Below are 56863 nucleotides of genomic sequence, written 5' to 3'. Positions count from 1 at the left end.
TGGACCCGTAACAAGATGTACCGATTGCTCGGCATGCCCGCCATGACGAACATGTTCAACAAGATGACCACAAAGGCGGCGAGCAATATCGCCCTGCCCAGCTATGATGAGGTATGCCCGGCGCGGCCGGCTTCCCAGTCCTGAACATGCTGCTGTACCTGGTGATCGTGATAAGTCCGGTGGCAGCGTGCTGGATGGTCATGCGCCTGCCCCGGCTCATCCGCCGTCTGCGTCGCCGCCCGCAGGTGGTGTCCACGCATCCGCCCATCGAAAAGGTCGCCGCCGACCTGCGCCGTCTGCACAACCTGCTTGCCCAGTTCGGGCCAGGCACCCCGATAGTCCGGCGCCGGGGAACCCTGCAGGCGTACGACTGCCTGCTGATGCAGGCCTGTACCGCGGTCGAAGTCGACCACCGGCTCGACCGCCTGCCACCTGGCACGTCACTGGAGCTGGAGCGAATCCGCGTCGAGGAATCCCTCCGCGCGGCCGGCCTTGTGATCAGGTGACCTGTGAGACGATGGCCGGGTGTGGTTCGGGGTCCTGGGCCCGGTGGCAGCCCGGCATGCCGACGGCAGTGAAGTCGCGCTCGGCGGGCCGAAGGTCCGTACCCTGCTTGCGCTGTTGCTCGCCGATGCCGGGCACGTGATCTCCACGGATCGGCTGATCGACGGGCTGTACGGCGACGAGCCGCCGGAGAGCGCTGCGAACGCGCTGCAGTCACAGGTCTCCCGGTTGCGACGGAGTCTGGGCGGGCTGATCGAGCTGCATCCCACGGGTTACCGGCTCGCCATCGATCCGTCCGATGTGGACGCTTTCCGGTTCGAGGAGCTTGCCCGCGACGGCAGGCAGGCGCTCGACGCGGGCAATGCGAGCCGCGCGGAGAAGCTGCTCGGTGCGGCGCTCGAGCTGTGGCGAGGCCCGGCCGAGGTGGACAGCGCCCGGCTGGACGAGTTGCGGATGGCCGCGGTCGAGGACCACATCGAGGCACAACTGGCGTTGAACGGCCCTGATCTGGGCAAGCTGCAGGAGCTGGTGGCGGCGTATCCGTTGCGGGAACGCCTGCGAGGCCAGCTGATGCGGGCGTTGGCGGCCAGTGGACGGCAGGCCGAGGCGTTGACGGCATTCGAGGATGCCCGGCGCACGCTGGCCGACGAACTGGGCGCGGACCCGTCTGCCGAGCTGGCCGAGACACATCTGGCGATCCTCAAAGGACAGACCATCGCTGTCAATCCCGTTCCCGCCCAGCTGACCAGCTTCGTCGGCCGGGAGCCGGAGCTGGCTCGTGTGCGCGCATTGCTCGAAGCCAACCGGCTCGTCACACTGACCGGCCCTGGCGGCACGGGCAAGACCAGGCTTGCCGTGGAGGCAGCCGGCCGGCTGAGCGATGTCTGTTTTGTCGAATTGTCCGGCGTTGTGGACGAACTGTCACAGGTTGTCCTGGCCGCACTGGGCTTGCGGGAGCCCGCCAGATCGCGCCGTCAGGTGGCGCCACCGATCGACAGGCTGGTCGCGGCGCTCACGGATCGCCCGATGGTGCTCGTGTTCGACAACTGCGAGCACGTGATCGAAGCGGCCGCGCAGTTGACCGGACGCTTGCTCGCCGCGCACGCCGGCCTGCGAATCCTGGCTACCAGCCGTGAACCCCTTGGCATCACTGGGGAAACGCTCTTCGCAGTACCGCAGCTCACCATCGAACCGGCGATCCGATTGTTCACCGACCGCGCCAAGGCTGTGCGCGCGGACTTCGAGGCGGACGAGGGGGACATAGCGCACATCTGTCAGGCACTCGACGGGCTGCCGCTGGCGATCGAACTGGCCGCAGCGCGTGTCCGATCGTTGCCGGTCGCACAGGTCGCAGCCCGGCTGGAGGACCGGTTCGCCTTGTTGTCCAAAGGCAGCCGCGCGGCTGAGGCCCGGCACCGGACGTTGCGGGCCGTGGTCGAGTGGAGCTGGGACCTGCTCGACGACGACGAACGCGCCGTGGCCAGCCGCTTGACGGTTTTCGCCGGCGGAGCCAGGCTGGCCGACGCGGAAAGCGTTTGCGGCCTGCCGGACACGATGGACCTGTTGGCGAGCCTGGCGGACAAGTCGTTGCTGGAAGTGTCCGGCGACCGCTATCGCATGCTGGAGACCATTCAGGCGTTCTGCGCTGAACACCTTGGCGTTCAAACGTCACAGACGCGCCGGGCGCACGCACAGCACTTTCTCGGCTTCGCGCGTGAATCGAACAAACACTTGCTAGGCGCCGAACAGCTTTCCTGGCTGGCGGCGATCGACGCCGAACACGACAACCTGCAAGCCGCCCTGCGTTGGGCCGTCGAAGCGGATGTCGACCTGGCGTTGCAGCTGGTCGGCGCCTTGTCGACGTACTGGTGGATGCGCGGGCGACGGTCCGACGGCGCCCAGCTGTGTTTCGATCTCGCAGTCAAGATCGGACCGGACGACCTCACCGAAGACCGCGTGCTGTGCGTGCTGAACGCGTTGGCCGCCAACTCGCTGCCGGACCATCTGCAGAGCGTGAAAACCTGGGCCGCCAACCGGACCGGGCCACCGATGTACCCGTTCACCACAGTGCTTCTGGCTCCGGTCGTCGGACCGCCCGCGCCGCGGGTCGCGGAAGTGCTGATCGGCGACGACCCGTGGAGCCAGGCTCTCGCCCCGCTCGGCCGGGGCTACCAGCAGCTCTTCGACGGTGACATCGCCATCGCCGAGCGGACCTGGACCACCGCGCTGGCCGAGTTCCGGGCGATCGGTGAGCGGTGGGGCATCATGCAGGTGCTCAGCGAACTCGGCACGATCACCAGTTGGCGCGGGGACCACGCACGGGCGATCGCGATGCTGGACGAGGCCATCTCCCTGGTCGGCGCGCTCGGCGCGACCGAGGATCTCTGCGACATGCTCAGCAGGCGAGCCGACTGCCGCCTCAACGCGGGCGACCTCGCAGGCGCCGGCGCAGATCACCACCAGGTGCTCACTCTGGCCAACCGGCACGCCACCCCCCTCTTCCAGTCCGCAGCGCACAGCGGCATGGCCAATGCCGCACGGCTTCGCGGCGACCTGCGTGCGGCTCGCGAGCTGGCCGAACTGGCATTGGCCGAGTGCGGCACCGGATGGTTCGGCCCGGATTGGGCGCGATCACAGATCCTGGTCGGACTCGGGTGGATCGCGTGCGCCGAAGGCAACTCGGCCGAAGCGGTATCCCGGCTGGCCGAGGCGATGAAAGACGCGATCGGCTGGGGCAACGTGCCCCTGGCCGGAGCAGTGACCGAAGCGTTGAGCGGCGTCGCCCTGCTCAACGGCGAACCCGAACAGGCCGCTCGACTGCTCGGCGCGGGCGCAGCGTTACGCGGCATAGCCGTGGTCTGCGCCGACGGCGTCACCCGGGTGACCGAAGCCGCGACCGCAATGATCGGAGCCGACGCGTTCGCCAGCGCGTACGCCGAAGGCCAGGCAATGAGCCGCCCCGAGGCGCTCAGGCTCGCCTCGGCATCGCTCTGATCGACGCCGGCCGGAAACTTCATGCCCCGCCAGCCGGGACAGCCATTGACAGGCCACGATCCGCCATGCCTGAATTCAGACCTTAAACAAAGTCGTAAGCGCCCCCTGCACAGGAGGCCTCCGTGACACCTCACCTGTTGTGTCGTGCGGTAACTCCGCGCGTCACAGGTACGCTGTCGAGCGCGCCTGTGTCCATTATGGACGAAAACCTGCCTTCAGCGCCGGCGAACCCGCGACCGACAGGCACCCCATACCGCTTCAAGGTCCGCAGCCTCACCACAATCAACGACCACGTCTTCGTCGCCGCAACAGTCGGCCAACGCATCTACCACCCCAGCAGCAATCTGGTCGACCAGTCCCAAGGCACATACAACCGCCTGCGCACAGTAGAAGCAGTCAACCAAGGCGATATCTGGCCGACCACCACAACAGGAAACGACCGAATCCCGCACATCGACATCGTCTACTCCAGCAGCTGATCCCACCCAGACCGCTCGGATGGCCGGGACAACTGGCGGCGCTCCGGCCATCCGAGCACCCACATCATGAGGGGGAAGGTCTTGCCGAAACCTCAGGCCGCAATTCATCAGCTTTCAGGCCAAGGCAGGACTGTCAGTTCGGGCCATTGTTGGAGCCAGCGCTGGGTTTTGGTCTCGTAGACGCTGCGGGGTGCGAGCACTGGATTGGGCCGGACGACGAGGTTGAACACGTCGGCGAGGCCGTGCGGAGCGTAAACGCGCCACCTGTCGTTCTCGACAAGGCGGATGCCGACGCAACAAGTTGTTGCCGCGAATGAGTCGATGGCTGCTTCGCTGGACGGGTAAGGCGGGCACGGTACTCCGAAGCGGTCTGAGTACCAAAGGTGTACTCGTGCCTCGTTGCGGATCTCCACGTCCACGGGCAGATCCCCAAAGACGGCTGCGCCCGCCTGGATGACCTCGTCCTCGGCTTCCCAGCTCAGGTCGGTTGCGTCGAAGTAGAACAGGTCGTAGTCCCTGATGCCCGCGGCCGGCGGACGGCCGGTGACTACGTTCCACACGGTTTGGACCAGGCAGCCGGAAGTCAGGTACCACCCTGGCAAATCCAGTTTCTCGGCCCGTGCCAGGACTTCCATCAGTTGCGAGTTGCGGGTGAGGGTTGCCCGTAGCGCGTCGAGTTGTTCGTCCAGCGGGAGTCGGCCGATCATCATGGTGTATGTCTAGCGGAAACCCGTGGGGCCCGACGGGATCGGGCCCCACCAGCGCCGTCAGGCGATCTTCACGACCCAGGCGTGCTGGCCGGCGTTCTTGGCCGCCTCCGGGATGTCGATCACGAGTTTGCCGTTCTGCTGCGCCCATTTCAGGGCTGGGCCGTTGTAGCCCAGCATCGTGACGCGGTCGCCTGGCCGGATCGGGACAGGTGCGTCCACCACGAGTTGGTTGCCCGGACGTTCGAGCGAGGTGATGTAGAAGGCCTCGTTCTGCTTGACGGAGAAGCGCAACTGGCCCTGTGCCGCCATTCGTGACCAGTACGTGGTGCCGTAGATCGACTCGCCGTTGGTCTTGAGCCAGGCGCCGGTCTCACGCAGGCGGGTCTCCATGATCTGTGGGATCGAGCCGTCCGCGCGCGGGCCGATGTCCAGCAGGAAGTTGCCGTTCTTGCTGTTGGTGTCCGCCAGCGTGTCCACGACTTCGTTCGCGGTCATGTACATGCTGTCGGGCGTTGCCTTGTTGTAGCCGTACGAACGCGGGTCCAGGCCGCGGCTGGCTTCCCACTTCTTGACCACGGTGTCCGGGTAGGTCGCGTATTCCGGGGTGGTGAAGTCGTGTGTGGGGATCCCGCAGCGGTCGTCGACTGTCACGTCCTTGGGCTGCTGACGGTTCTTCGCGCGGTTGAAGTAGTCGGCGAGCACTGTGCGGCTGTCGTTCACCCCGCCGATGTCGCACCAGATCACGTCGGGGTCGTACTGGTGCACGATCTCGCGCATCTGCGGCGCCTGGTAGTCCCGCACGTAGTCGCGTCCGGCCTGGTAGCCGGTGTACGGCTCGTCAGCGCCGGTGTAGGGATTGCGTGGGCCGTGGCCTGTCCACGGATTGTCCGGGTTGTACCACTCGGGCATCGAGAAGTAGAGGCCGTTACGCATCTCGGGTGTGTACTTGCGGGACGCGTCGAACAATTCCTTGACCAGGTCCCGTTTCGGGCCCAGGTCGACCGAGTCACGACCGGACACTTTGGAGTCGTACAGCGCGAAACCCTCGTGGTGCTTGGACGTCAGTACGTAGTACTTCGCGCCCGCTGCCTGGAACAGCTGGGCCCACGCTTTCGGGTCGTACTTCGCCGCGGTGAACTGCGGGATGAAATCGTCGTACTTGAAGTCCTTGCCGTACGTCTGCTCGTGGTAGCCGTAGACCGCGTTGTTCTTGTCCTCCATCCAGCGCCAGTACCATTCCGCGTACTGCTCGCCCGGCGGCGACCAGGCCGGAACGGAATAAACACCCCAATGGATGAAAATGCCGAATTTGGCGTCGTCGAACCAGTACGGCGACTCGTGGGTGCCCAGCGACGCGTCGGTCGCCTCGTAGTCGGTGACGCCGAGGGTGAACCGGACCGGCTGCTCGACGCGCAGGCGGTTACCCTGCGCGACAACCTTCCCGTTCACGATCGTGTCCACAGGAGCACCCGTCCGGACGACGCCGATCCGGACGCGTGCGTTCTCACCAGGAGCAAGCCGCTTCACGAAGGCCGGTTGCACGGTTGTCGCGCCAAAGACGTCGACTCGCACATTCAGCGCGTCTCGCTCGGTGATCCACTCATCGCCGAGATTGGTCACGGTCGCTTCGACGGCCTGCACGTTGCCCTTGCCGGGCATGAGTTTCGTCGTGGACCTGGAGCCTCGCAGCGCCAGCGCCTTGCCTGCGGCCGCCGGTTGGGCGGTCATGGCGAACACGTGCAGGCTGGTCTGGTTGGGCTGCGGCGGTTTGGTGGTCGGCAGCGTCACGGCGACGGCTTCACGGCTTGCGTCGGCCCAGACTTGAGCTGCGGAAATGGACACTTGATGCTGGTCGGTGCCGGTCGGCGAGTACCGGAACGGCGCCGCGATCGGCCCTGACGAGCTGTACCAGTCAGGGCCGCCGAGGGACGCCGTGGTCGTGCCACCGTCGGCGTAGTGCACGGTCGCCGTGCCGGATGCCATGCCGTAGCTGCCCGCGACGAGGAAGTGCGCGGCGTGGTACTTGCCTTTGGGGATCTCGATCCGCTGTCCCAGCGCGATGACGTTGTTTTTGACTCCTGGCCCGGCGCTTGGGAAGGCGTACGGCACGCCGTCCACCACAACTCTGCCGCTGGGCAGGCCTTCCGCTGGATACGTGTAGCCGGAACCGTCGAAGTTGCCGTCACGCGCGGCGGCCGTGTCGATGCCGTCGTTGTCGAAGTAGCGATCAAGCGGCACGGTCACCGGATCTGGAATGGCCGCCTGGACCAGCGGCTCGTCGGCCGCCGCGGGCACGCCGACGGCGAGCAGGGCGGTCATGGTCAGCAGGGTGATCGTCTGTCTGGGTCGCGTTCGCATACACACTCCAGCGGGTGCAGGGAACCGGCCGCAACATCCGATGTTTCCGGGCACGACGAACCCAGGAGACCCGCGTTGCGGCAGATCACGCGTTAGTCATCCGATGACTGTGATGCTGCTCGGCTGATCGTCACACGTCAAGACCCGAAGGTTCGTCAGATCGATGAACAAAACACCGATGACTCACGTCCACATGCGACAAGCCTGTGGTGGCGTGTGATCAGCTGACCGAGCCGAGGAAACCCGGTGCGGTCATGCCCATCTTCTCGCAGAAGTCGGCGTGCAGGCCGAGCAGCTCGGACAGGGGGACGGCAGACCTCGTGGTGGCGTCGAGGTCCACGTGGGCCTCCTCCGACCACAGGAACGGGTATACCGCGATGCCCTGCGTGGGCTGGAGAGCCAGGGCCTCGGCTTTCCAGTTCCGCCACCGCAGCCCTTCGTAGAACTCGTCCAGGGCACCGGACAGCAGCCACTGCAGCCAGGCGCCGTAGCCGCCGATCTCCATCGGCTCCCACTCGAGGGTGTCCGGCGCGAAGTAGATCATCTGCCCCTGCACGCCTGGGCGGCCGATCGAGGCCGGGTCGTAGCCGTTGAGCGCGAACACGCCTCCGACCGCGTCATGGGCGACGATCAGCCCGCGAGGGGGCTGCCAGGTCGGGTCGACCTCGTCGGGGAAGCCGTTGACCTTGGCGAGGTTGGAACCGCCGTAGACCCGCAGCCAGCCGCCGTCCAGGATCAGCCCTTCGGTGTGCAGGATCATCGCACCGAGCGGCGAACGCACGCTGACCTGCAACTGCAGCAAGCAGGAACGGCCCGCGGGTGACGCGGGCAACACTCGCAGGAGAGTCGCACTGTTGGCGAAATCCTGCTGGAGCAAGGGCCATACGGGCTCATCGACCTCGACGAGCTCCCCCAGGTCACGCATCTAAGAAATCACCGATCCGATATCGAGCAGGTCTTCGACATACCGGCGCAGCAGATCCGGGTCGTCCAGCCTGACAGTACCGGGAGTCGTGATGAGCGAAAGAGTGAGGCGGCAACACCACTCGACGACGACACGAGGCTCCACGTCAGGGAAGTCGCCGTCGGCGATCGCCTGCTTGATGTGCGGGCCGACGAAGGCGATGCCCATCTCGATGATCGGCCCGGCGTTGACGGTGAACCAGGGCAGGATCGCGGCCGGGTTCTCCCGCAAGCCCTTCTGCAACAGGGCATGCGAACGTGCGTAGCCGACCACGAAGACGATCGTCTCCACGAAGCGTTCACGCAGCGAGCCGCGGCGGGTCAGGACGTGCTCGGCGGCCTCGTGCATCCGGTTGATGTCGCGGTGCAGGATCGCGGCGACGATGGCTTCCTGGTCGCCGACGTACTTGTAGACCGTCGGCCGGGAAACGCCCGCCCGTTCGGCCACCGCTGCGTGGATCCGGGCGCCGGGCTCGCTTTCCAGCAGGCACTGTTCGGCGGCGTCGAGGATTCTGGCCTTGATCTCCTTCTCGCCCGCCATGTCAGGAGTTTACCGTTGACCTGCACGGACCCGGGGTTTACGTTTTAGGTCAAGACGTAAAGGGGTGTGCGATGGACCAGGAAGAATCGGCCCAGCCACCGCGGTCCTGCTGTCCTCACCGCCGACGGCACGGACATCGACGTGGAAGTCCACCTGATGGGCCATCTCCAGCCCATCGACGGCAGCTATCGCTGGTACGACCGCATCACCGCACACCCAGCCGTCGCCGAACTACACAAATCCGGCCACAAGGACATATCCATCCGCCTGCCCGGCGGTGAAGGCACCCAAGCCCGGCTCGCCGAACTCGATTCCTGGGGCAACGTCCGAGTCACCGGCTCGGGCCGTCCGCCGTTCCCTTACCCCTGAAGCAGCCAAGCGTCGATACGGTCCACGGTCTCCTGTTTGAGGTCAGCCGGCGCGCGGGATGCCTCGATCGAGTTTCGTGCGATGGCGGCGAGCTCACTGTCTGTGAGGCCGAGGACGGAACGCGCGATCGCGTACTGGGCGGTCACGTCCGCACCGAACAGGAGCGGATCGTCCGAGCCCAGCGCGATGGGAACGCCGGCCTCCAGCAGAGACCGCAGTGGCAAAGACTCCAATGTGGCCACTCCAAGCGGTGGATAGGACGTCGGGCAGACCTCCAGGGCGACGCCGCGCTCAGCCAGGTACGCGACTGCCGAAGGATCACGCATCGCGGTGAGCCCGTGGCCTATCCGGTGTGCACCGAGGTCGTCGATGCAAGCCCGGACATGCCAGGAGTCCTCGTAGAAACCACCGTGCGGGACCAAAATCAGGCCGGCTTCAGAAGCGGCTTCGAACGCGGGCACGAAGTCCGAAATGGACCCGCGTCGCTCGTCATTGGACAGTCCGAAGCCGGCCACACCGGGATACCGCGCGGCCAGTTCGGCCAGTGAAAGCGCATGCGCACCGGACCGGGCCCAGCTGGAAGCGATGATCAATCCGCCAGGCTGCCCGGCCATCGCGTCGAGCGCGGCTTCGACGACAGCCTCGAAACCACCCAGCAAAGGCGCGTAGGAAGTCGGATCAAGCTGGATCTCCAGCCACGCGCACCCGTCCGCCTGACTGTCGGCGATCGCCTCACGGATGACCCGTTGCAGGTCGTCGACAGTTCGGATGCATGCCCGTGCAGCGTCGTACCGAGTCTGGAACGCCTCCCAGGGATGAGCTTGGGCCATCGGCAACGGCGGTGGCACGGTCAAGCCGTACACAGCGGCCAGCTCGACCAACGTCGCCGGCCGCATCGAGCCTGTGAGGTGCAGGTGCAGGTTGGCCTTCGGCAACACCCGTAGATCGTCCACGAGCCGGAAGCCTAGGACGTGCGGGAACGGAATCGAAAACCGCCGGTGTTCTCCTGTCCGGCGCGCAGGCACACACTGTGCGACACTTCTCAAGCCAGCAAACAATTCCATCTGTGCACACTGCCGAGGTGTCTGCCTTGCCCAGAGCTGACCCAGGCCGTCCGCACGCACGCACTTGTGCCGTTGTCGGTTCGCTGATGGCCGAGCCATGGCGGCATTCCCACGAGTTGCGGCTGCTCAACCGCGCGGGCGGCGGGCTGGAGATTCGCGCCGACCTGATCGGCGACATCGATCCGGCGGTGTTGCGTGACCATGTTTCCGGTGAACTGATCTACAGCCTGCGCAGCATGGCCGCGGGCGGGTTGTTCGCCGGTACCGCCGACCAGCGCCGACGCAGACTGCTCGGCACGGGCAAGCGCTTCGACCTCGTCGAACTGGAGATCGGCCGGGACACCACGCCGGAGATCCTCGCCGCGATCCCCCCGCACCACAGGCTGATCGCGTGGCACGGTCAGAGCGCCGCGGCCGGTGGTCTGGACCTCGCAGCGCTGATGCGCCACTTCGGTGCCATGGCGACGATCCCGGCCAGGCACTACCTGATGATCACCAGAGCCACCGCCGCCGAGCACGCCTTGGCGCCCTTACGGCTACTGAGTTCGCTCAACCGCACAAACGTAACAGCGTTCAGCATCGGCGAAACAGGCGCATGTGGACGGTTGCTCGCGCCATGGCTCGGCGCTCCGATGGTATACGGGCAGATCGGCGGCCGCGGGCCCGAAGTGCCGTCGGTCGGCCGCCTGTTGCAGGACTATCCCCTGCCGAATCTGCCGCCGGTCCACCACCTGTTCGGCGTTGTCGGCCAGTCGGTGCACGGGTCGGTGTCGCCCCGCATCCACAACGCCGCCTACCAGGCGCTCGGCTACCCCGGGCTGTACTTGCCCATTCCCACAACGGATTTCCTGGGCAGCTGGCGAACGGTCACAGCCGGGCTGGACAGCCTTGGGTGCACAGTCGGCGGCGCGACCATCGTGGCCCCGTACAAGGAGGCAGCCCTTCGGCTCGCCGAAATGACAAGCGGCGCGGCGTCCCGGGCCGGCGCCGCCAACGTCCTCGTGCGGACCGGGACCGGATGGCGGGCCCACACAACCGATCCAATTGGCGTGGTCGGCGCACTCAGCCGGGCCGAAGTCCGCCTGAGCGGCCGGAAGGCGGCGGTGGTCGGTTGCGGCGGCGCGGGACGTGGTGCGGCCGCCGGATTGCTGCGCTACGGCGTCACACCGACACTCGTCAACCGCGGACCGGACCGTGGCATCCGGGCGGCGCGGTTACTCGGTCTGGATTACGTTCCCCTGCAACGGTTCACGCCCGCCGACTACTCGCTGATCGTGCACGCCACCCCGGTCGCCGAAGAACTGCTGTTCCCGCTGGGGCAACTCGCCCGCGACACCACCCTGGTCGATCTCACCTGCAGCCGGCGGCCGACGGCTCTGGTCACCGCGGCGCGGCGGCGGCGCCTGCAGGTGATCGACGGCTGGGAAGTGCTACGGATCGAGGTGGCCCGGCAGTTCCGGCTGATGACCGGCCGCTGGATGCCGGACCCGCGACACTAGGGCTTGCCCGCCACTCACTCGTCCAGCAATCCGAGTTCATGGGCGACGACCAGCGCAGCGGCCTTGCGGTGCACTCGCAGTTTCCGGAAAAGATTGCCCTGCAGGTTCTCCACCGTCCGCACCGAGATACCCAGCAGCCGGGCGGTTTGTTTGGTCGTGTGCCCCTGTGCGATCGCCGAGAGAATCTCCTGTTCCCGTGGGGTCAACGCCAGTTGCCAGCGCCGCCACTCGCCACCGGGCGAGCCGAGCACCGACCGGGAGTAAGCCGAACTGATCAACACGTAACCGGCGTTGGCGGCCTCGACCGCGGGCGCCAGCAAATCGTCCACATGGGACGCGGGAAGAATGGTGACGCCGCTGACCACGGCCTGCGCCAGCAGATGCTGTCTCGGCTCCTCACTGACGAGCACCACGACGCCCCGGCCGGGCTGCGGGCGCCATTCCGAGGGCGGTAAACCGATCAATACCGGAATCGGCGTCCCCATATCGGATTCGCCGGTCTCTGCCGCGGGATGATCGCCGTTGCCGGTCTGTTGACGGGACACATTTTCGCGGTCGAGAACAATGATCTGGTGACGCTCCAGCACTTGTGCTGCCCGCTGCGCCAGTGGCCCTTCCGATTTCGCCATGGCCACTCGCAGGCCGGGTCTTTGTTCCGGTATCCCGCTGTCGGGCCGAGGTGGTGCCTGCGCCAGCAATCCCAGCCGGACCGCGCTGGCGGCCGCGTGCGCCTGATTGTGCACGCCGAGCTTGGTGAAGATCCGCTGCTTGTGATTCTCCACGGTATGCGGGCTGATCCCCAGCTCAAGCCCGATCTGGCGAGGCGGGTAGCCCGCACAGACCAGGTAAAGGACTTCCAGTTCGCGCTGAGTGAGCGCGTCCCCGCCGCCTCGCTTCGCCCGGGCGGTCTCGATTGCCGACGACGGCGCACGGATCGCGGCAAGCAGTGGTTCAAGGCCACCGGCGTACGGCACCAAAGAACTGACCCCGGCCTCATACGCCCGAATCACATGAGCTGTGGTCAAAGACTGATGCAGGCCGATCATTCGCAGCAGCCGGCCCGGCGGCAAGAGCAGCGATACCAGCCTTTCGTTGCTCCATCTGGGCGCGTCCGCCTCGAACACCGCGACCGTGGGCCTGCGCAAGTCACAGAGCTGAATGAGTTCCGGCCCGGAGGCCGCCATCCCGAGCAGCGTGATATCCGGTTCACGGGTCAGATGAGCGGCCAGAATCTCGCGGAACAGCCGGTTGTGGTGCTGCAGGACAACGCTGAGAACGGTTTCGACCATGGCCCGACCCCCGGTCCGTTCCCCCCCGAAAGCATGATGTCACACCGGACACCTTGCCGACAGGCCGCGACGACCGGAGGCCGTCCCGATGCGGGGCGGCCTCCGGTGTGCGTTCAGTGCCCGCGCACTCGCTTGATCATGTCGCGGTACCAGAGGGCACTTTGTTTCGGTGTCCGCTCCTGGGTGTCGTAGTCCACCCGGACGATGCCGAATCGCTTTTCGTAGCCGTAGGACCATTCGAAGTTGTCCATCAACGACCATGCGAAGTACCCGCGCACGTCGGCCCCCGCCTGACGTGCACGCGCGACCGCGCCGATGTGGTCGTTGAAGTACCCGACCCGGTCGAAGTCCTGGACGAACCCGGCCGCGTCCGGCTCGTCCTCGAAGGCCGCGCCGTTCTCGGTGATCACCATCGGCAGGCCCGGGTAGTCCTGCGAGAGGCGGACCAGCAGCCGGGTGAACGCGTCCGGAACGATCTCCCAGCCCATCGCGGTGACGGGATTGCCTTGGGGGATCACGCGTTCCACCGGGTTGCCGTCGTCGTCGCGGTCCCGGCCGTTCTCGTCGAGGCCGCTGAAGACGTGTCCACTGTAGAAGTTGACGCCCAGCACGTCGATCGGTGCCGAGATCACGCCGAGGTCGCCCGGCCGGACCGGGATGCGGATACCGCGGGCCGCGAGATCCTCCACCACGTCCGCCGGATAACGGCCGTGCACCAACGGATCCAGGTAGATCCGGGTGCCGAGGCCGTCGGCACGGCGAGCCGCCGCGATGTCCGCCTCCGAATCCGTCGAAGGATCCGATGTTCCCATGTTGAGCGTGATGCCGAGCTCGATCGGCTTGGCCGCCGCGGCCCGCATCCGTTGCGTGGCAAGGCCATGCCCCAGCAGCAGGTGGTGCACGGCCGAGATTGCCGCCGGCAGGTCCTGCCGCCCGGGTGCCTGCAGGCCGTAGGCGTAGCCGAGCATGGCCGAACACCAGGGCTCGTTCAGCGTGGTCCACGTCTGCACGCGGTCGGAGAGCTGATCGAACACCAGCATCGCGTAGTCGGCGAACCGGTACGCGGTGTCCCGCACCGGCCAGCCGCCTTCGTCCTCCAGCTCCTGTGGCAGATCCCAGTGGTACAGGGTGACCCACGGATCGATCCCCTTGCCCAGCAGCTGGTCCACCAGCCGGTCGTAGAACGCCAAACCCGTGTGGTTGACCGGCCCGCGGCCACCTGGCTGAACCCGCGGCCAGGCCACCGAGAACCGATACGTGTCGACGCCGAGCGAACGGATCATTTCGACGTCCTCGGGCATCCGGTGATAGTGGTCGCAGGCCACATCTCCGTTCTCGCCCTCGTGCACCATGCCCGGTGTCCGGCAGTAGGTGTCCCAGATCGATGGTGTTCGCCCGTCCTCGTCGTACGCGCCTTCGATCTGGTAGGCCGAAGTCGCCACACCCCACCGGAATGAGGACGGCAGCGTGTCGATCGGATCAGCCCGTTCGGCCGCCCCGGAATGGGTTCCGACGGCTGGCACAGTTGTCTCCATAAGTCTCCTAGTCAGAACCGTTTCAGTGGATCGGATGCAGCCAGCAGGCCACCGTGCGTTGCTGACCAGCGGTGTGGCTCTCGGGAACGCCGAGCACCGGCAGATCGGCCGCGCAGGGGTCGAAGGCCTTCGGGCAGCGTGGATGGAACGCGCAGCCGGTCGGCATGGCACGTAGATCCGGCGGGGAGCCGGGGATACCGGTCAGTTCGCGACGCGGCCCGCGTAGTGCCGGAAACGAGTGCAGCAGGCCATCGCTGTAAGGGTGCAGCGAGTCGCGATAGATGTCCGCGGCCGGCGCCTCCTCCACGATCCGGCCGCCGTACATGATGGCGATCCGGTCGGAGAACTCGACCAGCAACGACAGGTCGTGCGTGATGAACAGCACCGAGAAACCCAGCCGCTCGCGCAGGTCGATCAGCTGGCCGAGGATCTGGCGCTGGATGACCACGTCCAGTGCGGTGGTCGGCTCGTCCATGATCACGATCCGGGGGTCCAGCGCGAGCGCCATGCCGATCATCACGCGCTGGCGCATCCCGCCGGAAAGCTGGTGCGGGTAGCTGTCGAGCCGATCGGCGGAGATCCCTACCAGCGACAGCATTTCCCTGGCCCTGCCCAGGCGGGATCTCGGGGTGCTGGCCGGGTCGTGCGCCTTGATCACGTCGGTCAGCTGCGTGGAGATCTTGTGCACCGGGTTGAGCGAGTTCATCGCGCCCTGGAACACGATCGCGGTCTGCGCCCAGCGGAACCGGCGCAGCTCGGCGTCGGTCATTCGCATGATGTCGGCGGTGTCACCGTTGTCCTGGTGGTAGATCACCTCGCCGCCGGCGATCACACCGGGCGGCGGCAGCAGTCTCGTCAGTCCATATGCGAGGGTCGACTTGCCGCTGCCGGACTCCCCTGCCAGGCCTAGGACCTCACCGCGGTGCAGCGTCAGGTTCACGTCCTGGACGGCGTGGACCGCGTCGGCGCCAAGACCGTAGTCCACGTCCAGGCTTTTGATCTCCAGAACGGCGTCACTCATGGCTCGTCCTTCCGCCCAAAACCGAGCACCGGGGTGAATCCGACACGCATCCGCACGGTGTCGCCGTCGACTGTCTTGACCTTCGACTTGCCATTGCCGCGCAGCCGCGGGCTGACGAACTCGTCGATACCGAAGTTCAGCAACGCCAGCGCCGTGCCCAGCAAGGCGATGGCCAGACCGGCGGGCACGAACCACCACCACGCGCCTTGGGCGAGCGCTTGCTGGCTTTGCGCCCAGAACAGGATCGTGCCCCAGTTCCAGTTGTCACCGCTGGTGTTCACACCGATGAACGCGAGCGTGATCTCGGAGGTGACCGCGAAGATGACCGTGCCGATGAAGTTCGACGCGATCACCGCGGTCAGGTTGGGCATGATCTCGAAGATGATGATCCGCCAGGTGGACTCGCCTGTGGCTCGCGCCGCCTCGACGTAGTCCCGGCGCCGCAACGAAAGCGTCTGAGCTCTGAGCACTCGTGCACCCCATGCCCAGGAAGTCAGGCCGATCACCAGGGCGATGGTGACGTCGGTCGTCTTCGGCAGGATCGACGTGATGATAATGATCAACGGCAGTGCCGGGATCACCAGGAACACATTGGACAGTGCCGACAGGCCCTCGGCCGCGGTGCCGGACAGATAGCCCGACGTGACGCCGATCAGCAGCGATAGAATTGTCGCGATCACACCGGCGAGCAGTCCGACCAGAATCACGCTGCGAGTACCCGACAACAGCTGGCTGAAGATGTCCTGGCCCAGGTGGGTCGTGCCCAGCCAGTGCTCTGCGGAGGGTCCTTCGACGAGCGCGTTGGAGCGCGCGGACGGATCATACGGCGAGATCCACGGCCCGATGATCGCCAGCAGGATGAAGATCCCCATCATCGTCAGCCCGACCGCCGCCTTCGGGTTGGCGACGAACCGCAGCCGTTGCCGCTTGACCTTCACCGCCGCGGCCGGCGTCGCGTCCACAATGGTGGGTGTGGCCATCGGTCAGCCCTCCCTTCGGGTACGCGGGTCGAGCAGCATGTAGGCCAGATCCGCGACGAAGTTGGCCAGCAGCACGGACAACGTGATGATCAGGAAGATGCCCTGCAGCAACGGGTAGTCCTTCGAGCCGACCCCCTGGTACAGCAGGAAGCCGAGGCCCGGGTAGGAGAACACGATCTCCACGAGCAGCGTGCCGCCGACGATGAAGCCAAGCGACAGCGCGAACCCGGAGACATTGGGCAGCAACGCGTTACGAGCGGCGTAACCGACCATGACCCGCCGCTCAGGCAGGCCTTTGGCGTGTGCGACCGTGACGTAGTCCTCGGCCGCGACCGTGACCATCATGTTGCGCATACTCAGGATCCAGCCGGCCATCGACGAGATCAGGATGGTGATCGCCGGCAGCAGGCCGTGCTGGACCGCACTGCCGATGAACTCCCAGTCCCAGTTCGGCACCAGGCCCGTGTCGTAACCGTTGCCCGCTGGGAAGAAGCTGTCCGGGCCGGTCAGCAGCGCGATCGCGATCAGGCCGAGCCAGAAGTACGGGATGGACGACAGGAATGTCGTCACCGGGATCAGGGCATCGATCCACGAGCCACGCCGCCACCCGGCCAGCGTGCCCAGCGCGGTACCGATCACGAAGCCGATCACGGTGGTGATGCCGACCAACGCGAGCGTCCACGGCAGCGCCTGGCCGATCACCTCGCTGACCTGGCTGGGGAAGAACGTGAACGACAGCCCGAGGTCGCCGCGCAACAGCTGACCCCAGTACTTGAAGTACTGCGAGAACACGCTTTCCTTGGGATCCAGCCCGAACAACACGTACAGCGAGGCGATCGCATCCGAGGTCATCTGGCCACGCGCCTTGGTGATCAGCGACTGGACCGGGTCACCCGGGATCATCCTGGGAATGAAAAAATTCAGCGTGATCGCGGCCCACGCCGTGAAGACGTAGAACGCGACGCGCCTAAGGAGATAGCTCATGCCTTCTCCTTGTCGTACAACCAGCAAGCCGCGAAGTGGCCATCGCTGATGTCGAACCGTGGCGGCAGGTCCGTCTTGCAACGCTCCATCACATGTGGACAGCGTGGGTGGAACCGGCAACCCGACGGCGGGTTGATCAGGCTTGGCGGTTCACCGGAACCGCGATCTTTCTCGCTGGTCCTGTACCCGGCGATCTGGTCTGGATCAGGAGCCGAATCGATCAGCAGCTGGGTGTACGGGTGCGCCGGCTGTTGGGTGACGGTCTCGCTGTCGCCGCCTTCGACCACTCGCCCGGCGTACATCACCATCGTCTCGTCGGCGAAGTACCGCGCCGAGGCGATGTCGTGTGTGATGTACAGGATCGCCAGGTGCAGGCGTTCCTTCAGATCGCGCAGGAGGTTCAGCACGCCGAGCCGGATCGAGACGTCCAACATGGACACCGGCTCGTCGGCCAGCAGCACTTCCGGGTCGGCGCCGAGCGCCCGCGCGATCGCGACCCGTTGACGCTGGCCGCCGGACAACTCGTGCGGGAACTTGTCGATATAGCGCTCGGGCGGCGTGAGCTGGACCCGCGCCAGCAGGCCGGTCAGCGCGTTCTCCAGATCCTCTTTGGACGCTCCGGCCCGGTTGTGGATCTTGAGTGCCCTGGTCAGGTGGTAGCGCACGGTGTGCACCGGGTTCAGCGAGGCGAACGGGTCCTGGAAGATCATCTGGACCTGGCGGCTGTACGCCCGGAACCGCTTGCCGGAGGTCGCTGTCACCGGCTTGCCGTGCAGCTTGACCTCGCCGGCCGTGCGCGGATACAGCTGCGCCAGCAATCTGGCCACTGTGGACTTGCCGGACCCGGACTCGCCGACCAGCGCGGTCACCCGGCCCCGGCGCAACGTCAGACTGACATCGTCGACCGCCTGGACCATCCGCGTCACGCGGGAAAGCACTTCCCGGCCGCGCTTGCGGACCGGGAAGTGCTTGGTCAGGCCATCGGCCTCCAGGACCACTTCGGTGGTCGCGGAGGCCGACGACTTCATACTGCTCGCGGTCATGAGGCCGGCTTGAGCCGCATGACGATGTCCAGCGCGTTCTCCAGCGTCGGCTGCGCGGGAGCATACTGGTTCTGTCCGTCCGGCCAGCCAGTCCAGTTCTTCGTGCTGTACTCGCCGCCCGCGTTGGCCGCCGAGGTGATCACCGCGGGCATGTCCTCCACGAAGATCTTCTGGAGCTCGTTCATGGCCTTGGTGCGCGCGGCGTCGTCCGGGGCGTTGGCGTACTCGCTCAGCGCCGCCGTGGCTGCCGGGTTCTCGTACCGGCCGAAGTTGCCGTTGATACCGCCTGTACCGACCGGCTTGAACAACGCGCCGTCCATGATGGACTGATAGATGTCGTACGGGGTGTTGCCGTTGTTCGTCCAGTGCAGCGCGCCCTGGAAGTCACCGGTGTCCAGCGCCTTCGCCCAGGCGTCCTGGTTGGCCTTGTCCACAGTGGCCTCGATACCGATGTCCTTGAGGTTGTCCTTGATGATCTCAAGGTCGGTGACGTAGTCCGACCAGCCGGACGGCACCGTGAGGGTGATCTTGACAGGCTTGCCCGTCGGGTCGTTGAGCACGTTCCCGGCGTAGGTGAAGCCGTTGCCGGTCAGCAGCTGCTTGGCCCCAGCCACATCCATTGTGGCCTTCTTGTCCTTGTACTCCGGCGCGATGAACGGCTCGCCTGCCGGGGTCGGGATACCGGTGATGTTGTCCACCTTGGGGTAGAAGTACCCCGCCTCGCCCTGCAGGAAGATGTCGTCCCGGTTGACCACCATGTTCACCGCGCGGCGCAGGAACTTGTTGTCCCACGGCGCGACCTTGGTGTTGAACCACAGGCCGTGGATGCCCAGTACCGGCGGGAACCAAAGCTTGTAGTGCTGCGGGTCCTTGCTGGTGTAGACCGCCTGGTAGTTCGGGATGAACACGAAACTCCACTCGGCCGCGCCGGTGGCCAGAGCCGTGGTCTGCGCCTGGTTGTCGGTGTAGGAGGTGTAGCGCATCTCCTTGATCGCGGGAGCGTCCTGCCAGTAACCTTCGCGCGCGGTCAGGGTCACGGTCTGCGGCGTGAACGTCTTCAACGTGAACGGGCCGCTGCCGATCGGGTTCTTCACCGTCTCGGTGGTCGGTGCGCTGAAAGTCGACCACTGATGCTTGGGCACGACGAACTGCTCGAGGATCTTCTTCTGGTTGACGAACTGCGAGGCCTCGAAGCCCAGCGTCACTTGGTTGCCGGACGCGGCGATGTCCTTGTACTTCACACTGTCGGTGTTCAGGCCCGGGTTGTCACGCAGCAGCTGGAACGTGTACGCGACGTCGTCAGCGGTCAACGCCTTGCCGTCGGACCACTTGACGTTGTCCCGGATGGTGAACACGATCTTGCGGTAGTTGTCCGACCACTCCCACTTGGCGGCCAGCCATGGCGCGGTGTTGTCGCCGGCCTTGACCTCGTTGTACATCACAAGGGGCTCGTAGATCACGCGGGCATATCCCAGTGAACGAGACGCCGAGGTGTTCAGGAACGGGTTGTTGTTCTCCGTCTGCGGGCCGTTGGGCATGCCGACGTTCAGCACTCCGTTGGACGCGCTCTTGGTGTTGGCGGCCCCGGGGTTGCTGCTACTGCAGGCGACGAGGCTGGCCATCGACAGGATGCCAGCGAGAGCTAAGGCAGCGGTGCGCTTGGCTCGCATGGATCCTCCTTCACGGTCTGGTGCGGTCGTGGGATTCTGAGGCAGGACAGACTGACGCGAGCACCGAGCGGGACCCGGCGCTCACTGGCGCCGGGAACACCTGCGTGGCCTCCATGGACACGCTCTCACGGGGGCCGGTCGCGATCCGGCCAATGGGCCGAGTCAACCTCGTGCCCGAGGTCACGTCAATAACGAACAGGTCACGAAATTCCCCTAAATTTAAGACGTAAAGTAACACCTGTCCAGCCAAGCCGGTGACCAGGTCGGTTCCCCCGCGCCGCCGCGCCGAAGCCACCGGACCCGGCGCCACAACTGCCCAGGCCGACGTACGTGATCAGGCGAAACTCCGTCATACGGCCGATACCGGAACAACCGTGGCAACAACACGCCAACGAAGTCGCCCGGCAAGGCCCACTGTGGACAGACCGCTCAGGCCGATGGCGCCGAACTGGTCCCGTCCTATGACTTCGACGTGTCCACCCCTACCAAGATCACCAGCCCACCCGAAAACCGGCCTCCGGCCCGATCAGGCCGGGCGGGCGCCGGTGGCGAGCAGTTGCAGGACGGGCAATGTCGCGGCGCCGAGGGCTACTTCGGCGTTGCCGAGCTGGCCTAGTTCGATCCCGGTTTCGGCGAAGAGGTAGGGCAGGGTGTGGCGTTTCACCGCGTCGCGGACGGCGGGCAGGATCGCTGGGCCGAGCACCGCGCTGACCCAGCCGGACAACACGACTCGATCCGGGTTGAGCATGTTGACCAGGTTGGCGATGCCGATTCCGAGGTATTCGACGGTTTCCGCGATCGCGTCGCGGGCCGCCTGGTCGGTGGCAGCTACCAGTTCGGCCATTTTGGACTCGGTATCGGTTGCGGTGAAAGGCTTTCCGTAGCGCTTCAGGATGGACTCGGCGCCGATGTAGGCCTCAAGGCAGCCATGAGATCCGCAGCGGCAGGGCGCGCCGCCAACCTGGATCACGGTGTGGCCCCACTCGCAGGTGGTGCTTGTGGCGCTGCGATATGAATCCGAACCGGTGGCCACGGCTGCTCCAACGCCGACTCCCAGGAGGGCTACAACCGCGCGACCGGCGTTCCGGCCCGCACCACGCCACATTTCGGCTTGGCCGAGGGTGCGGGCGCAGTTGTCGACGTACAGCGGCACATCGACCGACGAGGTAAGCATCGACGCGAGCGGGACACCGGACCATTGCAAGGTCGGCGCGTGTACCAATCCGTCCGACAACACCGCCCCCGGTACGCCGACGCCCACACCGAGCAGGCTCTCCGGGTCGATGTCCACTGTGACAGCCGTTATCCCTTTGATCACCAGCTGGGCGATCCGGCCGGGATCCAGTTTGGTGTCGGCAATCGGATATGTCGCCGTGCCAACGGTGTTCAGCGTGCAGTCGAAGAGGCCGACTTCGACGTGCGTCTCGCCGATGTCCACACCGACCACATACCCGTAGTCCGAACGGACCTGTAGCAGCGTCCGCGGCCGTCCGCCGTCGGAGTCGACCGATCCGGCCTCGGTGACCATTCCGTCGTTGATCAGGTCCGAGATGACGTTGCTCACCGTGGCCGAGCTGAGCCCGGAGGCCCGCACGAGCTCCAGCCGGCTGCCCGGTCCGTCGAGGTAGAGCCGCGAGAGCAGCGCGGACCTGTTGTGTCGGCGCAGGTCACGGGTTGTCTGCTGGATGGACCGGAGCACGTGGTGGATTGTGCCACGCCGAGCCGGTGGCGTTATTTGAAAAATTAATTTATGGCCGGTGTTTAGCCTGGTGAGGCATGCTGTGGGGGTACAGCCGAGAAAGGGTAGCCATGGCTCCGAAGCGCACCACGGTCCGGGACCTGCGCCGCCACAACCGCTCGACACTGCTGTCGAAGTTGTTCTTCGACGGCCCGCTCAGCCGCCACGAGCTCAGCCAGCTGACTGGTCTGAGCGCGGCCACGGTCAGCAATGTCACCGGCGAGCTGGTCGAGGAACGGCTGATCATCGAGGCCGGCCTGGTCGAGTCGGACGGCGGCCGCCCGCGGGTGCTGCTGCGCGTCGATCCGGCGTACGGCCACGTGATCGGTATCGACTTCGGCGAAACCGGGGTCAAGGTCGAGCTGTTCGACCTGGCGATGAACCGGCTCGCCGCGACCGAACACCCGATGACGTCCACCCGGCCCGATCCGGCCGAGGTCGTCAAGCAGATCGTGGCCGGCGTGACCGAGGTGATCGACAACTCGGGCATCGACGAGCGGTCATTGCTCGGCATCGGTGTAGGCGTGCCGGGCACGGTCGAGCAGAACAAACCGGTGGTGGTGCACGCGCAGACGATCGGCTGGGAAGGCGTGGCGCTGGAGCAACTGTTGCGCGCCAGCGGGATCACGCTGCCGTTGTTCTTCGACAACGGCGCGAAGACCCAGGGCCAGGCCGAGATGTGGTTCGGCGCGGGCCGGGGCGCCAAGCACGCGGTGATCGCACTGATCGGCTCAGGGGTCGGTGCCGCGGTGATCACCGATGGCACGACCTATCGCGGATCGACCAGCAGCGCGGGCGAATGGGGCCACACCACGATCGTCTACGACGGCCGCGAATGCAGGTGCGGTTCCCGCGGCTGCCTTGAAGCGTACGTCGGCGCCGAGGGAATCCTCGACCGGTACCGGAAAGCTCGTGGCGGCCGGGAGATTTCAGGTACAGACGAACAGTCCCAATTGGACGCACTTGTGGCCGCCGCGGTCCGGTCCAAGACCGCCGCACGCGTGCTTGAGGAGACCGCGGGCTACCTCGGTGCGGGGATCGCGAACCTGATCAACCTGTTCAATCCGGAACGGATCGTGCTCGGCGGCTGGGCCGGGCTGTCGATCGGCGGACGCCTGCTGCCGCGGGTTCGTCAAGTCGCACAGGCACATGCGCTCCGCCACCCGTATGCCGTGGCGTCGATCGAGCTGTGCCAGCTGGGCCCGGACGCGGTCGCAGTCGGTGCCGCCACCCTGCCAGTCGCGGCACTGCTCGATGAGGGCGCGGATCCCCGGGAGAACACGGCCGCCGCGTAACAGGCACGCCCCATACACGGTCACCCGGGGTCGACCGGGTGTTGCCGCCCTGGTCTAGACCATGCATACTGCAGACGTTCCCACCTTCCCACTTAGTTAATCTACTGAAAAAACAAACACACCAACGGTGAGAACGCTCTCGCAACCCCTGCACGAGAGGTGACAACGATGTCCTTCCGTCCAGCGTTACGGCGGACTCGAGCCGCAGCCGTGGCCGTCGTGCTCGGTTCGGCTCTGACCACCGCCGCGTTGAACACGCAAGCGACCGCCGCCCCTGACGTCAGTATCGCCGCGACCACCTTCGCCGACGAGTTCAACGGCCCGGCAGGCAGTCCCGTCGACAGCAGCAAGTGGACCCTGGAACAGGGCGACAACGTCAACAATCACGAACGGCAGTACTACACGAACCGCACCAGCAATGCCGCCATGGACGGTCAGGGCAACCTGGTCATCACCGCCCGCCGGGAGAACCCGGGCAACTACAACTGCTGGTACGGCCGGTGCGAGTACACCTCCGCCCGGATGAACACCGCCGGCAAGTTCAGCCAGACCTACGGCCGGTTCGAGACCCGGCTGAAGATGTCGCACGGCCAGGGCATGTGGCCGGCCTTCTGGATGATGGGCACGACCGGCGGCGGCTGGCCCAACAACGGCGAGATCGACGTGATGGAGAACGTCGGCTTCGAACCGAACACCGTGCACGGCACCATCCACGGCCCTGGCTACTCGGGCTCGGGCGGCATCGGCGCGGCGTACAACGGGCCACGGTTCGCCGACGGCTTCCACACGTTCACTTTGGACTGGTCGCCGGACTCCCTGGTGTGGTCGGTCGACGGAAACGTGTACCAGCGCCGTACCCCGGCTGATCTGGGCGGCCGCCAGTGGGTGTTCAACAACCGGCCGTTCTACCTGATCCTGAACCTGGCAGTCGGCGGCTACTGGCCAGGCGACCCGGACAGCAGCACACCGATGCCGAACACCCTTGTCGTCGACTACGTCCGCGTGAGCAACACATCAGGTGGCGGCGCGATCACCGGCCTGGCCGGAAAGTGCGTCGACGTCGCCGGAGCCAACCCCGCCAACGGAACCGCAGTCCAACTCTACGACTGCAACGGAACCGGCGCCCAGCAATGGTCCCGGTCAGGCAACGCCTTACAGGCCTTGGGCAAGTGCCTCGACGCGGCCGGCGGCGGAACAGCCAACGGAACCGTCGTACAACTCTATGACTGCAACGGAACAGGCGCGCAGCAATGGGCTATAAGTAGCGCGAACGACATCGTGAACATCCAAGCCAACAAGTGCCTGGACGTCACCGGGAACAATCCAGCGAACGGCACAAGACTGCAGATCTGGGACTGCACCGGAGCGGCAAATCAGAAGTGGACAGTGTCGGCAGCCTGATTCCTTACCCTGCAAAGGAACCGGAGAAACAATGTACAGACGAAGAGTCGCCCTGTTCGCGAGCGCGGCAGCAGCCCTGGCCATGATCACCCTGCCGTCGGCACCGGCATCAGCAGACGTCGGCCAGATCAGCGGCCTGGCCGGCAAATGCGTCGACGTCGCCGGAGCCAACCCCGCCAACGGAACCGCAGTCCAACTCTACGACTGCAACGGAACAGGCGCGCAGAGCTGGACCAACACCGGCTCCCAGCTCCAAGCCCTAGGAAAATGCCTCGACGTAGCCAACGGCGGAACAGCCAACGGAACCGTCGTACAACTCTATGACTGCAACGGAACCGGCGCCCAGAACTGGATCGTCACCGCAGCCCGCGACATCGTGAACCCCCAGGCGAACAAGTGCCTTGACGTAACAGGAAACAATTCGGCCAACGGCACCCGCCTGCAAATCTGGGAATGCACCGGAGCAGCGAACCAAAAGTGGACCGCCCCAGCCGGAGGCGGCGGAGGCGGTGGCTTCGTCGTCACCGAATCCCAGTTCAACCAAATGTTCCCCGGCCGCAACAGCTTCTACACATACAGCGGCCTCGTCGAGGCGACGAGCGCGTACCCCGCCTTCGCCAAAACCGGCAGCGACACAGTCCGAAAGCAAGAAGCCGCAGCGTTCCTCGCAAACGTCCACCACGAAACCGGCGGCCTGGTACACATCGTCGAACAGAACCAGGCCAACTACCCCCACTACTGCGACTGGAGCCAGCCCTACGGTTGCCCAGCAGGCCAAGCCGCCTACTACGGCCGCGGCCCGATCCAGCTGAGCTGGAACTTCAACTACAACGCGGCAGGCAACGCCCTCGGCCTCCCCCTGCTCACCAACCCGTGGCTCGTCCAGCAGGACGCGGCCGTCGCCTGGAAAACCGGCCTCTGGTACTGGAACACCCAAAACGGCCCCGGCACAATGACGCCCCACAACGCCATGGTCAACGGAGCCGGCTTCGGCCAGACAATCAGAAGCATCAACGGCTCCCTCGAATGCGACGGCCGCAACCCAGCCCAAGTCCAAAACCGCGTCAACAACTACAACAGATTCGTCGCAATCCTAGGCGTCCCCGCAGGCCCAAACCTCTACTGCTGAAGCAAAACCGGAAGCGGCACTCATCCGGCGCGAACGAGTGCCGCTCCCCCAAACCCCCGGTTACCACCAGAAGGCCTGAGCACGACCAGCAGAGTGCGCATGTCCGCCCTCGATCCCTCGTTGCCAGGTGAGGCCAATATTAGGGCAGATTTGAACTACAGCACGCAAAATCTTGACCACACTAAGCTGTGGGCATGATCTCGGATCGCCATCTGGTTTGGGAAGGCTGCTGGAACGCGCGGGACCTTGGGGGCCTGCGCCTGTGCAACGGTGGCCGAACACGTTGGGGCACAACCGTCCGAATGGACTCGCCGCAACGGCTGACCGGCCAGGCGTGGCAGGAGATCTGGGACTACGGCATCCGGACCGTGATCGATCTGCGCAACGCCGAGGAGATCCGGCCCGATGGCCGCCCAGCCGGGATGACCACCGTTCAGGTCCCGCTCGACCAGGAGAAGGACCCGGATTTCGTCCTCGAACGCGGCCTGGACTGCACCCCGCTGTACTACCCGCCCTTCCTCGAGCGGTATCCCAACCGGGTCGCCGACGTCTTCCGGGCGATCGCCGCCGCCGGGGAGGGCGGGCTGGTCTACCACTGTGCCGCCGGCCGGGACAGGACCGGCGTCGTGACCCTGGTGCTGCTGGCGCTCGCCGGGGTCGAACCGGCCGACATCGCGGCCGACAACACGCTCAGTGGCCCCTGCCTCAGGCCCGCGTGGGCCGAACTGGGCTTCGGCGACCAGACCGGGGCCATCGACGACCTGCTGGCCAAGCACGGAACGACCGTCGAACAGGCCGCATTGGACGCTCTGACCTCGTTCGATGCCGAGAAATACCTTGTGAAAGCCGGGCTTACCGCTGGGGAAATCGCCGTTATCAGAGCGCGTCTGGTCTGAAATTCACTGGTTGATTATTTGCCCGATTACTCCTTTCGTATGAGCAGGCGACCAGCCCAGCGGAGTCTGGGTAACGGCCATATGGCCATCCCTTATCTACTGATGGCGTGGGCGCGAGTCACGACGCGCCCAAGAGGGAGGGATGATGCCGGCAGGGCCGCAACTCAGCCCGGAGACTTACGGACCCCCGGGCAAAGAGCCGACTGGGATCCGCGTGTTACTCGTCGTGGACATGGATCTGTTACGCGACGCACTCGTAACACTGTTGTCCGACCAGCACGACATGGAGGTGGTCGCCGACCTGAAATGTGATGACAACGTGGTGCCGATCGCGTGCCGGGTACGACCGGATGTCGCGGTGATCGACGTCGACCAGCCGTGCGCACGAGGCCTGACGATGATCCCGGAACTACGTGCCCGGCTGCCCGAGACCCAGGTCGTGGCCCTGGCCAATGCCAAGCCGCCCGGCCTTGTCCAGCGGGCGCTGACCGCCGAGGTGCTCGGCCTGGTCGACAAGAACACGTCGGCCGAACGTCTGATGAGCGCGATCCGTGGTGCCGCACGCGGTTCCCAGGTGGTCGACGTCAACCTGGCGGTCGCCGCCCTGTCCGCCGGGCCGAATCCTTTCACCCCAAGGGAACTGCAGGTGCTGCGGTTAGCCGCCGACGGCGCCTCCGGGCCGGAGATCGCCTCCCGGCTCTCGCTGTCCAAGGGGACCGTGCGCAACTACCTGTCCAAAGTGATGAACAAGACCTGTGCCCGCACCAGGATCGACGCCATCCGGATCGTCCGGGAGGCGGGCTGGTTGTGAACAGTCCCAGTGTCCCCAGAGGTCTCGATACAACGGCGACCGCTTCAGCAGCGAGTCGTGCCCCCCGATCGCCGCACTGACCCCGTCGAGGACCAGGATCCGCTCGGCTCGCCGCGCCGAGCTGATCCGATGGGCCACCACGATGAGCGTTCCGCCCCGCCGCGCGAACGCCTCTTCGGCGCGGCGTTCGGCCACCGGGTCCAGATGACAGGTGGCCTCGTCGAGCACCACGACCTTCGCCGGGCTCAAGTACGCACGCACCAAGGCGATCAGCTGCCGTTCGCCGGCCGAAAGCCCGGCCGGGTCGAGGTTCTCACCGATCCGGCCGACCAGGTCCCCCGCACCCACTGCGGCCACGGCCGCCTGGATCTCGTCGTCGGTCGCGGCGGGCCTCAGGTACGTCAGGTTCTCCCGGAGCGTGCCGGTGAAGACGTATGCCTGCTGCGGAATCAGTACTCTGGCCTCGGGGCTGAGTTCGGCCGCGGGAACGCCGCCCAGCCGGATCGTCCCGGAGCCCGGCGTACGCAGCCCGCAGACCAGACTGGCCAATGTGGACTTCCCGATCCCGCTCGGCCCCACCACAGCCAGGTGTTCGCCGTCAAGGACAGTCAGGTCAAGATCGCGCAGTACCGGTTCGGCATGCGGGCCGTAGGCGAACGTGACGTCCCGCAGGATCAGGTCGTTGTTCTCGGGCTCGTCGTGCTGCGGCACGACTCCCGGCTGCACCGCGGTCTCGTCGAGGATTCGACCGAGAGTGACCACGAACCGCAGGCCGCTCCCGCCCACTCCGGCGATCACCGCCTGGAGGGCCGGTTGCAGTCCGGAAAGGACATATGTCAGCCCGCCCATGATCAGGCCCGCGGTGAGCCCCTGCCCGGCCAGCCACGGCCCAGCGGCCAGGAGGACGATCAACGGCAGCCACCCGCCGACTGCGAAACAAGCGGTCCGCAACGCGGCGACTCTGGCCAGCGCACGTTCGGCGTCGGCCTGGTCTTCGATCGGGCCCGCGACCATCGCGGCGGCGTGTTCCTCGGCTCCTGACGCGACGATGTCCCGTGTGCCGGCAAGCACTGTTCCCGCTGCCGCGGCAAGTTTTTCATCGGCCATGATGGACGCTCGCTGTCTGGCCGCCGCGAAGCCCAGTGTCGCCAGGAATGCGATGAAACCGATCAGAAACGGTGGCAGGATCAGCAGCATGATCGTGGGTTGCAGCGACAGCAGGCCGATCACCACACCGACGACTGTGATCAGGAAGCTGCGGATCACCACGATCAGGCCGGCGAACGTATCCCGGACGATCTCCACCTGCCGGGTCAGCCGGGCCAGCGCGCCTTCGTCCGGGCGGCCGGACACGCTCTTGTACAAGGCACTGCCCACGACCCGCCGGACAAGGTCGTCCCGGAATGGTTCGACCAGCTCCCCCAGGCGCTGAAACACCTTCCGTGACCCGGCCGCGCCGATCACCGACGCCAGCATCAACCCTGCCAGCCACGCGAAACCTGTCACCGGACGGCCGGCTAGAAATCCCTCGTCAACGGCATTGGCCACAGCCAGGCCGGACACCGCGGCCGGCAAAGCCTCCGGAATGGACCAAGTGAGCAATCCGAACGCGGGCCTGCCAAGCAACGCAGCGGCGCCGAACCGGACCTCGCGCTTCACGCCGATGCTCCGAACAAGGCCTGGTATGCCGGGTCCTCCCAGAGCACCGCATGCGGCCCGACCGCCCGGACCTTGCCGGAATCCATCCACACCACCAGATCCGCGCGTGCGGCCGTCGCAACCCGATGGGTGATGATCAACCGGGTGCGGCGGCCGTGATCAGTGGTCAGGGTCTGGCCGATCTGCATCTCGGTCACCATGTCGAGGCTCGATGTCGCGTCGTCCAGCACAAGCAAACGCTTGGCATGCCAGGCCCTCGCAAGTCCGAGGCGTTGCGCCTCACCGCCGGACATCGGCGCGTCGGCAAGCGGAGTGTTGTAACCGCGCGGCAACCGGCTCACGAACTCGTGAGCGTGGGTCGCCTGTGCGGCGGAACGAACAGTGTCGAGGTCGTGGCCCATCCCGACCGCGTCGGCTATCGTGCCGCCGACCAAAGTAGGACGTTCGAACGCGCAGCCGACAGCGTTACGCACTGACGCATGGCCGAGCTCGGCCAACGACACACCGTCGAGCAGAATCTCCCCGGCCGACGGGTCTTCCAGCCGGGCCGCGACCGCCGCCAGAACCGACTTTCCAGCACCGGAACCGCCGACCACGGCCACAGCGGCACCACCGGGCAGAGTCAGGCTGACGTCGCGCAAGGGCGTTGACTCTCCCTTATGGACAGTCACGTGCCGGAACTCGATCCGCCCTGGGCCGTCCGGCAATGCGCGACGTCCGTACGACATCGGCTTGGTGTCAAAGATCTCAGCGGCCCGGTTCGCACCGGCCCGTGCCCGGGCGAGTCTACTGAAGACACTTGTCATGCCGCCGAGCCCTGCACCAAGAATGGCGTATTGCAACGCGGCGAACAGATCACCGGGCGTGATCCGGCCGTTCAGCAAAGCGACTCCACCGGCACCAAGCACAGCGACTGTCACCAGTGGACCGACGATGCCGGCCTGGGCGACCGACCTGGCCAGGACCTGCCAGCTGCGTATGCCCTGATCGTGCAATGTGGGCAGTTCACGCAGCACGCGGCGTTTCTCGTCATGCAACGTGCCCGCGGCCGCGATCGTCCGGGCACCGGCCAGAGACTCCTCAAGACGGGCCGCGATCCGGCCCTGTACCTGCTGGTAGGACGTGATCACCTGAGCGGTCCGGCGCGTGAACACCCACAGCACCAGGGCAACGAGCGTCAGCCCCGCGACGAAGGCGACCGCCAGCCAGAAGTCGATCACTGTGAGGAGGACCAGACTGCCGGCAGGTGGCAGCACGGCCATCCACACAGTGACCAAGGCCGGGCCCGCCTGCGCCGCGTCCACGGCGTTACCGGATACCCGGGTGACCAGATCCCCAGTGTCGAAACGACGCCCCGGACCGGCCGCGAGCAGATGGCGGATCAGGCGGTTGCGCAGCCATGCTGTCGTGCTCGCGACACAGGCCACACCGGCGAAGGCGTCTACCAGGTCGACGAGTACGCCGACCGCGATGAGCGACGCCGACAGCACAAGCCACGTGCCACCGGCGCCGCCCATAACGATTGCGTCTACGGCTTTGCCGAGAACAATCGGAAGCGCGAGCGTGCTCAACGTGCCAGCCAGCGCGGATACGCCGATCACTGGAAGCCAGCGGCCGCCGTGCCGGGCGATCGCGCTGAACGTCGTCACGCAAGGCTCCTATCATGGTCAACGCGACCCCGGGGCGAGCGACAGTCGTCCCGGAGTCGCGCCGAATTTTTCCAAGAGCGTGCAGGCCGGTCCTACCGGCCCTGGCTCAGTGGCAGATCAGAACGGAGAGGCCGCTGGTGCCGCCGCACAGGGTGACGCTCAGGTTGCTGGGGCAGCTGTGGCCGCTGCCGGAGCTGCCGCCACCGTGCCCGCCGGTCTGCGGTGCGGCTTCCATGCCCTGGAGGTCCAGAACAGACATGTGTCTACTCCTTGTCGGGGGTTTTACTGACCCACGCCGGTCGGCGCGGGGGTCTGTGGAGCCGTGCGACGCACAGGCGCCAGCAACGGCAGGTGAACTGGCCCGTCATGCAAGGCCACGCCCACTGCGAGCAGCACACCGGAGGTACCGGTGGCGAGGTCCATCGACAGCCGCATGAGAGCCGTCCCCGGGAACGCGAGCCCGCCGCCGTAAGGCAACGCGTGCCATGCGAGGTTGCGGATTTGATTTTCCACCAACGGGTCTGCTGCGGGCAGCCGCCCAGCCAAGTAAGCCAGAATACCCGCTCGGCCGGTGAACAAGCCGGGCAGAATGTACATTGTAGACTTGGCGGCCTGCTCTATGCCACGGTTCGACTCAGCGAACTGGTCATCGTGCCTACGCGCCAGGTACTCGTCGAGAACCATACCCAGACCGACACTGCCACCGTCAAGGTACGGCATGGTGCGCCAGCCCTCATTGATCTCGAGCACACCGTTTTCCCGCAGATAACAGCGCTTCAGGTCCTGCCGCAAAGCATTGGCAGCACAGTCAAGGAAGTTGGTGTCTCCCGTGTCATCGTACGCGCGCATCAACAGCAGCGCCTGCCCAGCGCGACCACGGAACAACCCGGCGTGCGGATGGATGCCGCCACTGATGCCGGAATCGCCTTCGTCATCGGGTCGTTCGGCGATCAGTTCCGCGGCCCGGTGCGCGGCCTTGCGCAACGCGGGTTCGCCTGTGCGATCGGCGAAATGCAGCAGGTTGAGCCCGATGCCGGCGATCCCGCCGAACAGGTCCGGCCCGAGCGCCTCCCACTTCTCCCGCAGGCATATGTCCAATGTGTCCAACGCCTGCTGCTGGTAGCCGAGGTGATCCATCGCGAACGCGGCGCCGTGCAGGCCGTCGTAGAGTCCGATCCGCGAACCGGACTTCGGGTTCGTGGCGCGGCTCACCAGCCAGGCGTCGAACTGTTCGGATCGATGGCCGCCGGTGACCGACAGGGCATAGAGGACACCGGCGGCACCGTAGGCGATTCCCAGTCCGCCGACGCCAAACTGCCTGGGATCACCGGGAAAGAGCCGGTCGTCGCGGTGTGGGGTGGCACTGGCGAGAATCGCACGGACCAGGTCGTCACGGGTCGTGTCCCAGTCGGCGGGGTCCGCCGAGATTCGCGGACTCGGTGTCGGCGGAGTGTCCGGTGGGACGATCACGTCGACACCCTTGGCCAGAAACTCACTGGAGACCGGGAAATGCTCAGCGATGATCTCGGCGAAGTGCCTGGCCTTGACCCGGTGCAGGCCGATCACGTTGGTCATCGGCAGGAACATCGCCAGCCGCAGGCACGCCAGAGCGTAGTTGTCGATACCGAAGCCGGTGACCGAGCGCGGGGCGGTGAACCCGGGGTTACCCAGACCAGGCCTGGTGGCCTCCTCGACCGGCGCGGCGACCTCGTAGTCGAGCAACGCGATCGTGTCGTCCGGCCGGACCATGATGTTGAACAGATGCAGGTCGCCGTAGACGATCCCCCGCTCGTGCACGGCCGCCATGGTGGCTTCGACCTGGCGATGGATGTTCAGCGCCCGGTCGGTGAAGGCGGCATAGTCGGCGGCGGTCGCGGACGGGTCGATCAACGGGTATTTCATGGTGATGGCCTTCGACAGCACATCCCCCTCGATGTACTCCATCGCCATGAACCGGTGCTCACCGACCCAGAACAGGTCGTAGACCTCAGGAATGCCAGGGATTCCGGCCAGCCGGCGCAAAGTGTTGTGCTCACGTTCAAGCCGCCGCACGGCGTCGTGGCCCTGCGCGTCGAGCCCAGCGTGCGGACGCGCTTCCTTGAGCACAATCTGTTTGCCGATCCGGGTATCCGTGCCGACGTAGATTCCGCCACCGTTGGAGAAGTGCACAACACTGTCGAAGGTGTACGGAAGACCTTGAACCGTAACGGAGTTACGCGCTTCGAGATGCGGTTTGAGGAAGTCCGGCAGTGTCACCCACGGCGGCGTGTAGAAGACAGGACCACGGCGATCGGCGACCAAAGTGCCGTCCGGCTCGGCGATCGCGTCGACCACCGTCCCAGTTTCATCCACTGTGTACCGATTGGCGAACGCTCCATAGCGGACATAGAGCGGGCCGTTGCCCCAGCGCAGATCACTGAGGATGTACGGGCTTTCCTCGCCGTCCAAAAGCTGTCCGAGCTCGGTCAGGATCCGCTCGCAATGGGTGTCGTCCATCGGGTAGATCGTGACGAGCTTGCCGCTGAAGCCGCGTGGCGCGTACTTCGAGACACGCGACAGCAGCGCGATCTCCGAGCGCAGGAACTTGAACTGGATACCGCGCGGTATGCAGTAGTCCCAGATCTTGTCGATCACGCGGCCGGCGTTGGACTGCGTCGCGGAAGCGTGGATCTTCCAGCCCTGCAGGGGCGTACCGTCGATCTGCGGGTTGAGTACGAACCAGTCGTCCTGCTCATACCGGAGCCACCCGTCGGGCAGCGTGCGGCTGGCAGCGGCGAACGATTCTCCAGCGGTCTGCTCGGAGTGCATCGCGTCGTAAAACGAAGGATCTGCCATGACGTAGGCCTCGTACTCTTCGTTCATGGCTGCAATCGTTCGTCAGCGGCTACCGGACTCGAAAGTGTGTTCCGTCATGAGCTCACGACGCGCATGTCACCAGCTATCGGTGCGTTTTTCACAACGGTCGATTCCGGGGCGTAACACCCCGATCATCCTGCGCGATGCCCTCTGTGACGAACGGGCTGGTCATCAAAGCCCCCCGTGGTGGCCATCCCGTTGTCACACGACACGAGCCTTCGGCGCGCGAAGCGTCTGTGGGTGAAAGTCTCGCGGCACGCGCGGCCGGGTACATCATCCCGGCCAGCGTGCCGGCGACCATGCCACCGGCCGTCGGCGCAATTCACGCGACATCACGACGGCGGCCTGACACCATCCGCTGATGCCTCGCCTTCGCGACATCGTCGTCGACTGCCGCCATCCCGCATCGCTGGCCCGGTTCTGGGCCGCCACGCTGGAGGACTACGAAATCGCGCCGTACGACGACGCCGAACTGGCCGAGCTGCGCGAGCAGGGAATCGACTCGCCGGACGACGATCCCCTGGTGCTGTTGATCCCGCTCGGCCACGGCCCGCGCATCTTCTTCCAGCTCGTGCCCGAGCCCAAGGTCGTCAAGAACCGCGTGCATCTCGACCTGGCCGGCGATTACACCGACCTGCTCCCGCTGGGCGCGACTCTCGTGGCCACACACCCGGATCATCGGGTGCTCGCCGATCCGGAGGGCAACGAATTCTGCGTTCTCCCTTAGCATGCGAGTATGGCGAGACGCTGGGCGGTCGCGGCAGGCCTGACGATCTTGTTGTCCGGCTGCGCAGGCACTGCCGAACCTGTCCGTCAACTGTCGGCCGCGTGCCCGTTTCTCGCCTCGCCAGAGGTGAATCTGTACCTCGACCCGGATCTGATCATGCTCGAGCAGCAGTCCGCGGACGACACCCTTTTCGGGTGCGATTTCAAGCGGGGCAACGATACCGTCGTCGCGTTCACCGTCGGCGAGATCGCGGCCAGGGGCCAGACGCCGACGGCGTTGATCAACTCCATCAGCCGGCGCGCCCGGGCACGGACGACAACGGCGATGCAGGGCCTTGGCGACGCCGCCGTGTACTACGAGCTTCAGCGGCGCCGGTTCGCGGTGCTGACTGTCGCCAAACAGGCGGGCTCCAACATCCGGGTGATCTCGGTGACCGCCCAGATGCCGTTCTCCCAGACCCGGCTCGCCGCCCTCGCGTCCATCGCGCTGGCGCGTCTGTAGCCGTCCCCGCCTTCCGGCTCGAAGCCCCCTCGACAGATACCTTGCACACGATGTAATCGCACGCTACGGTTCTCGGTATGACCTCACCGGATGCCAGTCACCTTCTCCTGGAGGAGCAGGCCTGTTTCGCGTTGTACGCGGCGTCCAGGGCGGTCACGGACGTGTACCGGCCGTTGCTGACCGAGCTGGACCTCACGTATCCGCAGTACCTCGTACTCCTGGTGCTGTGGGAGCGGGACGCCCGGCCGGTCAAGGAGATCGGTGCCGCGCTGCAACTCGACTACGGCACCGTGTCCCCGCTGCTCAAACGGCTGGAGACGCGTGGATTGGTGACGCGCCGGCGCCAGGCGGACGACGAGCGAAGCGTCGTGGTGAGCCTGACGCCCGAGGGGACCGCGCTGCGGGAACGTGCCGCCGCGATCCCGCCGGTGATCGGCTGCGCGCTCGGGCTCGACGACGAGGCCCGGCGCGGCCTGATCGAAGTGCTGCGTACGGTCACCCAGTCCGCCAGACGAACCTCGACTGAAGGAGAAACCCATGCCTAGCCGCGACGCGACCACCCACTGGGAAGGCGGACTGCAGAAGGGCGGCGGCACCGTCACCCTCGACTCGTCCAACGCCGGCCAGTTCCCGGTGTCCTTCCCGACCCGCGCCGGCAACCCGGAGGGCCAGACCAGCCCGGAGGAGCTGATCGCCGCCGCGCACTCGTCCTGCCTGGCGATGAACCTGTCCGGCACGCTTGAGGCGGCCGGCTACACGGCGAACTCCCTGGACGTCAGCGCCGAGGTCACCCTCGGCCCGGACCCCGCGGGCGGCTTCCAGATCAGCGGCATCGCGATCACGCTGACCGCCGAAGTGGACGGTCTGGACGCGGAGAAGTTCGCCGAGCTGGCGGCCACCGCCGAGCGCACCTGCCCGGTGACCAAGGCGTTGTCCGGCACGACCATCACTCTGGACGCCTCGCTCGCTGAGTGAACAGGCGCGTATGTCTGAGCCTGGTTAACGTCGAGCCATGACGTTGAGCCGTCGTGGTTTCTTGCAGGGTCTGGCAGTGGCGGGCGTCGGCGACCTGACGGCGGCGCCGGACTGGGAGAAGCTGCGCAAGCGGCTCACCGGGCCGTTGTACCTGCCACAGGACCAGGGATATCCCGAGGCGAAGCAAGGATTCTCCAAGCTCTACGACACACAGCGCCCGGCCGCGGTCGTGCGCTGTGCGCGTGTGGAGGACGTTCAGGCGTGCGTCGAGGTCGCGGCCACTTCGCGCACGCCGATCTCCGCCCGCAGCGGCGGCCACAGTTATGCCGGGTATTCGACCAGGGACAAGAGCCTTGTCGTGGACCTCGGCCGGATGGACACCATTGAGGTGAAGGCGGACGGCACCGCGGTCGTCGGCGCCGGTGCCCAGCTGATCGACATCTACGAAACCCTGGCACGCTCAGGTCGGATGCTGCCAGGCGGAACGTGCCCGTCCGTGGGCATCGGCAGACTGACCCTAGGCGGCGGAACTGGGATCACGGCCCGCAAACACGGGCTGACATGCGACCGGCTCTTGTCCGCTCGCGTGGTCACTTCCGATGGCCGTCTGCACACCGTCTCGGCTGCCGCGGAACCCGACCTGTTCTGGGCATTGCGTGGTGGCGGTGGCGGCAACTTCGGCATCGTCACCTCGTTTACGTTTCGCACCGCACCGGCAACCGACCTCACGCTCTTCGAAGTCGAATTCCCCGCTGCGGCCCTGGCCGGCCTGCTCGCCGGCTGGCAGGACTGGCACGCACAGGGCCCCGACGAGGCCTGGTCCGCGATCGGTGTGCCAGGCGACAAGCAAGCGACCGTTTGGGTCACGGGTTGCTACGCCGGCGTCGAGCAGGCCCTGCGGCCACTGCTCGACGATTTCGTCCGCCGGGTCGGCACCGCACCGTTGACGCGCCAGAGCAGGCAGTTCGGCCACATCGAAATGATGCGCTACTTCGCCGGCTGTTCGGACCTGACATCCCAGGAGTGCCGCCCGAACTGGAACGGCGACAACGGACAGCTGGACCGAGGGTCCTATGTGGCCACTTCCCGGATGATCACGAAACCGATGGTGAACCCGCAAGCCGTAGCGGATGTGTTGCGCAGTTCCCCAGGCCTCTACACCCTGATCGACAGCTTCGGCGGCGCCATCTCGCGCGTCCCCGTCGACGGCACGGCCTTCCCGCACCGCACAAGCCTGGCCGGGATGCAGATCATCCACCAGGTCGATGGCAACGAAACCGCTGCGCGCCAAGCCATCGGCCAAGTCCGCGACCAGATCGGCCGTGAGTTCGGCGAACACGGATACGTCAACTACATCGACCCGCAGATGCCCAACTGGGCCCAGGCCTACTACGGCCCCAACCTCCCGCGGCTGCGCCATCGCCAAACGCTACGACCCGAACCGGGTTTTCGCCTTCCCCCAAGGACTTTAGAGGCGGGACATGACGATCGCGCCCAGCGCGGCCAGTCTGTCACCGGAAAACGGTTTCACAGCGTCGAAGGAGATAAGCCGGAGATTGTTGGGACCGGATCGTTTGGCGGCGACGAGCACAGCGATGCCGGCTGTCTTCTCGTCGTACTGGATGGCCGCGTCACCGACACCGGCTATCGAGGTCGTCGGAACGCGGCTGCGGCGACCGATGGAGCCGACCAGACTCGCCGGGTCGACGCCGCGGGAGGGAAACTCACGCACGACGAAGTCGACCACGATCCTCTTGTTCCGGGTGTAGGAGCACGAGTACAGGGTCTCGTTGATCCCGCCGAAATTGTGCTCGACCGGAATCAGATCCGGGTCAAGATAGAACCCGGTCTGCAGAGACGTGAGCAGCCGGCATGCCCCCGTGATCCGCTCGACAGGCCCTCGCGGCGGCCCCGCACAGGCCGCCAGCAGCACAAGCCCAGCCGCCAGCACACCGGCCCACATCCGAGACATGCCCAGAGACTAGTGGTGCGAGAACGTCCCGGTTCACGCTGGACACGGCCGCCGGCCCCGAGATCCAGCCTACCGATGACCACCGACATCCAACCGGCGACGACACCCCCGCTGTGGACAACCGACCCCGAGCCTCCCACAGCCTATGTAGCCGGTACGGCGGAGCTGGTGCTTGCGCAGGAATCCCATACATACGAAGCCAGGCCTATGGCGGCCTCCGGCCCCCGGAATCCACGCTACCCGAAGGCATCGACAGTTTCGGCGGCTTGTGATCGTGGGGCTGCCTGGGCTGTGGACAGCCTGCGGGGTGTGGACAACTCCTGCAGTGAAGCCTGCTGACAACGCTGGATGTCAGACCTCACCGGTAGGCTGGAAATCGGGGGGCCGAGGGCCGTGATCGGCCGTCTGGAGCACGGCTCTAGACGTCGAAGAAGATTGTTTCGTCGGCTCCCTGCAGGCGGATGTCGAAGGTGTAGCCGTCTTCGGCCGGGGTTGCGATCAGGGTGTGCCGGCGTTCTGGGTCCACACTGGACAGGACTGGGTCGCTTGGGTCGTCGGTGAAGTAGATTCGGGTGACGACTCGGTGCAACAGGCCGCGAGCGAACACTGACACGTTGATGTGGGGCGCCTGGCCTGCAAGCGCGCCCGGCAGCAGGGTGAGAATCCAGTATGAACCGTCCGCCTCGGTCGGGCAGCGGCCGAAGGCGCGGAACTGTTTGCCGGGCGGGCCGTTCGGGTCGTCGGGGTGGTCGAAACGTCCGTCCGGATCTGCCTGCCAGGTCTCGATCAGGGCGTCCGGCACGGGTGCGCCCGCGCCGTCGTAGACCTTGCCGCTGATGCGGATCGCGCCGGGTGTGCCCTCCGGAACGACTGTCGGACCGTCTGGCCAGGGCAGTCCGATGGACAGGAATGGGCCGACGGTCTGGGACGGTGTGCTCATTCGTCATCCACCTCCGCTTCGAACGGGGTCGCCTCCTGGCCGCGCAGCACTATGTCGAACGAGTAGGCCAGAGCCCAGTTCGGCACGGTCCGCGACAGGTCGAATGACGAGATCATCCGGGCCCTGGCGACCGGGTCGGGTACCGAGTTGAAGATCGGGTCCTGGGCGAACAACGGGTCGTCCGGGAAGTACATCTGGGTGACCAGCCGTTGGGTGAACGATCGGCCGAACACCGAGAAGTGGATGTGCGCCGGCCGCCAGGCGTTGTCGTGGTTCTGCCATGGGTATGCGCCCGGCTTGATCGTCGTGAATGTGTATCGGCCTTCGGCGTCGGTCAGTGTGCGGCCGACGCCGTCGAAGTTCGGGTCGATCGGGCTGGGCCAACGGTCGCGCACATGGTTGTAGCGTCCGCCCGCGTTGGCCTGCCAGAGTTCGATGAGCGAGTTCGGCACCGGCCGGCCGTCGCCGTCGAGCAGGCGGCCGTGCACGATGATCCGTTGCCCCTGGGGTTCGCCCGCGTGCTGCACGGTCAGGTCGTTGTCGTTCGCCCCGAGCCTGCCTTCGCCGAGCAGCGGACCGGTGATCTCGGTCAGTTTCTGTGGCAGCAGAACCGGGCGTTGTAACGGATGCCGCAACGCAGTCGACTTGTAGCCCGGGCTGTCGAGTGGCGGGTGGGTCTCAGGCGGGTCGCTCAGATAACGGGGCAACTTGGATCCTCCTACGAGAACGGAAGGCCGACGTAGTTCTCAGCAAGGCTTGTCGCGGCGGCGACACTGGTCGCGGTGTAACGCAGTTGAGACAGCTGCAGCCTGTGCTGGAACGGATCAGCGCTGTAGTCGCGGTGCAGCATGGTGGTCATGAAGTACGAGAAGTGCTCGGCCCGCCACACCCGGCGCAGGCACGTGTCCGAATAGGACTCGACAGGATCGGTCCGCCCGTCGGTCAGCAAAGCCTTGAGGGCACGGGAAAGCGCCAGAACGTCCGCGACGGCGAGGTTCATCCCCTTGGCGCCGGTCGGTGGGACGATGTGCGCGGAGTCGCCCGCGAGGAACAACCGGCCGTGACGCATCGGCTCGACCACGAAACTGCGCATCGGTGAGAGCAGCCGTTCCACGATCGGGCCCTCGTGCAACTCGAAGTCGCCGTTGACGGCCAGGCGCGCGTGCAGTTCGTCCCAGATCCGCGCGTCAGACCAGTCGGCCAGCACGTCATTCGGGTCGACCTGCAGGTACAGCCGGGTCAGCTCCGGCGTGCGCATGCTGTGCAGCGCGAAGCCGCGCTCATGGTTGGTGTAGATCAGTTCCTCGTGCGACGGCGGCGCCTTGACCAAGACGCCGAGCCAGGCGAACGGGTACACGTGGTCGTACGTCCGCAGTATTCCGTCCGGAATGGACGGTCTGCTGACGCCGTGGAAACCGTCGCAACCCGCGATCACGTCCGCACGGAGTTCCTGCGTCGCGCCGGTCGAGTCCTTGAACGTGACACGCGGGCTGTCGCCGGTGACGTCGTGCAGTTCGACGTCGGAGACCTCGAAGTGAATCTCCGCTCCGGCCGCCAGTCTGGCCGCGATCAGGTCTTTTACGATCTCTTGCTGACCGTAAACGACGATTTCCCGGCCGGTCAGGTCGGTCAGCGCGATCCGGTGGTCCTCGCCGTCGAAGCGGAGGTTGATGCCGTGATGCGGCAGGCCCTCCTCCTCAAGCCGACCGGCCAGCCCGACCTCGCGGAGCAGTTCCACTGTCGGGTGCTCGCACACCCCGGCTCGCACGCGGCGCTCGACGTAGTCCCGGCTCCTGGTCTCCAGGACAACCGAATCGATCCCGTCCAGCCAGAGCAAATGGGACAGCAACAGGCCGGCCGGGCCGGCCCCCACAATGGCCACCTGAGTGCGCATGCCTCCAGGGTTACGGATAATCGCCACGTCAGCGACTCTGGTTTCCACTGGACGGAAGGCACACTTGGCACATGACAGCGCAATCGTCAGAGTCGGTGGCCAGCCGGGTCTTCCGGGTACTGGATGCCTTCAGCGAGACCAGGCCGGCGCTCAGCCTGTCCGAACTCAGCGCGACGACTGGGCTGCCCCTGAGCACGACCCATCGCCTGGTCGCCGAACTGACCGCGTGGGGCGGGCTCACCCGCGGCTCCGACGGCCGCTACCGGATCGGCCTGCGCCTGCTGGAGATCGGCTCGCTGTCGCCGGGCACCCTCAGCCTGCGGGAACGCGCCATGCCGTTCCTGGAGGACCTGTACTCGGCGACCCGCCAGAACGTGCAGCTGGCGGTCCGCGACGAGCTCGAAGCCGTCTACGTCGAACGCATCTCCGCACGTGGCGCGGTCAACGTGGTGACCAGGGTCGGCAGCCGGATGCCGCTGCACGCCACCGGCGTCGGCCTGATCCTGCTGGCCCACGCCGATGACGGCGTCCGCGACCGGATCTTCGGCGCGCCGCTGGAACGATTCACCGAGATGACGATCTCCGGCACGACCAGGCTGCGCGAGGTCCTCGCGGCCGCCCGCCGGGACGGCTACGTCATCAGCGACCGGCAGATCGAGATGATCACCCAGTCCATCGCGGCTCCCATCCGCGACGCGACCGATACCGTCATTGCCGCGCTGTCCATCGTGGTCCCCGTCGAGACGAACGCGCACACACTCGTCCCCGCGGTGAGAGCGGCAGGGCACGGCATCTCCCGGGCCATGGGCTGGCGCCCGCCGGCCCGGAAGTGATCAAGAAGCGACCAGGGCGTCCACGCACACGCATCCACCGGTGAGCTGGACGCACTCCAGCACCAGTTCATGCATGTCGACGTGCAGGTCTTCGCAGGTGATGTCGGTGCATTCGGCGGTGCCGTCACTGTGCACGACAAGGCTGCCGTGGCAGTGCTCGATCCCCCGGCTGCACAGAAGGCAATCGGTGACCATTCGGCCTTGCTACTACATCAGGGCAGCCGCCACCCACACGACACGCCGTTGCCGACGGTTCTCAGCGGCCGGATTCACCCTCGTCGTGGCCGATGAGCTCGTCGATGTCCCAATCGCCGAGCGCCTCACGGAGCTCGTCGAAGATCGGTGTCTCCCCTACCGTGACATTCATTGTCATGGTCCCCTCTCCCTTCACACAGCGTGCGCACGCGTTCCCCCACGAGACGCACACCTCTCACCCGTATGACGTAAAGCGGACGCGTTTCATTCCGGCCTTCTCCAGTGATCTACGTCGCATTTGCTGGTTTCGGTTCATCCTGCGAGGATGTTCGTAGTGCGAATTCTTGTTCGCATCCCGAACACGACTGGGATGGAGGCTCGATGGCCAGGATCGCAACGCTGGCCGAGGCGGTCGGAGAGCTGGTGCACGACGGCGACGTGGTCGCGCTCGAGGGCTTCACGCACCTGATCCCCTTCGCCGCCGGGCAGGAGATCATCCGGCAGGGCCGCCGCGACCTGACGCTGGTACGGATGACCCCCGATGTCATCTACGACCAGCTGATCGGCGCGGGCTGTGCGCGCAAGCTGATCTTCTCCTGGGGCGGCAACCCCGGCGTCGGCTCGCTGCACCGGTTCCGGGACGCCGTCCAGCACGCGTGGCCGGTGCCGCTGGAGATCGAGGAACACAGCCACGCCGGCATGGCCAACAGGTACGTCGCGGGCGCGTCCGGCCTGCCGTTCGCGGTTCTGCGCGGGTACACCGGCACTGACCTGCCGAAACACACCGACACCATCAAACCGATCACGTGCCCGTTCACCGGCGAGACGCTCACCGCGGTGCCCGCCTTGAACCCGGATGTCACTGTGATCCACGCGCAGCGCGCGGACCGTAAAGGCAACGTCCAACTCTGGGGCATCACCGGCGTACAGAAGGAGGCCGTGCTCGCGGCGAAGCGATCTCTCGTAACCGTCGAGGAGATCGTCGACACGCTTGAGCCGAGGCCGAACGCCGTGACACTGCCCGGCTGGGTGGTCACGATGGTCGCCGAGGTGCCGAAGGGCGCGCACCCCTCTTACGCACACGACTATTACGTAAGAGACAACGAGTACTACAAAGCCTGGGACGCCATCAGCCGGGACCGGGAAGAGTTCCAGCGCTGGCTCGGGGAGGTCGCCCGATGAGCTACACCACCGACGAGATGATGACCGTCGCCGCAGCTCGTGTGCTGCGTGATGGCGCGTCCTGCTTCGTGGGCATCGGGCTGCCGAGCACGGCGGCCAACCTCGCCCGTGCGACTCATGCGCCAGACCTGGTGCTCATTTACGAATCCGGCTGTATCGGTGCCAAGCCGACGTCGTTGCCACTGTCCATTGGCGACGGAATCCTGGCCGAGACGGCCGACTCGCTGGTGAGTGTGCCGGAGATCTTCAACTACTGGCTGCAGCCCGGCCGGATCGACGTCGGTTTCCTGGGCGCGGCCCAGCTCGACCGGTACGGCAACATCAACACCACCGTGATCGGGGACTACGCCGATCCGAAGGTCCGGCTGCCCGGCGCGGGCGGCGCACCGGAGATCGCGGCCTCCTGCAAACAAGTCGTGATCATCGTCCGGCAGAGCAGGCGCACGTTCTTCGACCGGCTGGACTTCGTCACGTCGGTCGGCCAGGGCGACCGGTCCACCTTCTCCGGCGCAGGCCCGCAGACGATCATCACCGACCTCGGCATCCTGCGCCCGGTCGACGGCGAGTTCACGCTGACCCAGGTCCACCCGGGCATCGAGGCCGCGCAAGCGGTCGAGGCGACCGGCTGGCCGTTGCAGGTCTCGCCCGATCTGACCGTGACACCGGCGCCCACCGACGAGGAGCTCGCAGCACTGCGGAAGCTGGCAGGATAGGCGCCGTGTTCGAAGGACTGTTCGGCGAACGGGTCAGTGACCGGGCCTGGCTCGCGGCGCTGCTCGCCGCCGAGCAGGCCTTGGCCATCGCGCTGAGCAAGGCCTGGGTGATCCCGCGGGAGGCGGCCGCGGAGATCGCCCGGCACTGCTCCGCCGACGGTTTCGACCCAGCCGAGATCGGGCGTCTTGCGGTGAAGTCCGGCAATCCGGTGGTTGCTTTGGTCCGGCAGCTCACCGCGAAGGTGCCTGACGAGTCGGCCCAATATGTCCACTTTGGAGCAACCAGCCAGGACATCATGGACACTGCGGCCGCTCTCATCGCCAAGGATGCGGTCTCGTCGATCCTTTCCGATGTGACGGCCGCGGCTGGTCATTGCGCCCGGCTCGCCGACGAACACCGCGACACCGTGATGATCGGCCGGACGCTGATGCAGCATGCCGTGCCGACGAGCTTCGGGCTCAAGTGCGCTGGATGGCTCGTCGCGCTGGACGAGGCCACGGCGAACCTTCGGCAGGTCAAGCTGGAGGCGCAGCTGGGTGGCGCGGTGGGAACGTTGGCTTTCGTCGACATTCCTCAGGTCGTGACCTTCTACGCCGGGGAACTCGGTCTCGCTGAACCGAAGATCCCTTGGCACACCAACCGGACCAGGTTCGCCGAGCTGGCCTGCGCGCTCGGCGTGCTGGCCGGGGTGTTCGGCAAGATCGCGCAGGACGTGACACTGCTCGCGCAGACCGAGGTCGGCGAGGTCGCCGAGTCTTCGGGTGGCGGGTCCTCGACCATGCCGCACAAGCAGAATCCGGTGCGGTCCGTGCTGATCACCGCTGCTGTCAAACAGATCCCAGGTCTGGTCTCGACCATGCTCGCCGCGATGCCCCAGGAACACGAGCGCGCGGCCGGCAGCTGGCATGCCGAATGGGAAACACTGAATTCACTGTTCAGTCTGACCCGCGGTGCGGCGGCACGACTGGCGGATCTGCTCGGCGGGCTGCGTGTGGACAAGGATCGCATGCGCGCCAACGTCGACATGACCGACGGCCTCGTGATGGCCGAGGCCGTGGTCAGCGCGCTCGCCAAGGAAATCGGCCGAGCCAAGGCCGGCGACCTGATCTGCGAGCTCACCAAGTCGGGAAAACCGTTCCGGCAGGCACTGATCGACGCTCCCGGGATCAACTGGTCCGAAGAGGACGTCGACCGAGCGCTGGATCCGGCTAAATACCTGGGTTGTTCGGCGGACTTCATCGACAGGGCGCTGGGGCGATGAGCGACTTCGTCCAGTCACTGGAACGCGGACTCGCCGTGATCCGCGCGTTCGACGCGGAGAACCCCGAACTCACCCTCAGCGACGTCGCCAGGATCGCCGGCCTGACCCGTGCGGCCGCGCGCCGATTCCTGATCACACTCGTCGAACTCGGCTATGTGCGCACCGACGGCAAGCTGTTCGCGCTCCGCCCCAAGGTCCTCGAACTGGGCTTCTCCTACCTGTCCAGCCTCGGCCTGCCCGACGTCGCCGGTCCGCACCTGGAAAAACTGGCCGCCGAGGTCCACGAGTCATGCTCGGTGTCCGTCCTGGACGGCACGGAGATCGTCTACGTCGCCCGCGTCCCCACCAAACGGATCATGAAAGTCATGATCGAGATCGGGACCCGGTTCCCGGCCCACGCCGCCTCGATGGGCCGCGTCATGCTCGCCGCCCACTCCGACGCCTGGCTGGACGACTACCTCCGCAGGACTCCCCTGACAGCCATGACCGACCGCACGATCACCGACCCGGCCGAGTTCAAGGCCGAACTCATCCGGATCCGCACCCAGGGCTGGGCCATGGTCGACGAGGAACTGGAGAAAGGCCTTCGCTCGATCGCGGTCCCCATCAAGGGCAAAATCCTCGCTGCGGTCAACATCTCGACCCACGTCAGCCGCAGCCTCGAGAGCACGCACACCGAACTGCTCCCGGCCCTGCTGAACACCGCCGCCGCGATCGCCGCCGACCTGCCTTCATAGAAACCGGATGTCCGCGATCTTCCACGCGCTGCCGGACTTCACCGCGGTCACCAGGAGCTGGGCGGCACCGGATTCGTGTTTGTCGCCCTGGATGATCTGCCGGTCGACGAACACCAGCAGTCGCGCCGAATCTCCGCGTAGTTCGACCACGCCGATTGACCGGACCGCGGTCGTCAGCACCTGTTTGGTCTCGGCGGCGTGTTTCCTGGCGGCTTCGAACTGGGTGTTGTACTGCTCGATGGCCGCGCCGGTCAGAACGTCCTGAGCCGCAACGGATGTCTGGTCGATACGGGCCGGGTCGTAGGAGAACACTGTTCGAAGCGCGCGGCCGACCTGGTCGGTCACCGCGTTGGTGCCCGGGACATCGACCAAGGCCGTGTTCTCCGGGCCGGGTGACCGGGTGACTGAGAACCACACGGCGAGGCAGACAAAGAGGACGATCACCCCGGCGAGCACGCCTGACGTGGTGGGCTTCATGTGCCGACCACCTCCAGCGCACTCACTTTCCAGCCAGCGTCGGTTCTGGCGAGGTCGACGTCCATCCGGCTGACCTTGGGCGGTTGCTGTGTGCCGTTCTGGCTCACCGTGATCTCCACTGCGGTGATCACATTGGCGGTCCCGTTGTACGTGTTCAGGTTCGTCACCGCGGCGGTGACAACACGAGCCTTCGCAACGGTCTTGGCGGCCAGTGTGGTCTGACGGTCGCTCTCCCGGTTGCGTAGCAGACGTTCGAGCAGCGGTCCGGTCGCGGCCTCGCGCCAACGGTCGAAGTCGGCGTCGAGGGTCTGAAAGTCCACAGTGTTCAACTCGACGACCTGACGTTCCCCGACCGCAAGCACATTGTCACGCTGGGAGGCCAAATCAGCCGCACCAGAATCGGACGAACTCCACCAGCGCCAGCCCGTGAAGCCCGCGGCGGCCACAGCCAGCACAGCGAGAACAACCAGCACTCGGACAATCATCCCGGCAAACCTAGCAATTGGCCGATGCTGTGCAAACCAGCACCGCCGTTGCTCAGGCCCAACACGCCTGGCATCTGTGTGGCAGGAGGAGTCGCGTTCCCGCCAGGCGGGACCTGCTTGGGCACGCCGGCGAACGGTGCGTTCTGCGAGCCTCGCACGCCGATCGGGCTGTTCGGCGGCTCAGCGCAGTAGGCGTTGCGGTTCACCGGGGCCGGATCGGTCTGGCTGGCGTTGCGCTGCTTTGTGCCCTCGTAGCCCCTGGTGCATGGCGGCGGATCGAAGAAGTTCAGCATGATCCCGAGGTGGCCGGTGCCGTCCGGCGCGGTGCTCGGGGTGAACGCGGTGATCACCGGGTAGGCGACCAGGAACTGCTCGATCGCGGCGGTCCTGCTGGTGGTGATCGTGGTTGTGGTCAGCAGGTTCGCGAACACCACGCCGAGGTCCGGCCCCGAGGTGCGCAGGATGTCCACCACCTGGTCGGCGACACCGGGCGTGACCTCGATCAGCTTGCGCAGGTCCGGGTCGGACGTCTTGAGCTGCTCGGACAGCTTGCGCAGCCCGCTGGAGAACGTGATCAACTGCTTGGCGTCCGCCTGCTGACGCTCCAGGACCGTGCGGCCCGTGCTCAGCAACCCGGTCGTCTGCGGCAGATACCGCGTCGCGGTCGACGTGAACTGGCCCGCCGAGTCCAGCAGCAACTGCAGATCCTGACCGGTCCCGGCAAATGCCGCATTCAACTCGTCCACCACGGTACGCAACGAATCCGCCGGCACGCTGCGAACGAAACCATCCAAGTTGGACAGAACAGTCTCGGCGGCAGGCGGAATACTCGTCCGTTCGCGGGGAATCACCGACCCAGCAGCGAGGTACGGGCCACGATCGCTGCTCGGCTGCAGATCGACGTACTGCTCGCCGATAGCCGACCGGTTGGCCACCACCGCCTTGGCATCAGCCGGAATCTGCTGCGAAGTCTCCATGACCAGCTCGACATCGACGCCGTCCGAGGCCAGGTTCAACTCACCCACCCGGCCGACGGTCACGCCCCGGTACGTCACCTCGGCGTTGGTGAAGATCCCGCCCGAGTCGGCCAGCCGAACCGTGACCGTGTAACCACTCGCACCGAAGAACCGGTCCAGACCAGCGTACCGAGCGCCCGCATAGGTGACCGCGACGACCGCGATCAGCACGAACACGGCGACACGGAGTTTGATCCCACGGGTCAGCATCAGCCGCCTCCCAGCAACGTCCCGAGCAACCCGCCCAGCGGCGACTGGCCAGGTGCGGGAGTGGCGTTCTTCGGGAGCAGGTCAGGCAGGATCGGGACGGGGATCGGCAGCGGAATCGGGCCGGTGTTGTTGCCGTACGGCTGTCCCGGCGGCGCCAGTATCGTCTGGCCGGAGTTGCTCAGATTATTGATCATCTCGCTGAAGTCCAGGCTCAGCTTGGCGTCCACGTTGAAGTAGTCACCACGGACCGCGTTGAGCGCGTAGGACGGATACGGATACGTGACCAGGTATTCCAGCGCCGCCGGCAAGCTGTCACCGGTCTCGACCAGCTTGCGCAGAGTCGGCTCGAGCAGCTTCAGGTCCGCGACCAGATCGGCCTTGCTCTTGTTGATCGTGTCCACGGCGACTCCGGACAACGAGTCCAAAGCACGCAACATGGCCACGAGCTGACCACGTTGCTCTTCCAGAACCTTCAATCCGGGGGCCAAGTTGTCGAGTGCGTTGGTCAGGTTCCCAGTCTGGCTGACCAGCGTGCCGGAAAGCCGGTTCAACCCGTCGATCGCCCGTACGATCGCATCCCGCTGACCATCCAGAGTCGACACAACGGTGCTGACATTGGACAGCAGCTCGCGGATCTGTGTCTCGTTGCCGGACAACGCGTTGTTCAGCTCGCCGACGATGTTGTGCAACTGGCCGACACCGCCGCCGTTGAGCAACATCGAGAGCGCGCCCAGCACCTCCTCGACTTCCGGGTTCCGGTTCGTCCGGCTCAACGGCACGACCGCCCCGTCACCCAGCCGCCCCTGCGGCTGTTCACCGGCCGGCTGCCGGAGCTGAACGTACTTCTCCCCCAGCAGGCTCGACTGGCGCAGATCCGCGCCCGCGTTGGCGGGCAACGCGACCGCGCCGTTGACGATCAGTGTCACCAGCGCCATCTTGTTGTCCGGCGTGAGTTCGATCTTCGACACCCGGCCGACCGAGACGTCGTTGACCTTGACGCTGGCCTGCGGCACCAGATCCAGCACGTCCCCGAACTGAGCGGTGACCTGGTACGGACGCTCGCCGACATCCGCACCGCCGGGCAGCGGCGTGTTGTAGAGCCCGCCGAACCCGCCCACGCTGCATCCGGAGAGCAGCAGGAGCAAGACGAGTGCGGCGCGTTTCATTTGCGCATCACCTCGAGCAGCGGCACCGGCAACGGCGGCAATGTGCCTTGCTGCAAGGATTGCAGCGTCTCGGCGACGGTCGGCAGCTTCAGCGTCCCGTCCAGCACAGGAGCGAGCTTCTTGCAGATGTCGGTCAGGGTCTGCGGTACGGCCTTGGGCGTGCCCTGCTCGATCAGCCGGCAGACCATCAGGATCGGCGGGTGCGTGAACTCGTTCAGGTCCGCACGAACCCCGATCGTTCCTGACGCGGCGTCATACGAGTTGATCAGGTTCGTGGCACCGACCGGTGCGACATCCAGGATCTCCGCGATCGCCGCGCGCTGGTCGACCAGAGCCTTGGTGACTCCGGTCAGCTTCTGCACGTTCGACGCCAGCAGGTCCTTGTTCTCACCGACGAACGACTTCACGTCACCCAAGGCGACTGCCAGTGAGCTCAGCGCGTCGGCGACTTCCTGCCGGTCGTCGGCCAGGAACGTGCTGACATCGGCCAGCCGCCCATAGAAGTCGTGTACCGCACTGTCGCTTTTGGCCAGTGCGTCGGTGAACTTGCCCAGGCTGTCCACTGTGGCGAAGAGGTCGTCCTTCGAGTTCGACAACGTGTCAGCGGCGGCGGCCAACTGCTTGACCGTGTCGTTGAGGTCCTGCCCGTTGCCTTTCAGTGTCCCGCTCAGTGAGTCGAGCAGATCGGACACAGCGCCGTCGGCGTTGGCGCCGTTCGGTCCGAGTCCAGTGGTCAGCTTGTTCAAGCTCGCGTACAAGTCGTCCAGCTCAACGGGCGACGCGGTCTGCTCGCGCGAAATCACCGCGCCAGAAGCCATCACCGGACCGCTGGTGTACGCCGGAGCAAGCTGGATATACCGATCGCTGACCAGAGAAGGCGCGACGATCACCGCACGCGCCGCAGCCGGGATCTGCACGCCGTTGTCCAGGAGCATGTCGACCTTGACGAGTTCGCCCTGCGGCTGCACGTCGGTGATCGTGCCGACCGGCACGCCCAGAACACGTACGGCTGATCCAGAGTAGACACCGACGGTCTTGTCGAAGTACGCCGCCACCCGCAAACCACTCGGCGTCCGCAGCACCCACCACAGTCCGCCCGCGAGCAGAAGCCCCAGCACGCAAGCGATTGCGACCCGGCGGGCGATATCGAGCCGGCCCTGTGTCCGGATGGTCATCGGCCACCTCCCGAGATCGGCGGCAGGCAGCCGTCCGGATTGATCGTCAGACCGTTGGTCTTGCCTGGCCCAAGATTGATGTACGGCGGCAACAGCCCGCACAGATAGCCCTCGAACCAGCGGCCGTTGCCCGTGGTGTTGGTCGAGATCCGCACGAACGGCGCCAACGCGGCCAGCCCGCGGCTCAAGTTGTCCTGGTTTCGTTGCAGCAGCGACGTCACCTTGTCCAATTGCTGCAACGCGGGCTGCAACTGTGCCTTGTTGTCCGCGACCAGGCCACGCAGTTCGGCGGCGAGATCCTTGGTTCCCTTCAGCAGCTGGTTGATCGCGTCCTTGCGGCGCTGGATCTCGGCCAGCAGCAGGTTTCCGTCCGCGATCAGCTTGGTGATCTGGTCGTTTCGGCTTGCCAGGGTCTTGGAGACCTGGCTGGTGTTGCTGAGCAGCGACGCCAGCGCCTGATCACGAGTGGAGATCGTCTTGGAGAGTGCCGAAAGCCCTTCCAGGGCGCCTTTCATGTGCTGGGGTGTGTCCTTGAACGTGTCCGCCACGACCTGGAAGCTCTCGGCGAGCTTGCCGGTGTCGATCCCGTCGACGGTCGTGCTCAGCTCGCCCAGTGCCGCGTTGACGTCGAACGGTGTTGTCGTTCTGGCGCGTGGAATCGGCGAACCTGGATCCTGCGCGCCGCCACCGGACGGCTCCAGTGCGAGGAACTTCTCGCCCAGCAGGGTCTTGATGCCGATCGCGGCCTTGGTCTGATCGCCCAGCCGGACGTCCTGGACCTTGAACCTCACCCGGACCTGGTCGCCGGCCAGTGCCACAGTGGACACCTCGCCGACCTTCACGCCCGCGATCTGCACCTCGTTGCCGTCGGCCAGCCCACTCGCGTCGCTGAAGTACGCCGAGTACGTCGTTCCCGTTCCGATGATCGGTAGATCGTCGGAGAAGAACACCGCCAGAGTGGAGAGCACCAGAATCGCTAGAGTGGCAGCGCCGACGGTAGCTTGGTTGCGTTCCTTGAGAGGTTTCATGGTCCACACCTCTCCGGCATCTGGGTCGACGGCACCGGAAGCAGGCTGAGCTGCAGGTTCAACGCCGATACCCCTACGGTTCCGGACATCCGGCAGAGGTAGAAGTTGAGCCAGCTGCCATAGCTGACCGTACGGGTGAACGTATCCGCCCGGTTCTCCAGGCCCTTGAGCATCCCGTCGAGCAGCGGCTCCTGCTTGTTCAACGTCTCGGCCAACGGCCCGAGCAACGCGATATCCTGTTTCAGCGACGGCCTCGCCTGTTCCAGCAGGCCGGCAGTGGTACTGGTCAGATCGCCCAGCGCGGAGACCGCCTCACCGATCGGCTCCCGGTCGCTCGCCAGGCCGGAGACCAGCTGCTGCAGGCTGAGAATCAGGTCGGACACCTCGTTGCCCCGCCCGTTCACGGTGCCGAGCACGGTGTTGAGGTTGTTGATCAGATCACCGATCACCTTGTCACGGCCGGCGATAGTGGACGTCAGCGTCGCGGTGTGCTGCAGGATGCTGTCCACCGTGCCGCCTTCGCCTTGCAACACCTGGACTATCTCGAACGCGAGCTTGTTCACGTCTTCCGGCTTGAGCGCCTGGAACAGCGGTTTGAAGCCGTTGAACAGGACTGTCAGGTTCAATGCGGGCCTGGTGCGCTCGACCGGGATGGTGTCGCCGGGTTTCAGCAGGTCCGCGCTTCCGATACCGGTCCCGAGTGCGAGATAACGCTGGCCGACGAGGTTGCGGTACTTGACCGTGGCCGTCGCTGAGGCGGGCAGTCTGCGGCCCGCGTCCATGTCGAACCTGACCTCGGCGAACCGGTCCTCAACCACGGCCAGTGAATCGACCGTGCCGACCTTCACGCCGAGAATCCGGACGTCGTCGCCGACCTTGAGCCCGGACGCGTCGGCAAATCGGGCTCGATAAGCCGAGGTCCCGCCGAAGTTGCTGTTGGCGATGGTCGCGCCGAGCAACGCGGTCAGCGTGACGGTGATGATCGCGAAGATCGCCATCTTGATGATCGGTCCGGTGACGCTCCTCATTCGACGGTCACCTCCGCTCCCCGGTAGACCGGCGCGAGCAGGAAGCTTGTCCATGCCGGCACCTCGTCCGGCGATACGCCAAGCCTGGGCGCGACCAGTACGGATACCAGCTCCAGCTCTGACATCGAGTTCTCGATGCCGGCCGACTGCGGTGAGGTCGACCCGGGGATGATCTGTGTGCCGCTGGTCTGCTTGGGCGGCGGCGGTTTGACCGAGCCGTCCTTGATCGCGCCACCCGGCGGGTACTGCGGGAAGATCGGAACCTGTTCGTAGCAACGCGGTCCGCGTTTGTCGTCGAACCGGGGAGTGTCCACTCCGGGCAGATACTTGCCGCGATTTCCGGTGAACTCCAGGGTCACCCGCATCATGTTCGGGTGCGCTTGTCCTTTGCCGAAGGCCGCTTCAGCCGCGGGAACGCGTTCGGCGATCTGCTTGAGCATGCACGGGTACTCCGGCGCGTACTTGGCCAGTACGTCAAGCGTCGGGCGGGACGTGACCACCAGGTTGATCAGGTTGTTCTTGTTGACCTGGAAGAAGTTCCCCAAGTCGACGGACGCGTTGGTCAACGAGCCGAAGAGAGTCGAAAGGTTGGTGCGTTCGTCCACTACGGTCCTGGTCGTGGTGGTCAGGTCGGACAACGCCTGCAGGATGTCCGGCGCGGCCTGGTTGAACGTGTCCGACACCGAGCCGAGCGCCTTGATGTCGGCGGTGAGGTCCGGCAGGAACGGGTTGATCTGCTTGAGGTAGCCGTTGAGCTGGACCAGGGTCTCGCCGAGCTGCTTGCCCCGGCCGTCGAGCGCGGTGGACAACGAGTTCAACGTCATCGCCAGCTTCTCCGGCTGCACGGCCTGCAGCACGGGCATCACGTCGTTGAGCACCCGTTCCAGCTCGATGGCCACCGAGCTGCGGTCCTGTGGGATCACAGAACCTTCAACGAGCCGGCGCGTCTCAGGCTGCGGTGGTAGCTGCAAAGCGACATAACGCTCGCCGAACAAGGTCTTGGGCAGCAGTCGTGCGGAGACGTTGGCCGGGATGACATCGACCTTGTCCGGCTGCAGCGCAAGATCGAGTACCGCGTGGTCACCCGTGGCCCGGATGGCCCGGACCTCGCCGACGATCATGCCGCGAACCTTGACGTCGGCGCCTTCCCGCATCTGGTTGCCGACATGATCGGTCTCCAGGCTGACCATCACCACCGGCGTGAACGCCTTGCGATACCCGGCGATCGTCAATACCAGAAACAGCGCGATCACCACCAGGAACACCAGGCCGAACAGATGGTATTTGATGCGTGTCAACACTTTTGGCAAGATCATCCGGATATCCGAACGGTGGTGGTCGATCCCCAGATCGCCAGGCTGAGGAAGAAGTCCAAGATGGACAGCATCACGATCGCCGCGCGCACGGCCCGGCCGACGGCCACGCCGACGCCTGCAGGCCCGCCGGACGCGGTGTAGCCGTAGTAGCAATGGGTCAGGATCACCACGACGCTGAACACGACCACTTTGAGGAACGACCAGAGCACGTCCTCAGGCGGCAGGAACAGATGGAAGTAGTGATCGTACGTGCCGGCGGATTGGCCGTAGAAGTAGACAGTGACCGCGCGAGAGGCCAGATAGGACGACAGGAGGCCGACTGCGTACAGTGGAATCACCGCTGCGATTCCGGCCAGGACACGGGTTGTGACGAGGTACGGCATGCTCGGCACGGCCATGGTCTCCAGCGCGTCGATCTCCTCGGAAATCCGCATCGCACCGAGCTGAGCGGTGAATCCGCATCCGACAGTCGCCGACAACGCCAGCCCAGCCGATAGCGGCGCCACCTCACGGGTGTTGAAGTACGCCGACAGGAAGCCGGTCAGCGCGCCGGTCCCGAGCTGGTTGAGCGAGGAATATCCTTGCAGGCCAACGATTGTGCCGGTGAAGAACGTCATCCCGACCATCACGCCGAGGGTGCCGCCGATCACCGCGAGCGCCCCGGTACCGAAGCTGACCTCGGTCAGCAGCCGGAGCACCTCCTTGGCGTAACGCCGGATCGTGCGAGGCGCCCACAGCAAGGCCCTGACATAGAAGGACAGCTGCCTGCCGAGCCGCTCCAGCCCGTTGAACGGCCGTGCGGCGAGATCCACGATCGCCGCGCGGGGCTCCTGGTCTCGTGGTTTCAGCGCCGTCATCACAGGCCCTTCGAGGGCACGATCTGCAGATAGATCCCGGTCAGCACGACGTTGATCAAGAACAGCAGCAGGAACGTGATCACCACGGCCTGGTTGACCGCGTCGCCGACGCCCTTCGGCCCGGCCGCGGGATTGAGCCCCCGGTAGGCGGCCACGACCCCGGCGACAAAACCGTACAGCAGCGCCTTGATCTCGCTGATCCAGAGGTCCGGCAGCTGCGCGAGGGCGTTGAAACTGGCCAGGTAGGCGCCTGGCGTACCGCCTTGCATGATCACGTTGAAGAAGTAGCCGCCCATCGTGCCGACCACGCTGACCAGGCCGTTGAGCAGAACGGCGACAACCATCGCGGCCAGTACACGCGGCACGATCAGCCGTTGTACCGGCGAGACTCCTAGCACTTCCATGGCGTCGATCTCTTCGCGGATCTTGCGGGCGCCGATGTCCGCGCACACCGCCGATCCACCCGCTCCGGCCACCAGAAGTGCTGTGATCAGCGGACTTGCCTGCTGCACGATGGCCAGCGCACTGGCCGCGCCGGTGAACGACTGGGCACCGATTTGTTGCGTCAACGAACCCAGCTGCAACGCGATCACCGCACCGAACGGGATCGCGACCAGTGCCGTCGGCAGAATCGTGACGCTGGCGAAGAACCAGCACTGCTGGATGAACTCGCGGAACTGGAAGGGCCGTCGGGGAATGGCCCTGAGTACCTCCCAGGCGAGCGTCGAGATCCGCCCCACCTGGCGCAGCGCGGCCACGCCAGGCGTCTTGGACCTCTTTGTGGTGGGGCTCATAAGCGTGTCAAAGTAGAGAATGTGTGGCGGTAGCGCCACCGTCGGCGACGAATTCGGCCCCGGTCGAGTACGAACTCTCGTCGCTGGCCAGGAAAACCTGCAGGTTGGCGATTTCCTCCGGCTGACCGCACCGGCGCAGTGCGACCCGTTTGCCGACCCGGGTCATGTCCACTTCGGCGCCACCCGCGGCGTCCCGGACCATCTGCGTGTCGATCACGCCCGGGTGAATGGAGTTCACCCGGATATTGAGGTGACCGAGTTCCATCGCGGCCGCCTTGGTCATTCCGCGAACGGCGAACTTGCTGGCCGTGTATGAGGTCAGGAACGCCATCCCGCCAAGGCCCTCGACCGAGGAGACGTTGATGATCGACCCGCCCCTGGCATCGGTCAGCGCCGGGATCGCCGCGCGCATGCCGAGGAACGTGCCGACCTGGTTGACCTTGATCACCCGTTCGTACTCCGCCAGACTCGTGTCGACAATGGACTTGACGTGCACGATACCGGCGTTGTTCACGAGCACGTTCAGCTGCCCGAAACTCGCGAGCGTCTCGGCGACAGCGGCCGCCCAGTCCTCTTCGGACGTCACGTCGAGCCGTTGGTAGATGGCGGCTTCACCGAGTTCGGCGGCCAGCTCCTTGCCCTGCTCGTCCAGGATGTCCGCGATCGTGACCCGCGCACCCTCCTCGACGAACCGCCGGGCCGCCGCCGCGCCCTGTCCTCGCGCCGCTCCGGTGATCAGCGCGACCTTCCCACTGAGGCGGCCCATCACATCATCGCCTCGGACAGCGGCATCATCACGGTCTTCAGCTCGGTGTACGCCTCGTACGCCGACCGGCCGCCCTCACGGCCTAGGCCGGACTGCTGGAAGCCACCGAACGGCAGGTGCGGCTCGACTTGGAAGCCGTTGATCCCGATCGTGCCGGCGCGCAGTCTCTTGGCGACCCGGAACGCCTGCTTGGCGTCCTTGGTGAACACACCCGCACCCAGCCCGTACTCGGTGTCGTTGGCCAGCCGGATCGCCTCGTCCTCATCGGAGAACGGCACGACCGCCAGCACCGGGCCGAAGATCTCCTCCTGGGCGATGGTCATCGAGTTCTCGACGTCGGCGAACAACGCCGGCGCCACGAAGTTGCCGTTGCTGTACTCGCCTTGCATCCGGGTCCCGCCCATCACCAAGCGGGCGCCTTCCTCCTGGCCCTTCTGGATGTAGCCCAGCACGCGGTCGAGCTGCTTCTCGTTGATCAGCGGGCTGGCCAGCACGGCCGGGTCGAACGGGTCGCCGTAGGTCATGTAGCCCGCCACACCCTGTGCCACGGCAAGGAATTCGTCGTAGCAGTCGCGGTGAACAAGCGCTCGGGTCTGTGCGATGCACGCCTGGCCCGACAAGCCCATCGTCACTGTGCCCATCGCGGTCGCCGCAGCCAGCGCCACTTCCGCGCCCGGGAAGACCAGGGCCGGGCTTTTGCCGCCCAGTTCCATGGAAACGCGCTTCAAAGTGCCGGCCGAGGCCTCGACGATCCGCTTGCCGACCGCGCGGCTGCCAGTGAAGCTGATCTTGTCCACGAGCGGGTGCGTGATCAGTGCTTCACCGGTCGGGTTGCCCGGCCCGGTCACGACATTGACCACGCCCTCGGGCAGACCGGCTTCGCTGAGCAGTTCGACCATCCGCAGCGCGGCGAAAGTGGCGAACTCGGAGGGTTTCAGGACCACCGTGCAGCCCGCTGCCAGCGCGGGACCGAGTTTCTGGGCGAACAACAGGAACGGCGCGTTCCACGGCAGGATCGCCGCGACCACGCCGATCGGCTCGCGGAAGGTCATCGCGAGCTTGTCGCCGCCCTGGTAGCCGGGGAAGGTCTCGCCGCCCGCCTTGTCGATCCAGCCCGCGTGGTGGTCGAACACATCCGCGGCCACAGTGACGCTCGCCGCGTAGATGTTGCCGAAGC

53 protein-coding genes and 1 pseudogene (2 of these 54 cut by a window edge) are annotated in these 56863 nt (G+C 65.9%); 21 read left to right on the top strand and 33 right to left on the bottom strand.

All coding sequences use genetic code 11. From position 1 onward, the window contains the following. From JOF56_RS23340 to JOF56_RS23325, 4 genes are all read left to right on the top strand, one after another. Positions 1 to 144, top strand: the 3' end of a protein-coding gene (locus JOF56_RS23340) for an FAD-dependent monooxygenase (protein ID WP_209641574.1). Its footprint begins 1047 nt before the window's first position; only the last 144 of its 1191 coding nucleotides appear in the window; its start codon lies off the left edge, out of view; it ends in the stop codon at positions 142 to 144. Next, positions 114 to 506 (top strand): hypothetical protein, encoded by a 393-nt coding sequence (locus JOF56_RS23335; RefSeq protein WP_209641572.1) that lies wholly within the window; start codon positions 114 to 116, stop codon positions 504 to 506. The genes JOF56_RS23340 and JOF56_RS23335 overlap by 31 nt, the downstream gene beginning before the upstream one ends. A 19-nt stretch (positions 507 to 525) precedes the next feature. Next, entirely contained in the window at positions 526 to 3498 is a 2973-nt protein-coding gene (locus JOF56_RS23330; protein ID WP_209641570.1) for an AfsR/SARP family transcriptional regulator, read from the top strand. Between the two features lie 197 nt (positions 3499 to 3695). Then, a complete protein-coding gene (locus JOF56_RS23325; RefSeq protein WP_209641568.1) occupies positions 3696 to 3977 on the top strand; it encodes a hypothetical protein in 282 nt (93 codons plus the stop codon). A gap of 107 nt (positions 3978 to 4084) precedes the next feature. On the opposite strand, the gene JOF56_RS23320 is transcribed toward JOF56_RS23325, so the two are convergent. The 4 genes from JOF56_RS23320 to JOF56_RS23305 form a co-directional block, all read right to left on the bottom strand. Next, a complete protein-coding gene (locus JOF56_RS23320; protein WP_209641565.1) occupies positions 4085 to 4687 on the bottom strand; it encodes a nucleotidyltransferase family protein in 603 nt (200 codons plus the stop codon). 57 nt (positions 4688 to 4744) lie between these two features. Then, complete coding sequence (locus JOF56_RS23315) at positions 4745 to 7045, bottom strand: alpha-L-fucosidase (protein WP_209641563.1); 2301 nt, start codon at positions 7043 to 7045, stop codon at positions 4745 to 4747. A gap of 220 nt (positions 7046 to 7265) precedes the next feature. Then, the gene (locus tag JOF56_RS23310) at positions 7266 to 7970 is read right to left on the bottom strand and encodes a DUF2625 family protein (protein WP_209641561.1); all 705 of its coding nucleotides are present in this window, start codon (positions 7968 to 7970) and stop codon (positions 7266 to 7268) included. After that, the gene (locus JOF56_RS23305; RefSeq protein WP_209641559.1) at positions 7971 to 8549 is read right to left on the bottom strand and encodes a TetR/AcrR family transcriptional regulator; all 579 of its coding nucleotides are present in this window, start codon (positions 8547 to 8549) and stop codon (positions 7971 to 7973) included. It lies immediately after the preceding gene. Between the two features lie 66 nt (positions 8550 to 8615). Here JOF56_RS23305 and JOF56_RS23300 point away from each other — a divergent pair, with 66 nt between their 5' ends. Then, entirely contained in the window at positions 8616 to 8918 is a 303-nt protein-coding gene (locus tag JOF56_RS23300) for a DUF4873 domain-containing protein (protein WP_209641557.1), read from the top strand. Here JOF56_RS23300 and add read toward each other — a convergent pair. Beyond that, on the bottom strand, positions 8909 to 9871 hold the full coding sequence (add, locus tag JOF56_RS23295; RefSeq protein WP_209641555.1) for an adenosine deaminase: 963 nt from the start codon (positions 9869 to 9871) through the stop codon (positions 8909 to 8911). The two genes, JOF56_RS23300 and add, sit on opposite strands and share 10 nt — an antisense overlap. Positions 9872 to 10008: 137 nt before the next feature. Between add and JOF56_RS23290 the strand changes: the two genes are divergently transcribed. Further along, positions 10009 to 11481, top strand: a complete 1473-nt coding sequence (locus tag JOF56_RS23290; protein WP_209641554.1) for a type I 3-dehydroquinate dehydratase — start codon at positions 10009 to 10011, stop codon at positions 11479 to 11481. Positions 11482 to 11495: 14 nt separating this feature from the next. On the opposite strand, the gene JOF56_RS23285 is transcribed toward JOF56_RS23290, so the two are convergent. From JOF56_RS23285 to JOF56_RS23250, 8 genes are all read right to left on the bottom strand, one after another. After that, entirely contained in the window at positions 11496 to 12770 is a 1275-nt protein-coding gene (locus JOF56_RS23285; RefSeq protein ID WP_209641552.1) for a response regulator transcription factor, read from the bottom strand. Positions 12771 to 12883: 113 nt separating this feature from the next. After that, a complete protein-coding gene (locus JOF56_RS23280; RefSeq protein WP_209641550.1) occupies positions 12884 to 14305 on the bottom strand; it encodes a GH1 family beta-glucosidase in 1422 nt (473 codons plus the stop codon). 22 nt (positions 14306 to 14327) lie between these two features. Beyond that, positions 14328 to 15326 (bottom strand): ABC transporter ATP-binding protein, encoded by a 999-nt coding sequence (locus tag JOF56_RS23275; RefSeq protein ID WP_209641548.1) that lies wholly within the window; start codon positions 15324 to 15326, stop codon positions 14328 to 14330. Further along, a complete protein-coding gene (locus tag JOF56_RS23270) occupies positions 15323 to 16306 on the bottom strand; it encodes an ABC transporter permease (RefSeq protein WP_209641546.1) in 984 nt (327 codons plus the stop codon). Before JOF56_RS23270 ends, JOF56_RS23275 begins: the two co-directional genes overlap by 4 nt. Positions 16307 to 16309: 3 nt before the next feature. Then, complete coding sequence (locus JOF56_RS23265) at positions 16310 to 17290, bottom strand: ABC transporter permease (protein ID WP_209641544.1); 981 nt, start codon at positions 17288 to 17290, stop codon at positions 16310 to 16312. After that, entirely contained in the window at positions 17287 to 18333 is a 1047-nt protein-coding gene (locus JOF56_RS23260) for an ABC transporter ATP-binding protein (RefSeq protein WP_209641542.1), read from the bottom strand. The genes JOF56_RS23265 and JOF56_RS23260 overlap by 4 nt, the downstream gene beginning before the upstream one ends. Then, positions 18330 to 20003 (bottom strand): ABC transporter substrate-binding protein, encoded by a 1674-nt coding sequence (locus JOF56_RS23255; RefSeq protein ID WP_245378363.1) that lies wholly within the window; start codon positions 20001 to 20003, stop codon positions 18330 to 18332. The genes JOF56_RS23260 and JOF56_RS23255 overlap by 4 nt, the downstream gene beginning before the upstream one ends. A 526-nt stretch (positions 20004 to 20529) precedes the next feature. Next, the gene (locus JOF56_RS23250; RefSeq protein ID WP_209641540.1) at positions 20530 to 21702 is read right to left on the bottom strand and encodes an ROK family transcriptional regulator; all 1173 of its coding nucleotides are present in this window, start codon (positions 21700 to 21702) and stop codon (positions 20530 to 20532) included. Positions 21703 to 21812: 110 nt separating this feature from the next. Between JOF56_RS23250 and JOF56_RS23245 the strand changes: the two genes are divergently transcribed. From JOF56_RS23245 to JOF56_RS23220, 5 genes and pseudogenes are all read left to right on the top strand, one after another. Continuing rightward, entirely contained in the window at positions 21813 to 23036 is a 1224-nt protein-coding gene (locus JOF56_RS23245) for an ROK family transcriptional regulator (protein WP_209641538.1), read from the top strand. A gap of 168 nt (positions 23037 to 23204) precedes the next feature. Then, on the top strand, positions 23205 to 24437 hold the full coding sequence (locus tag JOF56_RS23240) for a glycoside hydrolase family 16 protein (RefSeq protein WP_209641536.1): 1233 nt from the start codon (positions 23205 to 23207) through the stop codon (positions 24435 to 24437). Positions 24438 to 24468: 31 nt separating this feature from the next. After that, on the top strand, positions 24469 to 25566 hold the full coding sequence (locus JOF56_RS58140) for a chitinase (RefSeq protein WP_245378362.1): 1098 nt from the start codon (positions 24469 to 24471) through the stop codon (positions 25564 to 25566). A gap of 194 nt (positions 25567 to 25760) precedes the next feature. Continuing rightward, positions 25761 to 26462, top strand: a complete 702-nt coding sequence (locus JOF56_RS23225) for a tyrosine-protein phosphatase (RefSeq protein ID WP_209641535.1) — start codon at positions 25761 to 25763, stop codon at positions 26460 to 26462. Between the two features lie 142 nt (positions 26463 to 26604). Continuing rightward, positions 26605 to 27189 (top strand): annotated as a pseudogene (locus tag JOF56_RS23220) (response regulator); the annotation flags it as partial. Here JOF56_RS23220 and JOF56_RS23215 read toward each other — a convergent pair. From JOF56_RS23215 to lanKC, 4 genes are all read right to left on the bottom strand, one after another. Then, positions 27118 to 28932, bottom strand: a complete 1815-nt coding sequence (locus JOF56_RS23215) for an ABC transporter ATP-binding protein (protein ID WP_307855221.1) — start codon at positions 28930 to 28932, stop codon at positions 27118 to 27120. The pseudogene JOF56_RS23220 and the gene JOF56_RS23215 sit on opposite strands and share 72 nt — an antisense overlap. Next, positions 28929 to 30581, bottom strand: a complete 1653-nt coding sequence (locus tag JOF56_RS60185) for an ABC transporter ATP-binding protein (RefSeq protein ID WP_209641531.1) — start codon at positions 30579 to 30581, stop codon at positions 28929 to 28931. The genes JOF56_RS23215 and JOF56_RS60185 overlap by 4 nt, the downstream gene beginning before the upstream one ends. Positions 30582 to 30687: 106 nt before the next feature. After that, positions 30688 to 30840, bottom strand: coding sequence for a SapB/AmfS family lanthipeptide (locus JOF56_RS23205; protein ID WP_209641529.1), 153 nt, complete (start codon positions 30838 to 30840; stop codon positions 30688 to 30690). A gap of 23 nt (positions 30841 to 30863) precedes the next feature. Further along, entirely contained in the window at positions 30864 to 33443 is a 2580-nt protein-coding gene (gene lanKC, locus JOF56_RS23200; protein WP_209641527.1) for a class III lanthionine synthetase LanKC, read from the bottom strand. A 355-nt stretch (positions 33444 to 33798) separates the two neighbouring features. Between lanKC and JOF56_RS23195 the strand changes: the two genes are divergently transcribed. The 5 genes from JOF56_RS23195 (at position 33799) to JOF56_RS58135 (ending at position 37951) form a co-directional block, all read left to right on the top strand. Next, a complete protein-coding gene (locus JOF56_RS23195; RefSeq protein WP_209641525.1) occupies positions 33799 to 34164 on the top strand; it encodes a VOC family protein in 366 nt (121 codons plus the stop codon). A gap of 9 nt (positions 34165 to 34173) precedes the next feature. Beyond that, positions 34174 to 34665, top strand: coding sequence for a hypothetical protein (locus JOF56_RS23190; protein ID WP_209641523.1), 492 nt, complete (start codon positions 34174 to 34176; stop codon positions 34663 to 34665). A 77-nt stretch (positions 34666 to 34742) separates the two neighbouring features. Further along, the gene (locus JOF56_RS23185; RefSeq protein ID WP_209641521.1) at positions 34743 to 35210 is read left to right on the top strand and encodes a MarR family winged helix-turn-helix transcriptional regulator; all 468 of its coding nucleotides are present in this window, start codon (positions 34743 to 34745) and stop codon (positions 35208 to 35210) included. Continuing rightward, the gene (locus JOF56_RS23180) at positions 35203 to 35640 is read left to right on the top strand and encodes an OsmC family peroxiredoxin (protein ID WP_209641518.1); all 438 of its coding nucleotides are present in this window, start codon (positions 35203 to 35205) and stop codon (positions 35638 to 35640) included. Before JOF56_RS23185 ends, JOF56_RS23180 begins: the two co-directional genes overlap by 8 nt. A 37-nt stretch (positions 35641 to 35677) precedes the next feature. Beyond that, positions 35678 to 37951: an FAD-binding oxidoreductase gene (locus JOF56_RS58135; protein WP_245378361.1), complete on the top strand. Its 2274-nt coding sequence runs from the start codon at positions 35678 to 35680 to the stop codon at positions 37949 to 37951. A 79-nt stretch (positions 37952 to 38030) separates the two neighbouring features. On the opposite strand, the gene pcaG is transcribed toward JOF56_RS58135, so the two are convergent. The 3 genes from pcaG to JOF56_RS23155 are packed head-to-tail and all read right to left on the bottom strand — an operon-like array spanning position 38031 to position 40446. Beyond that, on the bottom strand, positions 38031 to 38552 hold the full coding sequence (pcaG, locus tag JOF56_RS23165) for a protocatechuate 3,4-dioxygenase subunit alpha (protein WP_209641514.1): 522 nt from the start codon (positions 38550 to 38552) through the stop codon (positions 38031 to 38033). Further along, a complete protein-coding gene (gene pcaH / locus JOF56_RS23160) occupies positions 38549 to 39259 on the bottom strand; it encodes a protocatechuate 3,4-dioxygenase subunit beta (RefSeq protein WP_209641512.1) in 711 nt (236 codons plus the stop codon). Before pcaH ends, pcaG begins: the two co-directional genes overlap by 4 nt. An 11-nt stretch (positions 39260 to 39270) precedes the next feature. Beyond that, positions 39271 to 40446: a 4-hydroxybenzoate 3-monooxygenase gene (locus tag JOF56_RS23155; protein WP_209641511.1), complete on the bottom strand. Its 1176-nt coding sequence runs from the start codon at positions 40444 to 40446 to the stop codon at positions 39271 to 39273. Positions 40447 to 40517: 71 nt separating this feature from the next. On the opposite strand from JOF56_RS23155, the gene JOF56_RS23150 reads away from it, so the two are divergent. After that, positions 40518 to 41279, top strand: coding sequence for an IclR family transcriptional regulator (locus JOF56_RS23150; protein WP_209641509.1), 762 nt, complete (start codon positions 40518 to 40520; stop codon positions 41277 to 41279). Here the strand turns inward: JOF56_RS23150 and JOF56_RS23145 are convergent, their stop codons facing one another. Further along, positions 41280 to 41474: a hypothetical protein gene (locus JOF56_RS23145; RefSeq protein ID WP_209641508.1), complete on the bottom strand. Its 195-nt coding sequence runs from the start codon at positions 41472 to 41474 to the stop codon at positions 41280 to 41282. It abuts the gene before it with no gap. 381 nt (positions 41475 to 41855) lie between these two features. Between JOF56_RS23145 and JOF56_RS23140 the strand changes: the two genes are divergently transcribed. From JOF56_RS23140 to JOF56_RS23125, 4 genes are read left to right on the top strand one after another with little or no spacing between them, the layout of a single operon-like run. After that, on the top strand, positions 41856 to 42656 hold the full coding sequence (locus JOF56_RS23140) for a CoA transferase subunit A (RefSeq protein WP_209641506.1): 801 nt from the start codon (positions 41856 to 41858) through the stop codon (positions 42654 to 42656). Next, the gene (locus JOF56_RS23135) at positions 42653 to 43369 is read left to right on the top strand and encodes a CoA-transferase subunit beta (RefSeq protein WP_209641504.1); all 717 of its coding nucleotides are present in this window, start codon (positions 42653 to 42655) and stop codon (positions 43367 to 43369) included. The genes JOF56_RS23140 and JOF56_RS23135 overlap by 4 nt, the downstream gene beginning before the upstream one ends. Before the next feature lie 5 nt (positions 43370 to 43374). After that, positions 43375 to 44631: a 3-carboxy-cis,cis-muconate cycloisomerase gene (gene pcaB, locus JOF56_RS23130; RefSeq protein WP_209641502.1), complete on the top strand. Its 1257-nt coding sequence runs from the start codon at positions 43375 to 43377 to the stop codon at positions 44629 to 44631. Continuing rightward, positions 44628 to 45368, top strand: coding sequence for an IclR family transcriptional regulator domain-containing protein (locus tag JOF56_RS23125; RefSeq protein ID WP_209641500.1), 741 nt, complete (start codon positions 44628 to 44630; stop codon positions 45366 to 45368). Before pcaB ends, JOF56_RS23125 begins: the two co-directional genes overlap by 4 nt. Here JOF56_RS23125 and JOF56_RS23120 read toward each other — a convergent pair. The 12 genes in view from JOF56_RS23120 to JOF56_RS23065 are tightly spaced (at most 7 nt apart) and all read right to left on the bottom strand, a layout consistent with a single transcriptional unit that may run on beyond the window. After that, positions 45363 to 45845 carry a hypothetical protein gene (locus JOF56_RS23120; protein WP_209641498.1) on the bottom strand — a complete coding sequence of 161 codons (483 nt, stop codon included), beginning with the start codon at positions 45843 to 45845 and terminating at the stop codon, positions 45363 to 45365. The two genes, JOF56_RS23125 and JOF56_RS23120, sit on opposite strands and share 6 nt — an antisense overlap. After that, on the bottom strand, positions 45842 to 46330 hold the full coding sequence (locus tag JOF56_RS23115) for an Rv1363c family protein (protein ID WP_209641496.1): 489 nt from the start codon (positions 46328 to 46330) through the stop codon (positions 45842 to 45844). Before JOF56_RS23115 ends, JOF56_RS23120 begins: the two co-directional genes overlap by 4 nt. Continuing rightward, positions 46327 to 47556, bottom strand: a complete 1230-nt coding sequence (locus JOF56_RS23110; RefSeq protein ID WP_209641494.1) for an MCE family protein — start codon at positions 47554 to 47556, stop codon at positions 46327 to 46329. The genes JOF56_RS23115 and JOF56_RS23110 overlap by 4 nt, the downstream gene beginning before the upstream one ends. Then, the gene (locus JOF56_RS23105) at positions 47556 to 48722 is read right to left on the bottom strand and encodes an MCE family protein (protein WP_209641492.1); all 1167 of its coding nucleotides are present in this window, start codon (positions 48720 to 48722) and stop codon (positions 47556 to 47558) included. Before JOF56_RS23105 ends, JOF56_RS23110 begins: the two co-directional genes overlap by 1 nt. Continuing rightward, positions 48719 to 49897, bottom strand: coding sequence for an MCE family protein (locus tag JOF56_RS23100; protein ID WP_209641489.1), 1179 nt, complete (start codon positions 49895 to 49897; stop codon positions 48719 to 48721). Before JOF56_RS23100 ends, JOF56_RS23105 begins: the two co-directional genes overlap by 4 nt. Next, positions 49894 to 50925 carry an MCE family protein gene (locus tag JOF56_RS23095; protein WP_209641488.1) on the bottom strand — a complete coding sequence of 344 codons (1032 nt, stop codon included), beginning with the start codon at positions 50923 to 50925 and terminating at the stop codon, positions 49894 to 49896. Before JOF56_RS23095 ends, JOF56_RS23100 begins: the two co-directional genes overlap by 4 nt. After that, on the bottom strand, positions 50922 to 51953 hold the full coding sequence (locus JOF56_RS23090; protein ID WP_209641486.1) for an MCE family protein: 1032 nt from the start codon (positions 51951 to 51953) through the stop codon (positions 50922 to 50924). The genes JOF56_RS23095 and JOF56_RS23090 overlap by 4 nt, the downstream gene beginning before the upstream one ends. Next, on the bottom strand, positions 51950 to 53269 hold the full coding sequence (locus tag JOF56_RS23085; RefSeq protein ID WP_209641484.1) for an MCE family protein: 1320 nt from the start codon (positions 53267 to 53269) through the stop codon (positions 51950 to 51952). Before JOF56_RS23085 ends, JOF56_RS23090 begins: the two co-directional genes overlap by 4 nt. Then, positions 53266 to 54126 carry an MlaE family ABC transporter permease gene (locus JOF56_RS23080; protein ID WP_209641483.1) on the bottom strand — a complete coding sequence of 287 codons (861 nt, stop codon included), beginning with the start codon at positions 54124 to 54126 and terminating at the stop codon, positions 53266 to 53268. The genes JOF56_RS23085 and JOF56_RS23080 overlap by 4 nt, the downstream gene beginning before the upstream one ends. Then, positions 54126 to 54920 (bottom strand): MlaE family ABC transporter permease, encoded by a 795-nt coding sequence (locus JOF56_RS23075; RefSeq protein WP_209641480.1) that lies wholly within the window; start codon positions 54918 to 54920, stop codon positions 54126 to 54128. The genes JOF56_RS23080 and JOF56_RS23075 overlap by 1 nt, the downstream gene beginning before the upstream one ends. Before the next feature lie 7 nt (positions 54921 to 54927). After that, positions 54928 to 55686 carry a glucose 1-dehydrogenase gene (locus JOF56_RS23070; RefSeq protein WP_209641478.1) on the bottom strand — a complete coding sequence of 253 codons (759 nt, stop codon included), beginning with the start codon at positions 55684 to 55686 and terminating at the stop codon, positions 54928 to 54930. Beyond that, positions 55686 to 56863, bottom strand: partial view of an aldehyde dehydrogenase family protein gene (locus JOF56_RS23065; protein WP_209641476.1) — the 3' portion only. 331 nt of this gene lie beyond the right edge of the window; only the last 1178 of its 1509 coding nucleotides appear in the window; its start codon lies off the right edge, out of view; its stop codon occupies positions 55686 to 55688. Before JOF56_RS23065 ends, JOF56_RS23070 begins: the two co-directional genes overlap by 1 nt.

The sequence above is a fragment of the Kibdelosporangium banguiense genome (assembly GCF_017876405.1).
In the GTDB taxonomy this organism is placed as follows: domain Bacteria; phylum Actinomycetota; class Actinomycetes; order Mycobacteriales; family Pseudonocardiaceae; genus Kibdelosporangium; species Kibdelosporangium banguiense.
The sequence above is the reverse complement of the archived record's forward strand: the minus strand, read 5'-3'. Positions and strand labels throughout refer to the sequence as shown.

What these genes read in the sequence shown, in the direction of transcription:
- JOF56_RS23285 (WP_209641552.1), bottom strand. Translation starts at nt 12,770, where the DNA reads ATGGTCGAAACCGTTCTCAGCGTTGTCCTGCAGCACCACAACCGGCTG.
- JOF56_RS23100 (WP_209641489.1), bottom strand. Translation starts at nt 49,897, where the DNA reads ATGACCATCCGGACACAGGGCCGGCTCGATATCGCCCGCCGGGTCGCA.
- JOF56_RS23315 (WP_209641563.1), bottom strand. Translation starts at nt 7,045, where the DNA reads ATGCGAACGCGACCCAGACAGACGATCACCCTGCTGACCATGACCGCC.
- pcaG (WP_209641514.1), bottom strand. Translation starts at nt 38,552, where the DNA reads ATGAGCACACCGTCCCAGACCGTCGGCCCATTCCTGTCCATCGGACTG.
- JOF56_RS23255 (WP_245378363.1), bottom strand. Translation starts at nt 20,003, where the DNA reads ATGCGAGCCAAGCGCACCGCTGCCTTAGCTCTCGCTGGCATCCTGTCG.
- JOF56_RS23240 (WP_209641536.1), top strand. Translation starts at nt 23,205, where the DNA reads ATGTCCTTCCGTCCAGCGTTACGGCGGACTCGAGCCGCAGCCGTGGCC.
- JOF56_RS23125 (WP_209641500.1), top strand. Translation starts at nt 44,628, where the DNA reads ATGAGCGACTTCGTCCAGTCACTGGAACGCGGACTCGCCGTGATCCGC.
- JOF56_RS23070 (WP_209641478.1), bottom strand. Translation starts at nt 55,686, where the DNA reads ATGGGCCGCCTCAGTGGGAAGGTCGCGCTGATCACCGGAGCGGCGCGA.
- JOF56_RS23080 (WP_209641483.1), bottom strand. Translation starts at nt 54,126, where the DNA reads ATGACGGCGCTGAAACCACGAGACCAGGAGCCCCGCGCGGCGATCGTG.
- JOF56_RS23110 (WP_209641494.1), bottom strand. Translation starts at nt 47,556, where the DNA reads ATGCTGACCCGTGGGATCAAACTCCGTGTCGCCGTGTTCGTGCTGATC.
- JOF56_RS23335 (WP_209641572.1), top strand. Translation starts at nt 114, where the DNA reads ATGCCCGGCGCGGCCGGCTTCCCAGTCCTGAACATGCTGCTGTACCTG.
- JOF56_RS23140 (WP_209641506.1), top strand. Translation starts at nt 41,856, where the DNA reads ATGGCCAGGATCGCAACGCTGGCCGAGGCGGTCGGAGAGCTGGTGCAC.
- JOF56_RS23150 (WP_209641509.1), top strand. Translation starts at nt 40,518, where the DNA reads ATGACAGCGCAATCGTCAGAGTCGGTGGCCAGCCGGGTCTTCCGGGTA.
- JOF56_RS23325 (WP_209641568.1), top strand. Translation starts at nt 3,696, where the DNA reads ATGGACGAAAACCTGCCTTCAGCGCCGGCGAACCCGCGACCGACAGGC.
- JOF56_RS23275 (WP_209641548.1), bottom strand. Translation starts at nt 15,326, where the DNA reads ATGAGTGACGCCGTTCTGGAGATCAAAAGCCTGGACGTGGACTACGGT.
- JOF56_RS23145 (WP_209641508.1), bottom strand. Translation starts at nt 41,474, where the DNA reads ATGGTCACCGATTGCCTTCTGTGCAGCCGGGGGATCGAGCACTGCCAC.
- JOF56_RS23090 (WP_209641486.1), bottom strand. Translation starts at nt 51,953, where the DNA reads ATGAGGAGCGTCACCGGACCGATCATCAAGATGGCGATCTTCGCGATC.
- JOF56_RS23115 (WP_209641496.1), bottom strand. Translation starts at nt 46,330, where the DNA reads ATGATTGTCCGAGTGCTGGTTGTTCTCGCTGTGCTGGCTGTGGCCGCC.
- JOF56_RS23155 (WP_209641511.1), bottom strand. Translation starts at nt 40,446, where the DNA reads ATGCGCACTCAGGTGGCCATTGTGGGGGCCGGCCCGGCCGGCCTGTTG.
- JOF56_RS23135 (WP_209641504.1), top strand. Translation starts at nt 42,653, where the DNA reads ATGAGCTACACCACCGACGAGATGATGACCGTCGCCGCAGCTCGTGTG.
- JOF56_RS23190 (WP_209641523.1), top strand. Translation starts at nt 34,174, where the DNA reads ATGGCGAGACGCTGGGCGGTCGCGGCAGGCCTGACGATCTTGTTGTCC.
- JOF56_RS23245 (WP_209641538.1), top strand. Translation starts at nt 21,813, where the DNA reads ATGGCTCCGAAGCGCACCACGGTCCGGGACCTGCGCCGCCACAACCGC.
- JOF56_RS23225 (WP_209641535.1), top strand. Translation starts at nt 25,761, where the DNA reads ATGATCTCGGATCGCCATCTGGTTTGGGAAGGCTGCTGGAACGCGCGG.
- JOF56_RS23095 (WP_209641488.1), bottom strand. Translation starts at nt 50,925, where the DNA reads ATGAAACCTCTCAAGGAACGCAACCAAGCTACCGTCGGCGCTGCCACT.
- JOF56_RS23305 (WP_209641559.1), bottom strand. Translation starts at nt 8,549, where the DNA reads ATGGCGGGCGAGAAGGAGATCAAGGCCAGAATCCTCGACGCCGCCGAA.
- JOF56_RS23075 (WP_209641480.1), bottom strand. Translation starts at nt 54,920, where the DNA reads ATGAGCCCCACCACAAAGAGGTCCAAGACGCCTGGCGTGGCCGCGCTG.
- JOF56_RS23320 (WP_209641565.1), bottom strand. Translation starts at nt 4,687, where the DNA reads ATGATGATCGGCCGACTCCCGCTGGACGAACAACTCGACGCGCTACGG.
- JOF56_RS23270 (WP_209641546.1), bottom strand. Translation starts at nt 16,306, where the DNA reads ATGGCCACACCCACCATTGTGGACGCGACGCCGGCCGCGGCGGTGAAG.
- JOF56_RS23205 (WP_209641529.1), bottom strand. Translation starts at nt 30,840, where the DNA reads ATGTCTGTTCTGGACCTCCAGGGCATGGAAGCCGCACCGCAGACCGGC.
- lanKC (WP_209641527.1), bottom strand. Translation starts at nt 33,443, where the DNA reads ATGAACGAAGAGTACGAGGCCTACGTCATGGCAGATCCTTCGTTTTAC.
- JOF56_RS23195 (WP_209641525.1), top strand. Translation starts at nt 33,799, where the DNA reads ATGCCTCGCCTTCGCGACATCGTCGTCGACTGCCGCCATCCCGCATCG.
- JOF56_RS23185 (WP_209641521.1), top strand. Translation starts at nt 34,743, where the DNA reads ATGACCTCACCGGATGCCAGTCACCTTCTCCTGGAGGAGCAGGCCTGT.
- JOF56_RS58140 (WP_245378362.1), top strand. Translation starts at nt 24,469, where the DNA reads ATGTACAGACGAAGAGTCGCCCTGTTCGCGAGCGCGGCAGCAGCCCTG.
- JOF56_RS23105 (WP_209641492.1), bottom strand. Translation starts at nt 48,722, where the DNA reads ATGAAACGCGCCGCACTCGTCTTGCTCCTGCTGCTCTCCGGATGCAGC.
- JOF56_RS23265 (WP_209641544.1), bottom strand. Translation starts at nt 17,290, where the DNA reads ATGAGCTATCTCCTTAGGCGCGTCGCGTTCTACGTCTTCACGGCGTGG.
- JOF56_RS58135 (WP_245378361.1), top strand. Translation starts at nt 35,678, where the DNA reads ATGACGTTGAGCCGTCGTGGTTTCTTGCAGGGTCTGGCAGTGGCGGGC.
- JOF56_RS23280 (WP_209641550.1), bottom strand. Translation starts at nt 14,305, where the DNA reads ATGGAGACAACTGTGCCAGCCGTCGGAACCCATTCCGGGGCGGCCGAA.
- JOF56_RS23260 (WP_209641542.1), bottom strand. Translation starts at nt 18,333, where the DNA reads ATGACCGCGAGCAGTATGAAGTCGTCGGCCTCCGCGACCACCGAAGTG.
- JOF56_RS23085 (WP_209641484.1), bottom strand. Translation starts at nt 53,269, where the DNA reads ATGATCTTGCCAAAAGTGTTGACACGCATCAAATACCATCTGTTCGGC.
- JOF56_RS23120 (WP_209641498.1), bottom strand. Translation starts at nt 45,845, where the DNA reads ATGAAGCCCACCACGTCAGGCGTGCTCGCCGGGGTGATCGTCCTCTTT.
- JOF56_RS23310 (WP_209641561.1), bottom strand. Translation starts at nt 7,970, where the DNA reads ATGCGTGACCTGGGGGAGCTCGTCGAGGTCGATGAGCCCGTATGGCCC.
- JOF56_RS23180 (WP_209641518.1), top strand. Translation starts at nt 35,203, where the DNA reads ATGCCTAGCCGCGACGCGACCACCCACTGGGAAGGCGGACTGCAGAAG.